Raw genomic sequence first — 57671 nt, 5'->3', positions numbered from 1 at the left:
TCTTGGAATCGGGAGGCAAGTTACTGTTGTACTGCTTCAAGAACGGTTGCCGCTTCAAGGATATTGCAACCGCAGCCGATGTACCGCCTGGCAACACTTGTGTCGATCACACAGCGCGGACTGAGGCTGAGGAAAAACGCAAAGCGTACGAGTTCAACAAACTTCAACAGGCCCGAGGAATTTGGGAAGCGGCTCGCCCGATAAAAGGCCCTAAGGCTGAAGCGTACCTGCGTGATCGGGGTATTATCTGCCCCATGCCGCCGTCGCTACGGTTTGCGCCAGATTTGTTTCATAGCCCGACGACGTCTTGGTGTATGGCTATGATCGCCAACGTCACTACAGGGGCCATTCACCGTACATTCTTCCACAAGAAAGGCGTGCGTGTAAGCAAGAACCCGAAACTGATGCTAGGGCCGTGCAGTGGCGGCGCTGTAGTCTTGTCAGAAGCCGCAAAGCAGCTTGTGGTGTGCGAAGGAATAGAAACAGGCCTGTCGCTCTTGTCTGGGCTTCTCAATGGTCCAGCAGCCGTCTGGGCCGCACTCAGCACGTCTGGGATGAAGGCACTGAAACTGCCATCTTATTCAGGAAAAATTACAATCGCGACTGATGGGGATCCAGCAGGCATAGAGGCGGGGCAGTCTCTTGCTTCGCGGGCATCGTCACTTGGTTGGCAGGTATCGCTGCTACCCGCACCGGAAGGTTGTGGTTGGAACGACGTTCTGCTTGGAAAGAAAGGCGGCCAGGCATGAACGAGCTAAACCCCAATATCGTGCCGTTTGATGCAGCCGCCGATTGGCTTGATCCCGATCTAACCATTGCGAAGCCAGTGCGACCACCAGCGCCCGTCATGTCCGAGGCCGACCTTGACGAGATATTCGGCATATGGGCGGCTTGGATCAGATCGGCCGCCGATGCCAAGAATGCACCGATCGACTATGTGTCACTCACGTTGCTGTCGACCGCAAGCGCGGCCATCGGCAATTCGCGTTGGGCAAGCCCTTGGGATGGCTGGAAAGAGCCCCCTGTTCTTTGGGCTATGCTGGTTGGTGATCCATCGGCAGGAAAAAGCCCCGCACTGGATAGCGTGCTTGATCCCGTCAAAGACATTGAGCGTTCACTGTCAGAGGACTATCGCCGTGCACGAGTGGATTGGGAGGCCAAAAACGAGCTGGCCTCGCTCGCCCTGGCGCAATGGAAATCCGACGCTAAATCGGCCTTGATCGAAGGTGTGGAACCGCCTGCGAAACCGCCCGAAGCTGACGCGGGGAATCCCCCTGTCCGTGAGCGCATTATCATTACCGATATCACAACTGAGAAGGTCGCTGACCTCTTGTCGTCAACCTGGCGCGGACTGCTGCTGGCACGTGATGAGTTGTCAGGTTGGCTGTCTAGCATGGACAGATACAACGGCGGCGGTGATCGAGCATTTTGGTTGGAGGCAAACGGCGGGCGTAGCTATGCCGTCGACCGCAAAAATAACCCTGAACCTATCATTGTTGATCACCTGAGTGTTGCAATTGTCGGCGGTACCCAGCCGGATCGCCTGTCCGATCTTTTGATAAAAACAAGTGATGACGGACTGCTCGCAAGGTTCATGGTAGTTTTTCCTGACCCCGTACCGCTTTCTCGTCCTTCGCAGGGGCTGAATGATCAGCAAATGATTGATGCCATCAATCGTCTACGTGGGTTGCCACATGTAGTTTGTGAGAAAGGCGGGAAACGTCCAAGCCTCGTTCACTTTAACGAAGCTGCCGCCAACATTTTGCATCAATTCAGGAAGCAGTGTCGAGAATGGGAAGTCGATGCAGCTGGCCTGTTTAAAAGCCATATTGGGAAGATGCCTGGGCTTGTGGTGCGTATTGCAAATGTCCTGGCCCATCTGGATTGGGCGGCAACAGACAACCCCCAATCCCCTGAACAGATTGAAGCGCACCATGTGGGCCGTGCCTGTGACTTTGTCGGGGACTATCTAAGAAAGCATGCTTTCAGGGCATACGGTACTTCCAAGTTGTCGCCGGAAGTCGAGGGTGCAAAGGTTATTGCCGATATCATTCAGACCGAAGGTATTCGTCTCTTTAAGGTCAGGGACATCCACCATCGTGGTCGTTCCGGTCTAAGTTCCGCCAATCACGTCAGAGCCGCATTGAAAGTCCTGATCGACGCGGATTGGGTCCGCGAAATCAAGACTAATACTGGCGGGCGACCCTCTACCGACTACGCAGTTAATCCAAAACTGGAGGTTTGAGACATGGGCCGTTGGTCAGATCTGGCGCGTAAGTTTGAAGTCGGTCGTAGTTCTCTTACTGACAACCGGCAGAAACCGGCAAAAAGGATCGAAGACAATGTTTCAACGGCTATTACGTCATTCGCCCACAACCGGCACAAACTAGCTGAAAGTCCCACAGAAGACCTTGTTGCGGACATTTTGCCGGTTTCTGCCGGTTGTCGGGAAAGGAAATCAATTGGTGACCGTCCAATAACCTGGACCGGTAAGGTGGTCAGCCTGGAAGAATGGCGACGCCTCTCGGAATGGGAACGCCACGGCCCAAACGGCAGGGTGTGGAACGGTCTGGCTCGGCAGTGGAAACCATAACATGAGCGCCAAAAAAACAAAGTGGTGGTAGAGCTAGGTTACTCTCACGGATTCGAAACTACACCTATACGCCCATCGTAACAGCGTTTCCGCCTGACTTAGGACCGTGTTGATCGCAACTGGAGCGAGATCAGGTGGATATCCGTATCTTTTTAAGATGCGTCTAACCAGCACCCGCAACTTGGCCCGGGCGCTTTCTTTGAGGTGCCAGTCGACGGTGACGTTCTTTTGAAGCTGTTCAACCAGCACATAAGCGATCTTTCGCAGCGCTTCGTTACCCAACCTTTATGAACCTTAGCAAACCTTAACATATCAGATGTCTTTGAAGACACTTTAGTGTGACCGCAAGACAAACCGATTCAGTGGGTCGTATGCGACCCATACTTGAATAGTGCACCCGGACATCGTGGGCCTTTACGAATGACATGGATGATGCCGTTAGGAGCGCGATGGTCATCGACACGTTCAACCCCGCGTAACTTCGAAAATATGTGTCTAATGCGGTTGAGATATTCTTGGTCGAGCCAAGGCAAATGCCACATGGCCAATCCTCCTGCCAACTTGAATCACGATGTGGCATAGAATGGAATTGACAACGGCAAAGATCACGCAGCGCGGCAAAGCTGTCGTTCGACAGAAACACTCAGATGACCGCTCCGAGCCCAAAGCGATCATTGAATATTTACGAAATCCGGACGACTGGGGGATAGGACACCGCGAGAAGCGCGGCAATTTTGCACAGCTTTCGGCAGTCAATATTTGGTGCCGACAGATGGCTATGGTCTTTGGCGCTGATTGGCGTTCTATCGGCTCAAGACTTTGAAAATGGCTTGTTTGCCCAGAAATCATGCAACATTTTCGCTATCTCGGTCCGGTGATGGGCATAGACCACCACGTCGAGCTTTTCCTGGCCCAGTTGGTTGCGTAGGGAGATCAGCTCACCACTCTCAATTTCCTTGTGCACCATGCTGAACGGCAACCAACCAACACCGAGACCGTTCAGGATCATTTCTTTTGCCCCACTTGAAAAAGCCGTCTGGCAAACGGGGTTTTTGCTGAAATCGGCGGTTCCGAACGGGAGTTTGCTCTTGTTCAATGCTTCGCCGAAATAGCTGTTTTCGGGATAGACGATCGCTGGCGTATCCAAAGGCACGTCGCCGTTTCCGCGCACTGCATACCGCAATCCGCCACCGATGACCGGAATGAGGTAGTCGTGACCCCAAGTGCCGCGACGTATGCCTGCACCAAACGGCATTGGGGCGACGGTTTGCGCCTCGTAGCATAGCAGCATGTTGGTATCGCCGCGCAGGAACAGAGTGACGCAATCGTTCAGATTGGCAGTCCTGAGGCGAAAACGGAGTCCCTTAAACGTGGCACGTGCACGCAATGCCATATCAGGGAAGGTGGAGACGACCGATGCGTGTGTCGCGGCGATCGTCACAATCGAAACGGTGGGGCCATGTAGCGCAATTTTTGTGCGCAGGTCATTTAGCCTTGCGATCAAAGAGCGGATTTCGGACTCGTTAGAGGCCAGTGCTGGACTGATCTCGACCCGGTTCGATTTGCGATCGAGAACTTCAATCCCCAGCCACTCCTCAAAACTGCGAATACGCCTTGAGAACGCTGGTTGTGTGATGTTTCTGCGGGCCGCGGCCCGTGTCATGTTCCGCTCTTCCAGAAGGGCCAGAACATCGTCAAACCACAGCATATTCATCCGCACCTCCCGAGCACCCAAAGAAAATGTATGAGCAGCCTGCACAATATGCACTGTTTTTCTTCTTTTTGTTTTGAAAGTGTTTGGCTGTAGGCAAAAGCAGGGAGAGTGTGGTGGCGGAGACAATTCAGATGACCGGCGGTGACAAGATGGTCGCGCCGGAGATGGTTTTGAGCTTGTGTAAGGAACTATCGCTGACGCTGGCGAAATTTCCCCGGGTATCGCTTGGTCATCTTCCTACGCCGTTGGAGCCGATGGATCGCCTGAGCGAGGCTTTGGGTGGTCCTCGGTTTTGGGTCAAACGGGATGATTGCACCGGCCTCTCGTCGGGTGGGAACAAGACACGTAAGCTGGAATTTCTGATGGCTGACGCAGTCCAGAAAGGCGCAGATACAATCATCACGCAAGGGGCGACGCAATCTAATCACGCCCGTCAGACAGCAGCGGCGGCCGCAAAACTTGGCCTTGCGTGCCATATCCTGCTTGAGGATCGTACGGGTTCCAATGACCCGAACTATATTCTGAATGGAAACGTCCTATTGGATCGATTGCATGGTGCCAGTGTTTCCAAGCGTCCCGGTGGCGCAGACATGAACGCCGAGATGGAAGCCTGCGCTGCGCAGATGAAGACAGAAGGCAAAAACCCTTACATCATCCCGGGCGGTGGATCGAACCCGATCGGGGCATTGGGCTACGTGAACTGCGCGCGCGAGTTATGCGAACAGGCCGCCAATGCCGGGTTGAAAATTGATGCGCTGGTACATGCGACCGGCAGCTCGGGCACACAAGCCGGATTAGTCGCCGGTCTTGCCGCCCTAGAAAGTGACATTCACCTTTTGGGCATCGGCGTGCGGGCCCAGCAAGACAAACAGGAAGGCATGGTCCATGATCTGGCCCTACGTACTGTCGAGTATATGGAGACGGGTACGCCCATTGCGCGCGAAAATGTGCGCGCAAACTGCGACTACGTCGGTGCAGGATATGGTCTTCCGACCAAAGGGATGATTGACGCGCTCAAGCTGTTGGCCCGCACCGAAGGGCTTCTGTTCGACCCGGTCTATTCCGGTAAAGGGTTGGATGGTCTCATTGACCAAACCCGCAAAGGCTATTTCGACGGCATGGACAATGTCGTCTTTCTGCACACCGGCGGAAGTGCAGCCCTGTTTGGCTATCCCGAAACTTTCGAACTTCCTGGCTACGTGGCCTAAAAATATACAACAAACCAACAAGGAGATATCAAATGACACTAAAAAAATACTTGATCAGCGCGGCTTTGGTTTCAGCTCTCGGCGCACCACTCGCCGCTGAAGAGGTTAAGATCGGTGTTCCCACTTGGACCGGAGCGCAGGCTATTGCCCATGTCTTGGGTGAGATCGTGACCACTCGCATTGGCGGCACAGTGGAGTATGTGCCGGGCAACAATGCCACGATTTTTCAAGCGATGGATCAGGGTAAGGGTGACATCGACGTTCACCCTGATGTATGGCTGCCAAATCAGGAAGCGTTCACCAAGCAATACGTTGATGGTGCCGGCACCGTGACGTTGTCATCGAACCCCTATCAGGGCAACCAGGGTTTCTGCGTCTCCAAAGACTTTGCCGCAGAGATGAACATCACCGACATCGCGGATCTTGGACGCCCTGATGTGGCGGCTGCGATGGACAGAGATGGCAATGGTAAGGGTGAGATGTGGATCGGTGCGCCCGGCTGGGCCTCGGCCAATGTCAACGAGGTGAAGGTGCGCGACTATGGCCTGTTGGATTTCATCGATCCGATCCGTGCCGAGGAAGCTGTGAAGACCGCGCGCATCAAGGACAGTATTGCCAAAAAAGAAGGATACGCCTTCTACTGTTATGAGCCGCATGCTGTTTGGTACATGTTTGACGTAGTGATGCTGACCGAACCGACTTATGACCCTGAAAAATACGTGATGGTGCAGCCCTCCGACGACCCTGACTGGTACAACAAGTCGATGGTAGCCAGTAAGGACGCTCTGAAGGAAGTTCAGATCGCCTGGTCCAACTCGCTTGCGGATCGCTCGCCGGCGATTGCGGAATTCTTCGCCAACTTCTCCCTGACCGCCGATGACGTGAGCTCGCTGGCCTTCGAGATCAGTGCCAATGGGCGCGCTGCTGAGCAAGTTGCGGCCGAATGGGTTAACGCCAATTCCGAGCGCGTAGATTCGATGCTGGGTCTCTGAGTCAGGCCAAACTACAACGGGCAGCACCTAGCGGTGCCGCCCCACTTGAAGGCACGCACGGGTGGGCGGATGAGCGACGAGACTGTAATCGAAATTTCCAACATCTGGAAAATCTTCGGGGCAAAACCCGAGGCCGCTCTTGAAGCCATTCGTGCGCGGGGGCTGACCAAGGCTGAAGTCCTTGCTGAATTCAACGCGGTGGTGGGCGTGGCCGATGTCAGCCTCGACGTCCAACGCGGTGAGATCTTCTGTATCATGGGCCTATCAGGGAGCGGCAAATCCACACTCGTGCGCCATTTCAATCGCCTGCTCGAACCAACGGCCGGCAAGATCGAGATCGAAGGCACGGACGTCATGGCACTCGGCACAAAGGAACTTCAGGCTTTCCGCAACCGGAAAATCGGGATGGTCTTCCAGAATTTTGCGCTGATGCCCCACCGTTCAGTCCTTGATAACGTAGCAATGCCCCTGGAAATCCGCCAGGTCGCCAAGAACGAGCGCATGCGGCAGGCGGCCGCCATTCTCGACATTGTCGAATTGGGGGCTTGGGGATCGAAATTCGCTCACGAACTCTCTGGCGGCATGCAGCAACGTGTGGGGCTTGCCCGTGCGCTCGCGGCCAACCCTGATGTTCTATTGATGGATGAGCCCTTCTCCGCACTTGATCCCCTGATCCGGCGGCAGTTACAGGATGAGTTCATCCGGCTGTCCAAAATCCTCAAAAAGACCACGATCTTCATCACTCATGATCTGGATGAGGCCGTCCGTATAGGAGATCGGATTGCCATCATGCGTGACGGCAAGATGGTGCAGATCGGCTCGGCAGAGGACATTGTCATGCATCCCGCTGATGACTACGTTGCTGATTTCGTGGCCGGGATATCGCGCCTGAAGGTGGTGCATGCTCATGCGGCGATGCAGCCCTTGGACAGCTACCTCGCCGCGCACGGCCCGCTGCCCGCTGACATCGACCGGGTGGACCACAATGAGACACTTTCCGCTTTAATTACGCGAGCCATCGACGATGAACGGCCGGTTCTGGTGTCCGAAGGCGGCGAAGACAGAGGTATCATCACTCGCGCAGATCTGTTGCGCACCGTGATTGAAGGGACGGAAATGTCATGAGCGAAGATCTTGGTGTGAACCCCCTTGAAGACACAGAAAGCGAAGCCGCGCAGGCTTACGCCGAGGAACGCCGCGAGAATATCCGCACCTTTGTGCGCACAAGTCCCGACTACTACATCCGCAACTTCGACAAGATCGGTGCGTCCGCGCGCTTTACGGCAACCTTCAATGCGATGGCCGGGCTTTTTGGTCCGATCTGGTTCGGCGCACGCGGACTTTGGTCATGGGCATTGGCCTTTCTTGTCGTCGAGGCAATCGGCTTTGTGCAGATCGCGCGGGGCCTATTCGGAGATCTGGGAGCGGATGCGCTGGCCCGTGTGACCTCGATCGAAGGTACGCTTGATTTGCGCTACCAGCAGCTTGCTGCAGCTCAAGAAAGCGGCTCGGATCGAGCCGCCGCTATCCAGCGCCAGATCGAAGGGCTGGAGGCCAACATTGAAGGTTTCCGCGCCGAGGCAGAGCTGCTCGCCGCGCAAGGCCCGTCGATTGCACTCACAGGGGTTATCATCTTGCTTGTGGCTAAGCTCATACAGGCTGTGGCCGCCAACTGGGCACTGGAGGCCCGGTTTTCTGACTGGCTCTCAGATCGCACCATTCGCTCTGGCATGCCGGTCAGTCAGATTGTTTTTAGCGCGGGTTTCATGATCCTGTTGGTCGCGACCGCAATGATCCACTACAGTTTCCCCGGCCGTTTTTCATTTCTTAGCGAATTTCCGACGGATAACTCAATCCGCCTGGCCAGTATTGACGGCGTAGAGGGTTTTATCGCCTGGTGCGTCGCAAACAGTGTGGCTTTCTTTGACGGGCTAACCGCGGCCATTCGCTGGTTGCTGGATGCCATGGAGGTTGCGCTGGTTCAAACGCCTTGGATTGTGGTGGCCTCGCTGATCGTTCTGTTGACCTGGCTCACGGCTGGGTTGCGCATGGCTATATGGTCTGGTGCCTTTTTGGCCTACATGGGCCTTCTGGGCTTCTGGGAAAAAGCTATGACCACTTTGGCGCTTCTCGGCACTGCGGCACTGCTTTCCATCGTGATTGGCATTCCTTTGGGCATGTTCTCTGCGCGCCGACCGCGGTTCTATGCTGTCATCCAGCCGATCATGGATTTCATGCAGACCATGCCTGCCTTTGTCTTCATGGTGCCTGTGATTGCCTTTTTCGGTGTTGGCAAGCCGGCGGCAGTGATTGTCACTATGATCTTCGGCGGGACACCTGTGGTACGCCTTACCGTTTTGGGTCTGCGCGGTGTTCCTGAAAGCGTGCGTGAAGCCGCGATCAGTTTTGGCGCCAACAAGTGGTACCTTCTCACCAAGGTCGATCTGCCGCTTGCCAGCCCCTCCATTCGCGCCGGTATCAACCAGACAATCATGCTGTCGCTCGCCATGGTCGTGGTGGCCTCGCTTATTGGCGCGAAAGGGCTGGGCGAAGACGTCCTCGAGGCGCTGCAATACGCCAATGTGGGCCAGGGTATCCTCGCAGGTTTTGCCATTCTCTTCTGTGCGATGATCCTTGATCGGATCGTTCAAGGTCAGCGAAAGTGATCCCCCTTGTCCTTGTTCATGGTTTCATGGGGGGCAGCGCACAATGGGATGGGTGTCGCGATACCCTGCAGCAGCATGCTAATGTGGTTGCAGTCGACCTGCCTGGGTTCGGCGCAAGTGCCCATCTGCCACCAATTGACAGTATTGGCGGATATGCGGATTGGGTCGTCCGGCACCTCCGCGGCCTAGGAGTAGAGGAATATCATCTGCTGGGTCACTCCATGGGCGGTATGATCGCTCAGGAAATTGCCTTACGCGACGGTGAAAGGATTAACCGACTTGTGCTTTACGCGACTGGCGCGGTCGGTGTTTTGCCGGGGCGGTTCGAGACTATTGAGCACAGTAAAAGGCGCGCTGGGAAAGACGGCCCGGCGGCCACCGCACGTAGGATCGCAGCGACTTGGTTTCTGGATTGCGAAGCTGCAACAGGATATGAACACTGCGCTGGGATCGCCGCTAAAGCTAAACTGGCCGCCATAAATGCTGGGCTTGAAGCTATGCAATCCTGGTCAGGAGTGCAGAAACTTAGCCAGATCCGGCAGGAAACTCTTGTGCTTTGGGGTGATCAAGATCGGACATATCCGTGGAGCCAAATTCAAATGCTTTGGGAAACAATTCCAAATACATTTTTAGCAGTTGTGCCAGGTTGCGCTCACGCTCTACATGCCGAGAGACCTGATTTTTTCACACGTTTAATCTCAGACTTTTTGGACCGCTGAGCAATCCCAACAACTTGGACTTTTGCAGGGCGGCAGCCAAAATCAGCTTTGTCCGCAGAGCAGACGATCAGTCAAATTTGTCGAGCGTCCGCTTTGAGCCCAAAGCAGCAAATAAAATCAAAAGAAAACCATGCCGCAAATCCGGCAATTTCTTGAAACCTTGCCAGACGCATTCAAAATCTGCGATCCTATTATGAGTCGGCTTCAGACTGTTGAAAATTCCAGTTGACCCTGATCGGAGGCAATTGCAATGGCTTTTTCCGCGCAAAATAAAAACTGTATTTTGGCGTTCATATCTACGGTTTTTTTGGCTTCGGCAAACACTGTGGTCGCGCAGAGCAATGATCCATCCCAATGGTCGAGGACCGAGCCGTTTCCTAACCAAACTGTTTATTATCCGGGAACCGAGTCTCTTGGTCCTGACGAAATGCGAGTTGTTGCCTGTGGAACCGGTATGCCTCAGCCGCGCCTAAAGCAAGCTGCGGCATGTTTCTTAGTTGAATTGGGTAATGGCGAAAAGTTCATCTTCGACATGGGAGAGGGATCCTACGAACGGATCATGGCGCTTGGGATTCCACTGGATCAGCTGGATAAAGTCTTCTTGGGCCACCTGCACCTAGATCACGCTGGTGATTTTCCGGCCTTTTACTTCACCGGCCCCGTAAACAACCGCCTAACGCCTGTTCGTCTTTGGGGACCCGAAGGCATCAAACCTGAGTGGGGAACAAAGTCTTGGGCAGATCACATGAAGAAAATGTGGGCATGGGAAGAAGCGACTCGTGGGGCCGCGGTCGATCCCCGAGGGTTACAACTTGAGGTCAACGAATTCGATTGGAAAATCGTAAATAACGTCATTTTTGACGAAAACGGTGTTCAGGTCAGAACCCTGCCGGCCATACATGGTGAACAAGCAGTGAGTTTTCTGCTTGAATGGAACGGACTAAAATTTGCTTTTTCGTCTGATACGCTTCCAACACGATGGTGGAGAGAGCATGCGGCGGGTGCGGACCTTGCAATCCATGAGTGCTTCACCCCTCCCGAATTCATGATCGAGAAATATGGGTTTGCGCCTTCCGAAGCAATTTTTGTGGGCTCTCAGGGGCACACTTCCGCGCAAGCATTCGGTAAGATCATGTCTGAAACTGAACCAAGATTGGCGGTTTGTTACCACTTCCAAAACGATCATGACATTGCGCTGGCTGTCTATTCAGCAATACGAGAGACATATGACGGGCCATTGGACTTGGCGGCTGACTTCATGACCTGGAACGTAACCAAAGATAGTATTCGTACTCGCCAAGGAGTGCCCAACGAAGAGTCTTTCCCGGCACCAGTGCAAATGCCCAAGCAACCGCCTGACTCAGCTGCAGAGTTCCCGTTCTCCGAATTTGATCTCGAGAGCATGGACCGCGAAGCGGCCAAAGCTACAAACGAAATGATCAGAGCATTCAACGAACGCACAGGAAATGACGAAGTCGGAGCCTATACCAGCATTCCCTTCCAAGAGTGAATAAGGCGTCCGAGCACCCCAAAGAATTAGAAGTACCGAGGTCGGATTTGTCCCGCGTAGCAGTCGTTCACGCCGAGTGCAGCGAACGACCGCTGGGAGCCCAAATTGGACTTTCGTCTTAAGAAGCTCCTGCACCTGAACCATTTTTTGGTCGGGACGCGGTTTCTATCGGGGTCTCGCCGAAGAATTGGCGGTAGGCAACTGATGTCCGGCCTAGGTGACTAAAACCTGCCTCGCCGATGAGCTTCGAAACGACACCTTTCTCATAGGTGCTTTCCTGCAGAAGCGACCTTAGTCGGTGCAGTTGGACGATCGATTGGAACTTGCTTGGGCCAACACCAAGCTGTTTTTCAAAGGCCAGAAAGAGTGAACGCCTGGATACCCCGAGTTCGCAACACAGTTCTTGAACCGTTAGTGTCGTGCCAGCCGGGTTTTCTGAAAAAAACTCTTCGGCCGCCAAAACGATCTTCCATTGACTATGGCTCGCCTTCTCTTCAGCCATTTGCGGTTCGGCACAGTAAAATAATTCCCCTGCCAAGTTTTCGAGGCTTTCGAATATGCCATTCAACATGCAAACCTTTTGCATGCCCCTGCCACTTTGTTTGTGGCGAAGGCACATTTCAATGATCTGGACATGAGCATTCAGACGGCCAGATTTGGACAGGCGGATTGGGGCTTCAAATGTTGACCATCCCCGCTTTTCGACTTGGTGCCGTGGGACTTCCAGCATGTAAATCTGGGTGCCAGATTCAGCAACGTAATCATATTCTGTCTGCTTTTGTCCCTGCCAACACACTAAAAACGGATCCTCATACAAGGTTCCCTGAAATCGGACCGGATCACCATTTGGCAGGAACAGACCGTAGAAGACCGTACCGCTGTGTTGAACCTCTTGATAACGTATACGCGAATAAACTTCTTCAGAGTGAACGCCAAAACCATTGTATTGGGCACTGCGCCAATTCAGCATTGGCCCTTGGGGAGATAACAGTAGCGCTTCGTATTGAACGTCATTGTAATTGGGCAGGTCTTCTACTGAACGTATTTTTTTGGAAAAGAACATAGCGCCTCGGTCAACTTAATTTGCGTCCGGCTCTATCCGCACCATAATGAAATTCAATTATTCATAATAGTTTGCACGATTCGGATAGCCAGTCACAAACTCAGGTTACACTATCGATCTCGAACACAGAAAACCTGTTAACGTCCTCGGAGTGCCTCATGAAGAAGCTAACATTTTCAATTGCTGCGCTGTTGGTATCGTCAACTGCTCTGTACGCGCAGGCCGCCGATCTGGTCTTTACCAACGCTTCCGTCCTTACCATGAATGACGATGCGCCGACCGCGCAGGCCGTTGCAGTCATGGGTAACCAGATAACCTATGTTGGCGATGTCGCGGGGGCAGAGGCGCTGATCGGTGATAACACCGAAGTTCTGGACTTGGGCGGGGATACCCTGCTGCCGGGCTTTGTGTCAGGCCACGATCACATCGTTGCCTCGGGCTGGACGTCGCGCGGTGTCAGTCTGTTTGGTATTGAAACACTTGAGGAGGCATTGGCCGCAGTCAAGGAATATGCCGATGCAAACCCTGACGAGGAGTTGATCCTTGGTTATGGGTTCAATCAGGTCGCCTATGGCGGGTGGCCCACAAAAGAAGATCTGGATTCGGTGGTTTCTGACCGTCCGGCCTTTATCCTCGACTTCACAATTCATGACGTTTGGATGAACTCCAAAGCGTTTGAAGCGGGTCAAGTCAGCCCTGATGAAGAGGATCAGGTGCCGGGCGTTATGTTCTGGCAGCGTGACGCGGAAGGCAACCAGACCGGAATCGGAATTGAGTTCCAGTGGGCTGCGGCATTTCGAAATGCAGGCGCTTGGGACCCGGCAGGTGAAATTCCTGATATCCAGAAAAACCTCTACGATCAGGCGGTCAAAACCGGAATCACAGCAGTGCACGTGCCTTTGATGGCTATGCCGACAGTTACCGATCTGTCGCTTGTGAAAGATGATGAGAAACTCGCACTGGCCCATCTGCACGAACTGGAAAAGAACGGTGAGTTGACGATCCGCACTTTTGTTGCGACGGGGTTCAAGGACCCGACCGCCACTGCTGACGAAATCGTGGAACACACACTCGAATTACGCGAGCAGTACGACAGCGACATGCTGCGCATCTGGGGCATAAAGATCCATCCGGAAGGGAACTGGAGTTCAAAAACCGCCTGGATGCTGGACGACTACGCGGACGGGTCTGCGACGCGCGGTGCGGCTGCCATTGAAGGCCCAATGATAACTTCGGTCTATCTGCATGCCAATCAGAACGGGCTTCCGGTGGGCACTCACGTCGATGGATCACAAACAGTACGCAACACGGTGGACGCGATCATGACCGCGCGCGGCGCTGGTTATGACGTTCCCAACAACCTGCTACACCATTATTTCTGGGTGTCCGATCAGGACCATGAAACAGTCATTGAGAATGGAATCATGGTAAATACGACGCCTATTTTCCACGTTGATTGGGAAAACCAGGATGTTAACGCTTTGGACCTGTTGGGGCGCGCAAAGGTCGAAGCGATTTTTGCCCGCTATTCCTCGCTGATGGCCCTTGGGCACAACGTATCGATCTCTTCGGACGTACCATCTTCGCCGATTGATCTGATCGGTCCACTGCTAAATGTTGAGATTGCGATGACATTGCAGGACCCACTGAATCCGGACAGCAAGCCGTTCCCGTTGTCCCGCAAACCGGCCTCATTGGAAGAGTCTTTGAAAGCAGTCACGATCTATCCTGCCGCGCAGCAAGCGATGGAGGACAAAATAGGCTCCATCGAAGTGGGAAAATATGCCGACCTTGTTGTTCTTGATCAGGACATAACTGCAGTCGAACCGCGTGATATTTCAAACATCAAGGTGTTAGGCACGCTTATGGATGGGCGGTTCACGCATCGTGACGGCATTTAACTGTCAAGGCAGTTGAGGCTGGGGGCGAACAATGCCCCTCGCCATTTTAGAGAGGAAGCCGGAAATGAGACGACTTGCCCGATCCACAGCAGCCTTACTGGCCGCAAACCTTTCAATGGTTGCTCATGCTCACGCTGAAGAAGTCGCATTTATCGCCATACTAAGCGTTCCGGCTGAAAACGCACAGGCTTTTGATGCATTGGCCAGAGACATGGTTGAGGCATCTGCCTCCGATGACGGGCTTTTAGTTTACGAATTCGCCCGAGTTGGCGAAACGGTTTATGGCTATGAACGTTACGTGGATGCGGCTGCCCACGCCCGGCACGAAGCCTTGATCGAGCCCTTCATTCCGCAGTTGGTTGAGTTGGCGCAGTTCGAGAAGATCGTCACTCTATCGCGGCTTACGGATGACCATCAGGAACTGTTCCGAGGCATTGGGGCAGAGATTGGCCAACCAATTGCAGCGGCAGCGCGAGGGATATCCGAATAGTTCCGCGATTGCGACGAATGTATAAGGACAGCCTAACGACAAATCAAAACGGGGTACGATAGCAAAATATGAAAAACCCTCTTTATACTTGTGCAGTGCTCTTCGCCGGGCTGATCGGTGTTCAAGCCAATGAAGCCCATGCTTGTGACGCGGCTTGTCAGGCAGCGCGGAAGGCTGCGAACCCGCTTGCGGACACAAAAGCACTAATCACGGACAATACAATCGCCTTCAGGACCGGGACGAACGATGACGAAAGCTACAACTTTCAGCTACAGCCCGTATATTCAGTTCCACTGACAGACGCCACATTGGTGCTTCGGGGCATTGTGCCGATCCAAGGTGTCCAGCCCGGAGCCGTATTGCCACCTGGAATTGTCGATCCATCGACAGAAAATGATCTGACCTGGGGCATCGGTGATTCAACTGTACAGGCATTTTATTCACCTACGCCGGGAGAAAGCGGAATCGCGCTTGGCTATGGCCTGCAAGTTTCTCTGCCAACGCACACGAATGACGCCTTGCAAGGTGCCGGTTGGGGCGCTGGCCCTGCCTTTGTCATGTTTGGGCAAACCGGTGATCTGTCATGGGGTGGCGTTATTGCTCATATGTGGGGCGAGAACGATTTCAACGTAACCATCCTGCAACCCATTCTGAACTACGGTTTGGGAGAGGGCTGGTACATCGGGTACAACAACGTCCTTTCGTACAACTGGAATGCCGCTGGCAATGATGAAGCTTGGGCAATTCCACTGGGTTTGACCGCCGGTAAGACGTCGATCATCAATGAGACTAAGGGCACCGCTATGGATGTCAGTGTCGGATATTACACTTTAGAGCGCAGACCTGACGGCGGACCGGACAGACAACTAAAACTGGGTTTGTCGTTCTTTTTTTGATTGGCGGTTTAGAAACATGATCCAGGAGACTGCTTTCAGCGAATGGGGACAACAAAAACACGAGAGAGAACGATCCTTTGCATATTGGACCCCGGCCGAAAACTGGAATCCGTCGCAACTATGAGGAACAAGTGGACCACTGAAATGACAAGCAACCTGATCGCTCTAGTAATTTTAGTTCTTGCGTTCGCACACATTCAAGCTGCTCAGGCGGAGATTGCCCAAGTCCCGCAAAAACCTGCTGCCCAATCTTCTCCTTCAGGGGCAAAGCGTTTTGACATGTCTGAGCGCTTACTTGACTTGGCCATTGCCGCAAGCTCCACAGCGCTAGATGATCCTATTCAGGAGCATGTTGCGGTTAGCTGGCGTGATTTGAAAACAACCCTAAAGTCTCTGGAAACCCCATTTGAAAAGCTGCCATATCCGTTGTTGAACGCTATGCGAACGCAAGTTCGTTGGCGAACATCCAGTGCCAGTGAGCGCTCTAATCCTGATCTAATAAAAGAATACAAGGCGGCCAATGGTGTTCTGTCCGCCCATGATGTCGACGTAGAAAGGCTCATGCAAGAGCGCCGAAAAATCATTGCGCAAAACAACTCAATCGGGCGCGGCCCAAATTTAGAAATTCTGGGGACCACAATCAGGCTGCCGGGGTACATAGTGCCACTGACAATCGATGGAGCAGTTGTAACCGAATTCCTGTTTGTACCCGTTGCCGGTTCTTGCGTTCATACACCTTCGCCGCCACCGAACCAGATCATTCATGTAGTTTACCCTAAGGGCATCGAGTTCAAATCGATTTTCGATGCATATTGGATCGAAGGCGAACTGCTAGCTGAACGCCGAGTCAGCGACGTTACATTCTACGACGGCGCTACAAACGTGGAATCCATTTATGAACTCAACGCGCATATTGTTGAAGCATTCACCTAGTGATTTCGAAGAAGCTCATCCGCCAAAAAGCCGAGAGTTAATGTCGCGCTTCATTCGTTTCGCCTATTTGGATGGCAATACATTCAGGACGCGCTAGCCGGCGTAACAAAGGCTAACATCAGCGCAGAGTGCAGCCAATGTGTTCAGAGTTAAGAACGGCGGCTTTGTCCCGCTTAGCGGTCGCTCGCTGCAACTTGCTTGAACGTCTGCAATGCGGACTTTGCAGACATCCGCAGTATTGCTCCAAAGGACCGCAGTCAGCCCAAAGCGGACCTTCAAAACCGAGTTTGCAATGTCCGAGAGGCGAACAAGTCCGTTCATTCGCATTTACCGCTGCAATACCCGCAACCGGCCCGGCCGGGCATTTTCGGCTAAAAGTCCATTCGAACAAACCTAAAAGCAGTTTGTTAATTTGGTTTTGAAACAAATACGCTGGTTTCTGGGTTCAGATCATCATTCGGATCCGTCAAAATGCCAGCTAGAAAGGAAACCAAGATAGGTCTATCCTTAGTATCAAGGCAGAGCATGTGGTTATTGTCCCCGTCACCCAGATCGGCAAGCGCGGCGGGCGTAACTGTGCGTTGAGATCCATCTTCGGCCTCTACGATGATCCTGTACAGATCGCGTTCCGCATCGCCAGGTTCCTTGCCGTTCGCCAGCGTAACGCCACCCGCCCAAGTTACCCGAATGGCCTGTACGATGTTGTCACTTGGACAAAGGCTTCCTCTGGTTCGGCGTGGCCCCAAGTTTCCGACCAAAGTCCAATCTTCGACAACCTCGGCCAAGATCAATGGCGGCCCGTCTTCCAGCGGAGTCACGGCTACAGTGGCACCGCGAAAATCAAGTGTTCCATCGATGGAATGAAGGTGTCCAATAACCTCGACTTCAAACGGTGGATCCTCGGAAACGTTCCCAAAATCCCCGATCAGAAGCAAAGTGCGCAATTCACCGGGATCGGTAGCAGGCAACACTGACGCACAGTGCATTGTTCCGATCTGACCTGACTTTGTTACAACTCTGAAGTCACCTGCCTGCAAAGTTTCCAGATCTACCTCGGTTGAAAAGATGACGGGCATCCCGTCTTTGCCCCTGGAACCTCTGCAAATGAGATTTGCTACGCGGGGCAACGCCTCGAGCCCGTGGAAAGCGGAAAGCAACTCGGCATCTTGTCCTCCAGCTGAACTCGGCAATCCGAGGTTTGGGGTTGTATCTTCAAGTTCTCGACTTGAAACGTCCTGCGCGCACAAAGCCGCCCCCGACAAGACAAACGCAGTGGCAGGTGCGAGCAATCTGATCGCTTGGCTCCATTTCCTAAACTGCTTCAGCAATTAGGTTTTTCTCCATATTTGGTCCGCGTTGCTGCGGGCTTTCGAGCTGTAACGTGTTGGAGTTTTACAGACGCACGCAAACAAATTTGGTCTAACTTGCCGCTATGCGGTCGCCAACAACGCATCGGAAAGCTCGTATTCCGAAAGGGCCCCTGGTGCACCTATTGCAACAAGCCTTGTTTCAGGTTTTCGGTGGCCCCATGCGCCATCCCTTGCGATGTCCATGCGCTTTCCGACAACCTGTACAAGAATGCGATGATCCGGATCCTCTTCACTGAATACAAAGCCCTTAAGGCGATAAACATCACCCGGAAGCTTTCGAATTGCACTCCGAAGAGAAGATAAGCTTATCGGGCGTTCAGCTTTCATCATCGTTGTTGAGAAGCTGTCCGAGTGATCAGAGTGGTGGCAACCACAATCGGGCCCATGTTCATGATGATCGGGTATTTCTGTTTCGAGCTGTTCGGCGGCAAAGCGACCAACTGAAAGAAGTATATCCAGTGGGACATCTGCGTTGACGGCTTCGACCAGACGATATCGACGGAAGCGAGACCCGAGCCAATCGTGCACCCTTTGAACAGCCGCCCTGTCGATGAGGTCGACCTTGTTCAAAATAACCATGTCCGAGAACGCGATTTGACGGAGCTTCAATTCCATTTGTTCCGGCGCAGAAAAAAGCTGTTCCGCATCGACCAGGCACATGAGGCTGTCCAAGCGGATCATGTCCCGAAACTTTTGATCGGTGAATGTCATTGCAATTGATGACGGGTCCGACACTCCGCTCGCTTCAAGGACGATGTATTCCGGTTTCTCAGGCCGGGCGAGAACGGCTTCTACCGTTTCGATCAGGTCATCGCGGATCGAGCAACAAACGCAGCCATTTGCCAAACTCATCACATCATCTTCGAGACCGACGACCAAGTCGGCGTCAACGTTTATTGATCCAAAATCATTCACCAGAACCGCAACCCGCAACCCGTGATTGCCTGTCAGGATGCGGTTCAGAAGTGTCGTCTTACCGGCCCCAAGAAAGCCGGTAAGGATCGTGACAGGGATTGCGGATGTAGAACCAAACTCGATCATGTCTTTACTCCGCTTTCTTCTTGCGGTTCGGAATGACATCATCGACCTTGATGACGAAATCACTGGGCCACTCGGGATCGGGAGCCCGGAATACATCAGCTGGGTAGTATTCTTTAGGATCGATCTCCATGTCCCGGTACTTCTGGTCTTGCTGTTCAGCACGTGATGACCGCGGTGCTGGCGGCTTGATTACATCCGGCAATGTGATCTTGCCTTCTGCTTCCATCTTGCCCAATTCGCGGAATGGCGCGACCGAACCAGATTTTCCGGGAAGTGTCGCCTTCCGATACCAGATTGCATCTTTGGTGACGTTGACGACGGCGACGTCCAAACCCCAAGCGAACAGCCCATCGTAGTGGGCACGGATTCCCGCCAGCATTTCGGCATCGATGTCCTCGTCTTGCGTATAGTGGGTTACCATTGCAAGCCGCGGGCGCGCCTCAGCCATCATCTTACCGACCGCATAGTGCGATGTATGGTGCGTATCGATTGTGTAGTTGAACAGCTCTTGCGGCAGACCGTATTTGTAGGTCATCAACTGACCGATATCCTGTCCGGACATTTCGGTCACAAACACATCGACGCCTTTTCCGTATTCAAGACTCAGTTCATCGGGGCGGCCGTCGCCGGTCCAAACAAAGCTCAGTCCATTCCAATCCAGCCGATACCCGACTGCACCGTCTTTGGCGTGGCTACGAGGCCAGGACCGAACAGTCACACCATCTTCGTCATAGACGATGCCGCCTTCTTGACGGAAATCGAATTCGTTAACTTCGATCTCGTAGCCGTCCCCAATCGGGAACACATCGAAGGCCTCAAGATGCCATTTGAGCATCTGCTGCATGCCTTTCACCATTCCGGCTGTACCAAGCTCTGGTGTCCGACCAGAAGGGCCGTGAATGCGCAGCGGCGTGTATCCACCAGACCAAGCCCGGAACGGGTAGATGTAAGGGATGTCTGCATAGTGATCGACATGCAGGTGTGTGATGAAGATGTCGTTGATCAACTGCCCCGGAACCTGCATCCCGATAATGTTGCGGACGCAGCCCGAGCCGAAGTCGAAGAAGAACCTCTTTCCATTACCCAATTCTACCATGATGCAAGTCCCAGCCTGATCTTCGCGGGGCGGAAATGGCGTCGAACCACAGAACGATATCCGCATTTCGTCGGGCCCGAGGTCCTCGGAAAGCGGGAAATAGTTCGCATTCGAGCCCGTCATGTATTTGGTAGGACGGAAGTACTCCGGCAGAGTGATGCCCCCGGCAGGCCTGCCGCCGTACGGGTTCTTTAGGCTTTCGCCTAGTGGTCCATCACCGGGGTGCGCCTGTGCAGTTCCTGTACCGAAGCTAACGGCACCGGTTGCGACCGCACCTGCTGCCAGTCCCTGCATAACGTGTCGCCGGGAAGGGTTTTCGATGTCGTCAGATTTCTGGATCTGTTCGTTCTTAAGTTCTTTGTCGTTGTCTTCTTTTGTCATGGCTATGCCCTTAGTTGGAAATGCTACGAAGGTTGCGCTTCACCATCCGGCGAAGCTCGTTAACGAGTTCGGATCTGATGTGGGCCCATTCCGCGCGCTCTGAGGCTGTGATCGATGCGTCATCCAACAGCGCAGTAACTTTCTTTAGGTCTTCGATTGCCTCGCTGAGTAACGCATCCGTTTCGGTACGCCCTGAAAGCGCATCGGAAAGATCTGGAAGCTCATCACTCAGTTCCCAAGTCACTGGATAATCCCCGGTTCCCACTATCTATTCTCACATCAAGATGAGTGCGGTTGACGACATATGCCAAGTGAGTCACCGTGAGTTGGGGGGGTGAGTTTGCTTTGAACCAAGCTAATGAATTGTCGATAGATCAAGATGTTGCACCGCCATCGCCGGAGCTTGTTCGACAGGCACTTCAGAGCGTTGTGTCCAGCGTCGCGTTCCAGGCTTCGCCTCGACTCCAACAATTTCTTACTTACGTGGTCGAAGAAACTCTCGCGGGTCGCGGTACCCAGATCCGGGGTAAAGCAATCGCGGTCGAAGTCTACGGTCGGAGTATTGATGGCACTGGTGGTCGAAACCTTGTCCGCGTCGAAGCCAGGCGCCTGCGGCGACTGCTACATGAGTTTTATGAAGATCAATGGGACGGTGAGGGAGTTCGCATTTTTGTTGATTCCGGCGGATACAAACCACGGTTTTCGCAAGGCAGGACGACAGGAAGCGACAACTCAAATGCTCAGGATAGCGATCTGCTTGGCGGGAATCGACGTCTGGTGCAACTGCTGCCAATTGGGCTGGGTTGCCTAGTGTTGATCGCGGTGACAGGCTTGTGGTTCACTCGGGATAACAAGGCGGTTTTGCCCACAGCTCAATCCATCGAACAGGCTGAGCGAACTGCTCTTGGCGAGCAGTCTTTGACAAGGCTTCAGGCGGCTAATCTTGCGGATCAGGCCCGAGGCATGTTTTTTCCTGTTTTTGACGTCAAGCGCCAGCAAATAGCACTGGGAATGTTTCAGCATGCCGCGGAGCTCGACCCCGCACTCTCGGACGGTTATGCCGGATCGGCACAGGTCCTGGCGACTTTGGCCATGCTGTCCCCTGATAATGCACAAAGAGATGACCTCTTTAGCCAAGCTTCCGAGATGTCGGAAAGAGCGCTTGATCTATCTCCCACCGATGCATGGGCAAACGGCGCAAATGGTTGGGTGTTGGCCACCCAAAACAATCCAGTCGAGGCTATGAAATTCGCAAGACTGTCGGTCGAGCTTGCGGCGAATGATGGTCATATTCTGGATCTTGTCGGCATCACCGCCATCATGGCGGGCGCCCCAGAACTTGCGGCTGAGGTTAGCGATCCAGAAAGACTCAGGTCAGGATCGGGCCGCTTTGGCGCACGAAACATTTGGGGTGTATCGCAACTGATGCTCGGGAAATACGAAAAGGTAGTAGACGCCTTTAAAGGAGCGCCCGCAGCCGGTGCGCCTGTGAGTGCTCCTTCTCTCCTGTTCCAAGCCGTTGCGCAGGATCAGTTGGGACATACCGAAGAAGCTCAGCGACTTATTTCCGAAATGCGCAAAACGTGGCCGGAGTTTCCATCTGAGTTTCTCGCCGGCAGGATTTTCCAAAATGATGACGCAACGCGGCAAGTGATCCTGGATACTCTGATCAGATACTGATGAAACGTGTCGCATGTTTGTCGACGCAAAGTCTGCTTTCCGCGCATTGCTGTCATTGGGGCAACGCGCAGCACCGGCCAAAGTGGGCTCAGCGCAGACCTTCGCTGCACGTAAAGCGAACGTCAGCTTTGCGTGCATAACGAACGTCGTTTCTTTCCAAATAGGCGTTGGATAGTTATAATCCTCGCATGTCAAAGCGGGACAAACTCAAGCGTAACCGTATGAAGCGGTACGAAGATTTAGCATCGCGTCGAAACTACGTTGAACCGATGCAATACTTGTTTGGGCAGCTGAAAGGCGCTGTTGATAAGGGCAATCATGACAAGGCTATCAAGATTGCGATGTTTCTCATTCCATTTGGGCATGCCAAAGCTCTGCCGCGGAAACAGGATAGAGATGAGGTGGGTACCGACCGCCTTATAGTCAGCTTCACGTTGGACTGATTAAATCCGAGACGTCCGATGCTTTAGATCCTATAGGATCGAACGGTTCATCCATCACAAATCGTATGGGTGACTAATTGGGGGACTGGGGGCGTAAAAATATCCCAATGGATTGATTATAAGGAATTATTTGGGAAATAGTGGTGCCCAGGAGAGGACTCGAACCTCCACGTCCATACGGACACTAGCACCTGAAGCTAGCGCGTCTACCAATTCCGCCACCTGGGCAGGTGTCGTGGAGGGGCGTTTAAGCCTACAGGCGGGGGGCGTCAACAGGATTCGGGAAGTTTTTTGAAAGTTTTTTGATGCGCGCATTCGAGGCGCGGGACAGGTGCCGGACTGAAATAGATTTATCGCCGGGGCGCGGCGTTATTGTGCCTTGTTTGCAGTGCTCTGGGGCGATAGATCGGATCAGGACCCATTTAGCAGGAGCCGTTTCATGTCCAAGCTGGTCACGATTTATGGTGGATCGGGATTCGTAGGTCGCTACGTTGCGCGCCGTATGGCGGCTCAGGGGTGGCGTGTTCGAGTCGCGGTGCGGCGCCCGAACGAGGCGATGTTCGTCAAGCCGTATGGTGCAGTGGGGCAGGTCGAGCCGATCCTATGCAATATTCGCGATGATGCCTCGGTGGCCCTGGCCATGAAAGGTGCCGATGCCGTCGTCAACTGTGTTGGGGTTCTGAACGAGCTGGGAAAAAACACGTTCGACGAAGTGCAGGCTGAGGGCGCGGAACGGATCGCGCGGCTGGCTGCGGAACAGGGTGTGGCCCGGATGGTTCACATCTCGGCAATTGGTGCGGATGCGGAGGCGGACAGCGTCTATTCGAGAACCAAGGCCAAAGGCGAGGCGGCCGTTCTGGCCCATATGCCGGATGCCGTGATATTGCGCCCATCCGTTATTTTCGGGACCGAAGATCAGTTCTTCAACCGCTTTGCCGGCATGGCGCGCCTTGGGCCATTTCTACCCCTGGCCGGTGCAGAAACACGGTTTCAGCCGGTTTATGTCGATGACGTGGCCAAAGCCGCTGTTTTGGGCATTCTGGGTCAGGCAGAAGCGGGTATTTACGAACTTGGCGGTCCCGAGGCCAAATCGTTCCGTGAGCTGATGCAACAGATGCTGGGGGTTATCCACCGGAAGCGCATCATTATCGGGTTGCCATTCTTTGCGGCGCGTATCATGGCCGGAGTGCTGGATATTGTGAAGTTTGTCAGCTTTCAGCTGTTCCCAAATACGATCCTGACACGTGATCAGCTGAAGAACCTGCGCCATGACAATGTTGTTTCGGATGGTGTGAAGTCTTTCCCGGACCTCGGGATTGAGCCTGCAACGCTTGAGTCGGTTCTTCCGGATTACCTGTGGAAATTCCGCCCGGCCGGTCAGTATGACGACATTCAGAATTCGGCCGGAAACCTGCGGATCTGATCAACTGTAGGCGATTGTCAGCAGTATGACGCCCAGAAAAACGCGATAGATGACGTATGGCGTAAAGCTGACGCTGCGCAAAAGGCGCATCATGAGGCTGAGGGCAAGGAGCGCGGAAAAGAACGCGAAGGCCGCCGCAATCGCGCCGTCTTTGGCCAGTTGCGCGTCCGCGTTTCGGACCACGTCCACGGACAATAGTGTCCCCGAGGCAAGGATCGTCGGGATCGACATTAGCATGGCGATCCGCGCGCCATCCTCCCGCGTGTAGCCAAGGTGGCGTGCGCCTGTGATCGTGATGCCGGATCTTGACGTGCCAGGGATCAGGGCCAGCACCTGCCATAGTCCCATGATCACCGCATCTCGCAGGCTCCAGTCACCGGCGTGTTTGGACTGAGGTCCTTTTTGGTCCACCCAGTACAGCAGTAGGCCAAATCCAAGCATTGTCCAGCCGATCACGGCGATGGACCGAAGGCTTTGGCTGAGACCGGTCAGGTAAAGGACGGCGCCAACCATGACCGTCGGGATCGTCGCAATGATCAACCCGGCGGCCAGCCTGGATTGCGGCGTATCAAGTCGGCCGCTTAGTGCTCGGGGAAGTCCGGCGAAGGCCTGTTTAACATCTGTCCAAAAATACAGAACAACAGCGCCCAATGTACCGACATGCACGGCCACATCGATGGCCAGGCCCTGATCATCCAGCCCGGTAAGGCTGGGCAGCAGGATCAGGTGCCCCGAAGAGGAAACCGGCAGAAATTCGGTTATTCCCTGAATAATCGCCGCAAGAATCAATTGAAAAATGCTCATCCGCCCGCCGTGACGCTGCCGTGTTTTCCTTATGAACAATGGGTATAAGCGTGATGAAGAAAAGAAAAGCAGGCAGATAGGTCCGAATCGGTTCTAAAATCTGACAAATTCCCAGAATTTTTTCGCCATTGCGTGCTAATTTGTTAAAATATGTCAGTACAATTGACTTTTCATCCGACCTGCGATCTCTTAAAGAAAGCCGACCTAGCCAATTCATGGAGTCCGACCCGTGGCCAAGCAACCGATGCTGAAATTTGTGCACATCGACCGCGTCATGCCCAAAAAGCGTGCCGCTGATGACCGCAAGGAAGACTTTTCCGAGATTTATGCCGAGTTTGCTGCCGAAAAGGCGGTTGAGCAGGCAAGTCGCTGCAGCCAGTGCGGTGTTCCCTATTGTCAGTCGCATTGTCCGCTGCACAACAATATTCCGGATTGGCTGCACCTGACTGCTACCGGGCGCCTGGAAGAAGCCTATCAGACCAGCCAGGCGACCAATACCTTCCCAGAAATCTGCGGCCGAATCTGCCCGCAGGACCGCCTGTGTGAAGGTAACTGCGTGATTGAACAATCCGGCCACGGAACGGTCACCATCGGGACGATCGAGAAATACATCACTGACACCGCCTGGGACAATGGCTGGGTTAAACCGGTCGCGCCGGGTGCCGAGCGCAGCGAAAGTGTCGGTATCATTGGTGGTGGCCCCGGTGGCTTGGCTGCAGCCGACATGCTGCGCCGTGCAGGTGTTCAAGTGACGGTTTATGATCGTTATGACCGGGCCGGGGGCCTGTTGATGTACGGTATCCCGGGTTTCAAGCTGGAAAAGGACATCATTCAGCGCCGCAACGATCTGCTGGCCGACGGTGGGGTCGCGTTCGAGCTGAACTGTGACGTTGATGCGGACAAATTCGAAGAAATCCGCGCCAAGCATGACGCCGTGATCATCGCGACCGGCGTTTACAAGTCCCGCGATCTTTCCATGCCGGGCAGTGGTCTGGGCGGGATCGAGAAAGCCATCGACTTCCTGACTGCCTCGAACCGCAAGAGCTTTGGCGACGCGGTCGAAGATTTTGACAATGGCCGGCTGAACGCCGACGGCAAGAAGGTTGTTGTCATCGGCGGCGGCGACACCGCGATGGACTGCGTGCGGACCTCGATCCGTCAGGGCGCGACCTCGGTCAAATGCCTCTATCGCCGGGACCGGGCCAATATGCCGGGATCGCAACGCGAAACCCAGAACGCCGAGGAAGAAGGCGTCATCTTCGAGTGGCTCAGCGCACCCAAAGGCTTTACCGGTGACGACAAGGTCTCTGGCGTGATGGTGCAGAAGATGCGTCTGGGTCAACCCGATGCTTCGGGCCGTCAAGCCCCCGAAGTGATCGAAGGCGCAGACTATGTCGAAGAGGCCGATCTGGTCATCAAGGCGCTGGGGTTCGAACCTGAAGACCTGCCCAGACTGTTTGGTCAGCCCGACCTGCCCGTAACCCGCTGGGGCACCGTCAAGGCCGCGTTCCAGACCGGTGAGACCGAGATGGACGGCGTCTATGCCATCGGAGACATCGTACGCGGTGCCTCGCTGGTCGTATGGGCGATCCGGGATGGCCGCGACTGCGCCGACGCGATTATCGAGCGTTTCAACAGCAGGGCTGCCGTCGCAGCCGAATAACCCGAAAGCCCAGCGACAGGAGGGTCAGAATGCCCGAATTGCAAGGCCAATGTATGTGCGGCGCGGTCACAGTGACCGCTACTCCGGCGAAGGAATCGCTGGGCGCATGCCACTGCGATCAATGCCGCCGTTGGACCAGTTCGATGCTGATGACTTTTCAGGCTGAATCCGGTTACGCGGCATTGGGGCCTGTAAAGACTTATGCATCGTCCGACTGGGCCGAGCGTGCCTTCTGCGCGGATTGCGGTTCGGCGCTTTGGTACCGGATCACCCTGCCGGGCGAGTTGCACGGACATACACAGATGGCGGCGGGCCTGTTCGAAGATACGGGCCACAAGCTGCAACTGGAACTTTTTATCGACAAAAAGCCCGATGGGTACGCGTTTGCAGGCGAGCGCAAGCAAATGACCACAGCCGAGGTCGAAGCCATGTTTGCCCAGCCGGAAGAAGGAGACAATCAATGACCAAATATGATGCCGATTGGGTGCGGGCCGAAGAGGCCAAACGCAAATGGCTGGCGGAAAACGGTCTCTATTCCGAGGAAGAAGAGCATTCTTCCTGCGGTGTCGGTCTTGTTGTTTCCGTTGACGGCAAGAAAAGCCGCAAGGTTGTGGATGCCGGAATCGATGCGCTCAAGGCGATCTGGCACCGCGGCGCCGTGGATGCCGACGGCAAAACGGGTGACGGCGCGGGTATCCATGTGCAGATCCCGGTTCAATTCTTCTATGACCAAATTCGGCGCACCGGTCACGAGCCCAACCTGAGCGAACTGATCGCCGTTGGTCAGGTCTTTCTGCCGCGTACTGATTTTGGCGCGCAGGAGCGTTGCCGGACCATCGTGGAAACCGAAGTTCTGCGCATGGGCTATTACATCTATGGTTGGCGTCACGTGCCGGTTGACGTGACCTGTCTGGGTGACAAAGCCAACGCGACACGGCCCGAGATCGAACAGATCCTGATATCGAATTCCAAGGGTGTGGACGAAGAGACGTTCGAGCGTGAGCTGTACGTGATCCGTCGCCGCATCGAAAAGGCGGCAATGGCCGCCGGGATTTCCGGCCTGTACCTGGCCTCGCTGTCTTGCCGCTCGATCATCTATAAAGGCATGATGCTGGCCGAACAGGTGGCTGTTTTCTATCCCGATCTGATGGATGAGCGTTTTGAATCGGCGTTCGCGATCTACCACCAGCGCTATTCCACCAACACCTTCCCGCAATGGTGGCTGGCCCAACCCTTCCGTATGCTGGCCCATAACGGCGAGATCAACACGCTGAAGGGCAACATCAACTGGATGAAAAGCCATGAGATCCGCATGGCCAGCGGCACCTTTGGCGACTATGCCGAAGACATCAAGCCGATCATTGCAGGCGGATCGTCGGATTCGGCTGCATTAGACTCTGTTTTTGAGGTTCTGGTGCGCGCGGGCCGCTCGGCCCCGATGGCGAAAACCATGCTGGTTCCTGAAAGCTGGTCCAAGCAGGCGGTCGAACTGCCGCAGGCGTGGCGCGACATGTATTCCTACTGCAACTCGGTGATGGAGCCATGGGACGGCCCTGCCGCGCTGGCCATGACTGATGGCCGCTGGGTCTGCGCCGGTCTGGATCGGAACGGGTTGCGCCCGATGCGCTATGTGGTGACGGGCGATGGTCTGGTCATCGCCGGGTCCGAGGCCGGCATGGTGCCGATCAACGAGGCGACCGTGGTCGAAAAAGGTGCGTTGGGTCCCGGGCAGATGCTGGCCGTGGACATGAAAAAGGGCAAACTGTTCCGCGACACTCAGATCAAGAACAAACTGGCCCGCGCGCTGCCGTTTGGCGAGTGGGTCGGCAAGATCAACGATCTGGATACCACCTTGGCTGGTGTGACCGAGCGACCGCTGTTCAAAGGCGAGGAGTTGCGCAAGCGCCAGATCGCCGCCGGATATTCGGTCGAGGAACTGGAGCAGATTCTGGCACCGATGGCCGAGGACGGAAAAGAGGCGCTGGCCTCGATGGGGGACGACACACCCTCGGCGGTGCTGTCCAGGCAATACCGCCCGCTCAGCCATTTCTTCCGTCAGAATTTCAGCCAGGTGACCAACCCGCCCATCGACTCGCTTCGCGAATATCGCGTGATGTCGCTGAAAACGCGGTTTGGCAACCTCAAGAACGTGCTGGACGAAGACAGCAGCCAGACCGAGATCATTGTGCTGGAAAGCCCCTTTGTCGGGAACACGCAATGGGAGAAGCTGGCAGAAAACTTCAATGCGACCCTGGCCGAGATCGACTGTTCGTTTGAACCAGGCGAAGGTGCGCTGGGCGATGCTTTGGCCCGTGTCAGAGCCGAAGCAGAAGAAGCCGTGCGCTCGGGCGCCGGGCATCTGGTCCTGACGGATCAGTATTCCGGTCCGGGCAAGGTGGCGATGCCGATGATCCTGGCCACCAGCGCCGTGCACTCTCACCTGATCCGTCAAGGCTTGCGGACGTTCTGCTCGCTGAATGTGCGGTCGGCGGAATGCATCGACCCGCACTATTTTGCCGTGCTGATCGGATGTGGCGCCACCGTGGTCAACGCATATCTGGCCGAGGATTCGCTGGCCGACCGGATCGAACGTGGCTTGCTGGATGGCACGCTGACCGAAAATGTTGCGCGATTCCGCGAGGCAATTGACCAGGGCTTGCTCAAGATCATGGCCAAGATGGGCATTTCGGTGGTGTCGTCGTATCGCGGCGGTCTGAATTTCGAGGCGGTGGGACTGTCCCGCGCCATGGTGGCCGAATATTTCCCCGGCATGACCAGCCGCATCTCGGGCATCGGCGTGCATGGTATCCGGGTCAAGGCCGAGGAGATTCACGCCAAAGGCTGGGACAGCGGTCTGGACGTGTTGCCCATCGGTGGTTTCTACAAGGCGCGTAAATCGGGCGAGACCCATGCGTGGGAAGCGACCTCGATGCATATGATGCAAATGGCCTGTAACAGAGCCTCATATGAGCTGTGGAAGCAGTATTCGGCCAAGATGCAGTCGAACCCGCCAATCCATCTGCGCGACCTGATGGATTTCAAACCACTCGGCAAGCCGATCCCGATTGAAGAGGTGGAATCGATCACCTCAATCCGCAAACGCTTTGTCACGCCGGGCATGTCGCTGGGCGCACTCAGCCCCGAGGCGCACAAGACGCTGAACGTGGCGATGAATCGGATTGGCGCCAAGTCGGACTCGGGTGAAGGCGGCGAAGATCCGGCGCATTTTGTGCCGGAGCCCAATGGCGACAACCCGTCGGCCAAGATCAAACAGGTGGCCTCGGGCCGTTTTGGTGTGACCGCCGAATACCTGAACCAGTGTGAAGAATTGGAGATCAAAGTCGCCCAGGGTGCGAAACCCGGTGAGGGTGGTCAGCTACCCGGCATGAAGGTCACCGACCTGATCGCGCGTCTGCGTCATTCGACCAAGGGCGTGACGCTGATCTCGCCGCCGCCGCATCACGACATCTACTCGATCGAGGATCTGGCGCAGTTGATCTATGACCTGAAACAGATCAACCCGCGCTGCAAGGTGACGGTCAAGCTGGTCGCGTCTTCGGGCGTGGGAACGATTGCCGCCGGTGTGGCCAAGGCAAAAGCGGATATTATCCTTATTTCGGGTCACAACGGCGGCACGGGTGCTTCCCCCGCGACCAGCATCAAATATGCCGGTCTGCCGTGGGAGATGGGTCTGACCGAGGCGCATCAGGTTCTGGCGATGAACAACTTGCGCGACCGCGTCACCCTGCGGACCGATGGCGGCCTTCGGACCGGACGCGACATTGTCATGGCCGCGATGATGGGGGCCGAGGAATACGGCATCGGCACCGCCGCGCTGATCGCGATGGGCTGTATCATGGTGCGTCAGTGCCAGTCGAATACCTGCCCCGTTGGTGTGTGCACACAGGACGAAAGCCTGCGCGCCAAATTCACGGGCAACGCGGACAAGGTTGTGAATCTGATTACCTTCTACGCACAGGAAGTTCGCGAAATCCTCGCCAGCCTGGGCGCGCGGTCCGTGGATGACATCATTGGCCGGGCTGATTTGCTGGCGCAGGTCAGCCGTGGTTCGGCGCATCTGGACGATCTGGACCTCAACCCGCTATTGATCACGGTCGATGGCGCGCATGACATCGTGTATGACCGCGACAAGGATCGGAACGCAGTGCCGGATACAATAGACGCCGAAATTGTCCGCGACGCGGCGCGGTTCCTGAAAGACGGCGAGAAGATGCAGTTGTCCTACGCCATCCAGAACACGCACAGAACCGTGGGCACCCGTGTCTCCAGTCATATCGTGCAGAATTTCGGGATGCGAAACACCTTCCAGCCGGACCATCTGCACGTGAAATTGCAGGGATCGGCCGGTCAGTCCTTGGGGGCCTTTGCGGCTCCGGGTCTGAAGCTGGAAGTGTCGGGTGATGCCAACGACTATGTTGGCAAAGGTCTGTCGGGCGGCACGATCGTGGTGCGTCCGCCGCAGATCAGCCCGCTGAAAGCGGATGACAACACCATTATCGGCAACACTGTCCTGTACGGCGCAACCGACGGTCACCTGTTTGCGGCCGGCCGCGCGGGTGAGCGGTTTGCGGTTCGGAACTCGGGTGCCAAGGTGGTCATCGAAGGGTGCGGGTCCAACGGCTGTGAATACATGACCGGCGGCGTTGCCGTGATCCTTGGTTCCATCGGTGCAAATTTTGGTGCCGGTATGACCGGAGGGATGGCTTATCTGTACGATCCTGACGGTAAGGCGCAGCTTCTGATGAACATGGAGACACTTGTCACCTGTCCGGTCACGGTGAGCCACTGGGTAGATCAGTTGCAAACGCTGATCAAACGTCACGCTGCCGAGACCGGAAGCCGCAAAGCCGCGGATATCCTGCAACACTGGGATGTCGAAAAAACCAACTTCCTGCAGGTGTGCCCGAAGGAAATGCTGAACAAACTCAGCCATCCGCTGAGCGAAGAGATCGCAGCAGTTCCGGCGGAGTAAACAGACCCTAAACAAGGTCAAAACCCTGCGTGTTTTCACAAACGCGCAGGGTTTTCCTTTGCATGCATATGGCACAGGGGCTGAAATTTACCCCGTTCCAAACGCGCCTCATGCGTCGTATAGCAAGGGTATGGCAAAAAAAGCAGCGCGCGGAACGCGTGGTAAGAAATCAAAGGCAACAAAGTCAAAGAAACTGTCTATATCGCGGATTCGCCGCTGGCTGACACGTGGGTTGTTGGCCTGTGTCGCATTTGTAGTCGGTCTTGTGCTGCTCTATTCGGTCGTCAACCCGCCGATCACGCATACAATCTGGTCCGAGTGGCGCCGGTTGGGCAAAGTTGAACGCGACTGGGTTCCGATCGAAGAGATTTCCCCGGTGATGGCGCGATCGGTCGTCGCTGCAGAAGACGCGAATTTCTGCCTGCACTGGGGCTTTGACATCCAGGCCATCCGAGATGCGCTGGAAGATGGTGGCGCACGCGGCGCGTCGACCATTTCGCAGCAGGTCGTCAAGAACGTGTTCCTTTGGCAAGGACGCAGTTGGGTACGCAAGGCGCTTGAAACGTCGATCACGCCGGTTGTCGAACTGTTCTGGAGCAAGCAGCGCATTCTTGAGGTTTATCTGAACGTAGCTGAGACCGGGAACGGGGTTTTCGGGGTCGAGGCTGCCGCGCAAATGCATTTCAACGTATCTGCCGCTAATTTGACGCCGGTTCAGGCCGCGCGGATCGCTGCAATTCTGCCTTCGCCCAGGAACAGATCCGTTACGGATCCGTCGGTTCGCACGCGCCGCCGGGCCGCCGCGATACGGGACGGAGCGGCCACCATCCGCGCAGATGGTCGCGCGGATTGTTTCGAGGATTGAAACCCAAGGCTGCTCAAGGCTAAAGCTTGGTTGTATTCACTGCTTTGATTGGAAGCTCATGGCGCGCCTGTTTCACGTTCCCCTGTCCCCCTATTGCCGCAAGATTCGTCTGTCGCTGGCAGAGAAGAAAATCGAAGTGGAACTGGTTGAGGAACGGTACTGGGAGAAAGATCCGGATTTTCTGCGCCGAAACCCCGCAGGAAAGGTTCCTGTATTGCGCCTGGACGGGCAGGTGATGTCGGAAAGTGCGGCGATCTGCGAGTATATCGAGGAAACCCGCCCCGAACCCGCGCTGATGCCCAAAACGCCCGAAGCGCGCTATGAAGTAAGGCGTCTGGTCGGCTGGTTTGATGACAAGTTTCATCACGAGGTGACATCGAAACTGGTGTACGAACGGGTCAACAAGAAAGTGACCGGGGAAGGCTATCCGGACAGCAAGCGCGTCAAGGAAGGTGCGCGCGCAATCAAGTACCATCTGGACTACATGACATGGTTGCTGGATCAACGCCGCTGGCTGGCCGGGGATCAGATGACGCTGGCGGATTTCGCCGCTGCCGCGCATCTGTCGGCACTGGACTATATCTCGGACGTGGACTGGAATCGCAGCCAGACGGTCCGGGACTGGTATGCCAAGATCAAATCGCGACCGGCGTTCCGGTCCATCCTGGCCGATCAGGTGCCGGGATTCCGGCCTCCGCCCCATTACGCCGATCTGGATTTCTGATAGGGTCGGGGCGCAGGGGGCCTTCCGCCCCCTCTTGGCCCGTCGGGCCAATTCACCCCCGAGGATATTTTTGGCCAGATGAAGAACGGATCGGGTTTGAAAGAAAAGCTGGTCGCCCAGGCGTTAAGCGAGGGCTTTGTGTCCTGTCGGATTTGCAGGCCCTGGGATGTGCCGCAGGTTCCGGGCCGGTTGGAAGCGTTTCTGCGGGCCGGATATCATGGGCAGATGGGATGGATGACAGAGCGCACCCATTGGCGTGGTGATCCGGCAGTTCTGTGGCCGGAGGCCCGGTCGGTGATAATGCTGGCCGAAAGCTACGCGCCCGAGCACGATCCGACCGAAATTCTGAACTATCCCGAAAAAGCGGCGATCTCGGTCTATGCTCAGAACAAGGACTATCATGATCTGGTCAAAAAGCGCCTGAAACGACTGGCGCGCTGGCTGATTGCCGAGGCCGGTGGCGACGTGAAAGTGTTTGTCGATACAGCACCTGTGCCGGAAAAGGCGTTAGGTCAGGCTGCGGGATTGGGTTGGCAGGGAAAACACACTAATCTGGTTAGTCGGGATTGGGGCAATTGGGCCTTCATAGGGTCTGTTTTCACGACATTGGACTTGCCTGCCGATCCAGCGGAGATTGACCGCTGCGGGTCGTGCCGGGCCTGTCTGGATAGTTGCCCAACCGATGCGTTTCCTGCACCGTACCTTTTGGATGCGCGGCGCTGTATCTCGTACCTGACCATCGAGCACAAAGGTCCGGTCGAGGAAGAGCTGCGCGGCAAATTGGGCAACAGGATCTATGGATGTGATGATTGTCTTGCGACGTGTCCGTGGAACAAATTCGCAGTGGCGGCCAGTGATATGCGCTATGCGGCCCGGGATGACCTCAAGGCGCCTGCGTTAACTGATCTTGTGGCACTGGATGATGCCGCGTTTCGGGAGAAGTTTTCCGGCTCGCCCATCAAACGGATTGGTCGCGACCGGTTCGTGCGCAATGTGCTGTATGCCATCGGCAATTCCGGTATTGCAGAACTGTGTAGTGCCGCGCAGGCGCTGGCGGATGACCCTGATCCGGCAGTGGCCGACGCGGCGCGCTGGGCGGTAAAACGGCTGTCGTAAATGCCGCAAACAGGCTGGACGTGACGGCGCAAACCGCTAGACCCTTTGTCAGCGAACAAATGGAGGACCCGATGGCTCTGGCTTTGGGGGTGGATACAGGCGGAACCTACACGGATGCGGTGCTGATCCGGGATGAGAAAGAGGTGATTGCCTCGGCCAAGTCCCTGACAACACGGGCGGACCTGGCGATCGGTGTTGGCAGGGCGATTTCGTCCGTGTTGGACGAGGCCCGGGTTTCACCCGACCAGATATCGATGGCGTCGCTGTCGACCACCCTGGCCACGAACGCCCTGGTCGAAGGGCAGGGCGGCCGTGTGGCGCTTGCGTATATCGGCTTCAAGGACAGTGATCTGGAAAAGCACGGGCTGAAGGACGCGCTGAAAGGCGACCCGGCACTTGTGATTTCCGGTGGCCACAGCCATGCCGGTGGCGAAGCTGCGCCGCTGGATATTGCGGCGCTTGAGGCATTTTTAGACTCTCATATAGGGATATCCGGCTTTGCCGTTGCTTCGCAATTCGCCACACGCAACCCGGCGCATGAGCTGGAAGCAGCGCGGATTATTGCGGATAAGACAGGGGCACCGGTCACGTGTTCCCATCACCTGTCGGCCAGGCTGAACGGCCCGAAACGGGCGGTGACCGCCGTTCTGAACGCGCGATTGATTGGTATGATCGACCGCCTGATCGGCCGGGCACAGGACAGGTTGCACGAGCTGGGCATCACGGCCCCGATGATGGTGGTGCGCGGTGATGGTGCGCTGATGAGTGCCGAGCAGGCGCGTGAACGTCCGATCGAGACGATCCTCAGCGGCCCGGCGGCTTCGATTGTGGGGGCACGCTGGCTGACCGGGGTTGAGAATGCGCTTGTCTCTGATATTGGCGGGACCACGACGGATGTGGCTTTGATCCGGGACGGCAAACCTGCGATTGATCCGGCCGGGGCGCAGGTGGGCGGTTTCCGCACCATGGTCGAGGCGGTGGCGATGCGGACCCATGGATTGGGCGGTGACAGCCAGGTTCACGTGGTTACTGAAGGCTTGGGCGGCGGCGTATTCCTGGGGCCGCGCCGGGTGCTGCCGGTTTCTCTGATCGCGTCGGAAGCGCCCGAAGTCGTGCATGCCGCGCTGGACGAGCAACTGCGGGCAACAACGGTGGGTGAGTTTGATACACGGTTCGCCCGAAGGGTTTCAGGGATGCGCGCTGATGAGGTCGGGCCGCGCGAGAATGCTGTGCTGGAGCGGCTTGGTGACCAGGTTTTGCCGCTGAGCAGCCTGTTGCGGACCAGAATGGACAACGGCGCGCTGACGCGGTTGGTGGACCGCGGGCTTGTTCAGGTTTCGGGCGTCACGCCTTCGGATGCCAGCCATGTTCTGGGCCGGGTCGATGCCTGGGATTCAAGTGCTGCCCGCAAGGCGCTGGAACTTGTGTCTCGCAAGAGGGTGGGGTCGGGTGATGTTCTGGCGAAGTCTCCGGAACAGCTGGCCGGCATGATCGTGGATCAACTGACCGAACAGACCAGTTTGACCTTGTTAGAGACTGCTTTTGCGGAAGAAGTGCATGATTTTGGGGTTCCTCCTCAGGATCTGGCCCGTCATGTGCTGACCCGGCGCGGCCTGGCAGGGCACCGTGGCCTGTTGTCTCTGGATACGGCTTTGAATGTGGATGTCGTGGGCCTTGGCGCTTCGGCGCCCAGCTACTATCCGGCCGTCGGGGAGCGGTTGCGTTGCCGTATGATCCTGCCTGAGCATACCGGCGTCGCAAATGCCATCGGTGCGGTTGTCGGGCGGCTGACTTTGCGGCGCTCGGGCACCGTAACCTCGCCTGCCGAGGGGCGATATCGCGTGCATCTGGACAGTGGGCCACAGGATTTTGCGGCGTCAGATCAGGCTTTGGCCCTGTTGGAAGCTGTTTTGAAGGAAGAAGCCGAATCCGCAGTCCGCGAAGCCGGGGCTGAAGATATCCGGGTCATTGTCGACAGGGACATCAAGACCGCGCGCATCGAGGCGCAGGATGTGTTTGTCGAAGCCCTTGTGACGGTCGAAGCCAGTGGCCGACCACGGGTGGCCACTGGCTAGCTCCCCCCTCGAATTCAAAGAGGGTCAGGGCAGGTCGTCGTTTACTCGGCCGCGTCCGCGCGTTTGGGCAGAACCCAACCCTGTCGCGGAAAGTGGCAGGTATACCCGTTCGGGATGCGGACCAGATAGTCCTGATGCTCTGGCTCCGCTTCCCAGAAATCTCCGACGGGCGCAACCTCGGTCACGACTTTGCCGGGCCATAGGCCACTGGCATTCACATCGGCAATCGTGTCCTGCGCGACCTGCTTCTGATTGTCGTCGGCATAGTAGATAGCCGAACGATAGCTCATCCCGAGGTCGTTGCCCTGACGGTTCACCGTCGTGGGATCGTGAATCTGGAAAAAGAACTCCAGCAAAGTGCGGTAAGATATTTGTGCAGGATCGAACCAGATTTCGATCCCTTCGGCATGGGTGCCATGATTGCGGTAGGTGGCGTTGGGCACGTCACCGCCCGTATATCCGACACGGGTGCGGGAAACGCCGGGAAGTTTGCGGATCAGATCCTGCATGCCCCAGAAGCATCCCCCGGCAAGTACGGCGCGTTCTTCAGTCATCAGATGTCCTCCACATGGATCAAATATTCGCCATAGCCTTCGGTCTCCATCTCGTCACGATGAATGAACCGCAGCGCGGCTGAGTTTATGCAATAGCGCAGCCCGCCATGTTCGCGCGGACCGTCAGGAAATACATGCCCCAGATGGCTATCACCGTGTTTCGAGCGCACCTCGGTACGGATCATGCCAAGGGTGGCGTCCCGAAACTCTTCCACGTGTTCGTGGATGATGGGCTTCGTGAAACTGGGCCAGCCGCAGCCGGATTCGTATTTGTGGGTCGAAGCGAACAATGGCTCTCCCGAGACGATATCAACGTAAATCCCGGGCTCCTTGTTGCCCAGATACTTGCCGCTGCCGGGGCGTTCGGTACCGCTGCGCTGCGTGACGTGGTATTCTTCGGGTGACAGAGCGGCGATGGCCTCGGGGTCTTTGGTATAGCGGGTCATGGCTCCTCCGGTTTTTGACGCGACTTGGCCTTCTATTTGGGCATAACGAGGCAAAAAGCAAAATCATATTTCAGCCATCTCGCGCGCTCGTGCATGTGATCCGGTTGCCAGGCGGGCACGTAGTTCTCAGTAAAGGAGGTGCCGCCATGCTCAGACTGCTTCTGCTATTCGCCTTGCTGTTGATCGCCCGCGCGGCGCAAGCTGCGCCTTTGACTGGCGAATTTGATTCGATCGACGGCGGCACGTTGTCTATCGAAGACTGGCGAGGCCAGCCGGTTCTGATCGTGAATACCGCGTCCCGATGCGGGTTCACAGGGCAGTATGCGGGCCTGCAAAAGATTCATGACACTTACGCGGAACGGGGGCTGGTGGTTCTGGCCGTCCCGTCAGATTCGTTCAAACAGGAACTGGGCTCCGCGGCAGAGGTAAAGCGGTTCTGCGAGTTGAACTATGACCTGACCCTGCCAATGACCGAGATAACGCCGGTCAAAGGGCCTGATGCGCATCCATTCTACAAGACTGTCGCCGCGCGAACTGGCTTTGTCCCCAGCTGGAACTTCAACAAGATCCTTATCGACCCGTCAGGAGAGGTTGTCGCCACGTTTGGGTCGAATGTGCGGCCTGACTCGCGGAAACTATTGAGTCAGGTCGAGGCTTTGCTGCGCTGAACCGGTTGTCTGGATAGCTGAACAGCTAAAATCCCCAGCGTGGTAATGCCTACTCCGACCGCATCCATGGGCCCGAGCTTTTCACCAAGCAACAGTGCAGCAATTGCGACACCGAACACCGGGTTCAGGAAGTGAAAGGTCGCGGCCCGGACAGCACCGATTCTGTTCAGCAACATGAACCAGATCAAGGTCGCCAGCAGCCCGGGGGCAAGGGTGGTGTAGGTGAACGCAAGAAGCAGGGGCAGAGTTGGATGGATATAGATCGTCTCAAAGAATGGCGCAGCCACAAACAGTACGGCTGAGCCGACAAACATCTGCAACCCGACGACCATCATGAAGTTCCCGCCCGATGTCGCACCGCGGACCGCCAGTGTCGCGAAGGTCAGGGCCAGGGCGCCGATCCCGCACAGCATCACGCCAAACATATCGACCCCTGCGTTGATCCTGCTGCTCATGATCAGGGCGACGCCGAAGAAGCCAGACAGCAACCCGACAATTCCCATTGGTCGCAGTTTTTCGCGGAAGAACAACCAACCCGCGACGGCAACCAGCAACGGCATTGTCGAGGCGATGATCGCGGCAACCGAGGCTTCGACCGTTTGCATGGCATAAAAATTCAGACCCAAATAAAGGGCATTTTGGCAAACGCCGAACAAAATGGTTGCCCGCAATTGGTCCCTTGTCAGATGCCAGCTTTGTCCCATGGCTCGCGCAATCGCCACTCCGATGATGCCAGATAACAGGAACCTCAGGGCCAGTGAAAACAGCGGTGAAGCATCGGCAACAATGATCCGCGCCGAGGAAAAGGCCGACGACCAGATCAGGGCAAATGTCAGCCCCATGGCTATGGCGCGCAGATCCATGAAACCTCCATCCCGGAACGCCGGGACTGTTGCCGAATTCCGATCAGGCCGCAAGCGCCGCAGGGGTTCAGCGTCAAAAAAGCCACATGTGCCGTGCAAGAATTCTTGGGTTTTCGTTTTTATTGATTGACCAGCCAATTAAGGATATTCGCGCCAAATCTGACCAATCAAGGGAGGTTTGTCGGTGTTCCTGGAATACATCTTGTCTTTTGGCGTCCTGCTGGCCCTGGGCCTGGTCGCTTTCTTCGTCGTGAAATGGTGGAACCTGCGCTGCGTCGGCGTGACGCCTGTCCACCTGTTCACGTTTATCGCAATCCTGTTCACATCCGGGCTGGATGTCGGCCTGATCATGTTCCCTCTGACCGAGTTCGGGGGCTATGCCGAAGACCCGGCCTATGCATTCGCCAACCCGCTGGCGATCGAATTCGGGTTCTGGGGCTTTCTGATCTGGGCCTTCTACTTCCTGACCGCGTTCTATTTCTGCGTCATCGAACCGAGTGTGAAGTTCTTTGAGATCCCGCTGGTCAAGCTGATCAACAACGTGGTCATCATCGGCACCTGTGCTTTCACCGCCAGCCTGTTCCTGATCTACCTGCCCGGCTACCTGCCCGAGGTCGGAGATGGCGAATCCGTGGTCACCACCTTCTACATCATCGTGTTCGTGGTGATTCTGGCGGCGGCCTATTCGTCGACCGATCTGAAATACGTGCGTATCCTGTCGGTGGGATCGACCTTCCTGTTCCTGGCTCTGATCCTGGGGATGTGGGCGGCGGCCGGTATGGGTATGACCGGGTTCGTTGATACTGGCAGCAACATCAGTGCGTATTTCGCTAACCTGCACAAGTTCGTCCTGCCGCTGACCGACTATCACGCCTTCTACCTGTTCTGGTGGTTCGCATGGTCGATCATGATTGGCCAGTTCACCTCGCGCTTTGTGGGCGGTCTGACCACGTGGCAACTGTTGGCCGCGCTGCTGATCTTTCCGTCGATCCCGTTGGCGATCTGGTTCACCGTTCTCTACTACTACCACCTGAACGGCATCAGCACCGCAGGCATCACCAACATCGCGATGGTGATCGTGGGCGTGACCTTCGTCATCAACTCGCTGGACTCGTTGATTAGACTCTATACCGACAATCTGAACATGACAGTCGAAAGGTTCGGCAAGGCGGCTTACGTGGCGGGCAACGTGGCGTTGCTGTTCGTCCTGACCCTGCTGTTCCAGAGCCAGTGGCTGCAGATCCAGTGGATCGGCGCGGTCGTGGTGGGTCTCTATCTGGCCTGTGTGGTCTATATCCTGCTCGCCAAGCGTAATGAGGTGCTGAGCATCGATTCCATGCCCGAAGATCGTGATCTGGACTTCCACAAGGTTGAGACAGTTCACTGATCGGTTTTCAAACAACAAACAGGAAAAGGGCCCCGATTTCGGGGCCCTTTTTTGTAAAGGCAAAGTCTTTCCGCCTTCGAGCGCTAGCTTGCGTCGATATTGAGACGGTATTTGAGGAACTTCTCGCCACCGTAATCAACTTCGCCTACGGGACACGCGCCCAGTTTTCTAAGTGCGCCAAGTTTCTTGCGTGAGGGCGGCAGCAAGAATGTCACCGACGTTATCCGTTCGTCGGATTTTGCAAACTCCATGGCTCGCCTTGTTATTCTGGCCCCCAATCCAAATGCTCCGGGCATGAGGACCAGGCCGAAATCCCACTCTTCGCCCTCTTTTTGAAAGCCGCCCCATCCCACATAGTCGCCACCGTGCAGGAAGGCCCAATGGCCAAGTCCATCACGGGTCCAATAGGCCTCTTTCGCCTTCACGAACTCATTGACAGTCTCTTCATCCCAGTCCTGCGTCAGCAGGGGCATGTGTTCCGCAAGTCGCGGGTTCTTCATATGAGCCAGGATTTCTGGGGTCGAGATCTGGGTAAGCCGGGTGAAAGAAATTTCTTGTTTCATAAAACGGGATATAGGGAGGGTCTTGCGCACACAAAGAGGTCCACGCCAAAAACACCGGTCGCGATGATACCGCGCCGGTTCAAATACGATGACTGCTTGGTGGTGAGCATGTGAGACCAGGACAGGTCTTGGACCCGGTGGGAGCTTACAGGTGCCACGCGCAAAAAAGGGCCGCGAAAACGCGACCCTTTTGAATCATCATCGGTGATCCGATCAGCCGTTCACGCTGTCCTTCAGCGCCTTCGCAATGGTCATTTTCACAACCTTGTCGGCCTCTTTGGTGAATGTCTCACCAGTGGCCGGGTTGCGGACCTGACGCTCGGGGCGCTCACGGCAGTAGATTTTGCCGACGCCGGGCAGGGTTACTGCGCCACCGGCCGAAACTTCGCGGGTAATCAGGCCTGTGATGGCCTCCAGCGCGGAGTTCGCGGATTTCTTATCGGTCCCCATTTCCTCAGCGAGAGCAGCAACCAGCTGAGTCTTTGTCATAGGCTTTGCCATTTCTTGGTCTCCTTAACGTGCCCGATCTCTTGGGCCTCACCGCGTAACTGTAACGGGATATTGTGTTGGAACACAACGAATAGTAGCGCGGAAAACCCTAAAAATATGGGGAAAACGTTGCTTTTTTGCGTCAGAGGAAGGCCGTTTCGTCAAAAGAACGCAATTTCCGGCTGTGCAGACGCTCCAACGGCATGCCGCGCAGGTGCTCCATCGCACGAATGCCAATGGCCAGATGGCGGCTTACCTGCGTTGTATAGAAGTCCGAAGCCATGCCGGGAAGCTTTAATTCTCCGTGCAGGGGTTTGTCTGACACGCACAGCAAAGTGCCGTAGGGAACCCGGAACCGGTAGCCATTGGCGGCAATGGTGGCGCTTTCCATATCCAGCGCGATGGCCCGCGACTGACTAAGACGCTGAACCGGGCCGGACTGATCGCGCAGTTCCCAGTTTCGGTTGTCGACAGATGCAACGGTGCCGGTGCGCATGATGCGCTTTAGCTCGTAACCTTCCAGTTCGGTGACCTCGGCGACAGCCCGCTCCAGCGCGACCTGCACTTCCGCCAGCGGCGGGATCGGCACCCAGACCGGGAGGTCGTCATCCAGCACCTTGTCCTCGCGCAGGTAGGCATGTGCCAGCACGAAATCCCCCAACGCCTGCGTATTCCGCAATCCGGCGCAATGACCGACCATAAGCCATGCATGGGGCCGCAGAACCGCGATGTGATCGGTGGCGGTTTTGGCGTTGGAAGGGCCGACGCCGATATTGACCAGAGTGATGCCGGAACCGTCTGCGCGCTTCAGGTGATAGGTCGGCATCTGGGGCAGCTTCAGCGGTTGCTCCAGGGCTGCATCGGGTGTTGTGAGCTCGACATTGCCGGTCGAGACAAAGCTTGTGTATCCGCTGTCCGGATCGGCCAATTGTTCGCGCGCGTAGTTCTCGAACTCGGACACGTAGAACTGGTAGTTTGTAAACAGGACGTGGTTCTGAAAGTGGCTGGGGTCGGTCGCTGTATAATGGGACAGCCGCGCCAGCGAGTAGTCCACACGTTGCGCAGTGAAAAGCGACAACGGTCCTGCCAGTTCTTCGTGATCATGCACCCCGTTGACGATATCGTCATTAGTGGTGGTCAGATCCGGAACGTCAAACACATCCCTGAGCGTGAATCCGGCAGCACCCTGCTGCGGCACCACCAGTTCCGGGTTGTTGGCCACGGCGAAGTGTACCGGGATCGGCGTATCCGAAGGCCCGATGGTCACAGGCTGGTCATGGTTTCGGATCAGCAGCGCGATCTGTTGTGTCAGGTAAGACCGGAACAGATCGGGGCGAGTCACCGTGGTGGCGTGAACACCCGGTTCCGAAACATGACCAAAACTCAGTCGGCTGTCGACATGAGCATAGGACGAGGTCTTGATGCGAATTTCCGGGTAATAGGCTCTGAATCGCTCAGTCGGAGCGCCGTGCCCCATGGTTTTGGCAAAGCTGTCGCACAGAAACCTTGTGGCCTGATTGTACAACTCCTCCAGCCGCGCAACTGCGGCCTCGGGGTCGGTGAAGCTTTGCGGATCAGGTGCATCCGGTGTTTTTATGATTGTCATGCAAGTGGTTCCAAAAGGTCGATTTTCTCAAACGTCCGCACATCCACCAGCCCAAGGTCGGAAATCCGCAGTTCCGGAATTACCACCAGGGCCAACAGTGAATGCTGCATGTACGCGTTGTTCAGTTTGCAGCCGCAGGCTTCCATCGCCGCGACCATTTTTTGCGCCTTGTCGGCCACTTCCGAGGCCGGCCGGTCCGACATCAGGCCGGCGATGGGCAACTCAACCAGTGCCAGTTCCTCGCCCTCGCGGAAAATGGTAATACCACCGCCCACCTCGGCCAGGCGGTTGGCGGCCAGCGCCATCTGCTCGCGGCTGGTGCCGACAACGATCATGTGGTGGCTGTCATGGGCCACGGTCGACGCCATTGCCATGTCGCCCTGATATCCGAACCCGGACACAAATGCATTTGTCACCCCGCCAGTGGCCTTGTGCCTTTCAACCAGCGCGATCTGACAGACATCATCTTCGCCTTCGACCAGCCCGCCGATGATCGGCAACTCGGCCTTCAGCGCTTTGGTCGGAGCCTGGTTTTCGACCACACCGATCACATTGGCACGTACCCTGTTTGCGCCCGCCGGGGCCGTGATCTCAAAATCGACATCCGTCAGGGTGTGTCCCAGGTGAACGGTGTTACGGGCCTTGTCCGGCCAGTTAAGGTGCGGGCATTCCACTGTGGCTTTACCGGCTTCGGCCACGACTTGCCCGCGCGCGATGACCATCTCGACAGGCAATTCGGTCAGATCCGAACTCAGAATAATGTCGGCCCGCCGTCCGGGGGTTACGGACCCTATTTCCCGCTCAAGCCCGAAATGGGTTGCGGTGTTGATTGTTGCCATTTGCAGCGCGATCAGCGGATCGCATCCGCAGGCAATGGCGTGACGGACAACGCGGTTCATATGCCCGTCGTTGACCAGCGTGCCCGAATGGCAATCATCCGTGCACAGAATGAAATTGCGGGGGTCCAGACCTTTCTGCGTCAGGGCAGTGATCTGACTTTCGACATCATACCAGGCTGAACCCAGCCGCATCATGGATCGCATCCCCTGGCGCACGCGGGCAATGGCATCCGCTTCGCATGTGCCCTCATGATCATCTGCCGGGCCGCCTGCGACATAGGCCGCAAAATCAGACCCTAAATCGGGCGAAGCGTAGTGCCCGCCGACGGTTTTGCCCGCCCGCTGCGTGGCGGCGATTTCAGCCAACATCTTAGGGTCACCATGGATCACGCCGGGAAAGTTCATCATTTCACCCAACCCGATAATGCCTGGCCATGACATTGCCTCGGCTACATCATCGGGGGTGATTTCATAGCCGGTGGTCTCCAGCCCTGGTGCGGACGGTGCGCAGGACGGCATCTGCGTAAAGATGTTCACCGGCTGCATCATCGCCTCGTCATGCATCATACGCACGCCGTCCAAACCCAGAACATTGGCAATCTCATGCGGGTCGGTGAACATCGAGGTGGTGCCGTGCGGAATCACGGCCCGGGCAAATTCGGCCGGGGTCAGCATCCCCGATTCGATATGCATATGCGCGTCGCACAGGCCCGGAACGATATATCGCCCGTTTGCTTCGATGATTCGCGTCTCGGGGCCGATGCAGTGTGACGCGTCTGTCCCGACATAAGCCACGCGCCCGTCGGCTATGGCGACGGAATGATTGGCGAGCAGTTCGCGGCTGTGTACGTTCACCCAGATACCATCGCGGATGACCATGTCCGCAGCTTCGCGCCCGGCGGCAACTGAGATCAAACGGGGGGCGACATCGGGCCAGCTTGGGAAAGGTGTGTATTCCATGGCTCAACTTTCCCGAATGCGCGGTCAGGTGCAACCCCCGGCGGTCGGGTATCATGAAACCATCACAATTTGCCGGATGGGGCTGAGCACTTGCAATGCGCCGCGGTTCGGGCTTTGCATGGTGCCATGGATTATAACGCAATAGATGCAGACAGTTTTGGACGCAGCCTCAGTGGGATCGGTCTGAACTTGCTGGTTCGCGATGTACCGGCGGAATGCGCTTTCTTAGAGGCTGTTTTTAACATGACCAGCCACCAAGTGACCGCAGATTTTGCGATCGTCACCTACGGAACGCACGTCTTTCAGTTGCACTCGGACGGGACGTATCACTCGAATCCCCTGCTTGGATTGCTGCCCGAGAATCCCCCGCGCGGGGCCGGTGTTGAAATTCGCTTGTACGAAACAGACCCGGACGATGCATCCGCCCGTGCAGAAGGGGCAGGGGGCACCGTTCTGCAGGCCCCAACGGATAAACCGCATGGATTGCGCGAGGCCTATATCCTCTGTGAAAACGGGTATGCCTGGGTTCCCAGCCGCCCGAAAGACGTAAATCAGGACTGAGCTGCCAGCAGCGCGCAGCGCTGCTTGGCCCAACCAAAGGAGATGCCCGACGGGCATAGACGATGGGCCGGAGATCTACTCGCCGGGATCAGCTCGGAACGGGTTCGGCAATTTCCTTTCGCAGCCATTCAGCAAACGCAACTGCCCCTGAATTCTCTTCGGCCTGTGGTGACAGCAACAGGTAGTACGCCTCGGGCATCGCGGCACGGTGGGCGAAGGGGGCGATCAGGCTTCCTTTCTCAATCAGATGTTTGGCAATGGCGTCATGGGCCAGGCACAACCCGCCGCCAGCCATCGCGACGGACAGGCCAAACAGATAGGTGGTGGCATAAGTTATGGGCGGATTTTCCCAATTTAGGCTCTGATCTTCAGCCCAGCTTGCCCAGTTTGACATAAGGTTCGAACAGTCGAACAGGGGCTGCTGTTGCAGGGTCTTCAAAGTGACCGGATAATTCGGAGCACATACCGGATAATAGGCGTCGGAACATAGAAACTCGGTCCTCACGGTATCTGCCGGACGCAAGGAATAACGGATCTCGACCGCCGCGCCCTCGGCCATTTCCCGGGGTTCCCAAAGTTCGGTGAAGATATTCAGTTGGACATCAGGGTGCACAGCGCGGAACCGGGGCAGACGGGGGGCCAGCCAGTTTACCGCAAAGGTGATATTGCATTGCACCTGCACCGCGTTCTGCTGTGCACCCGTAACGGCCTGGGTGCCCCGGACAAGGGTGCGAAAAGCGTCACGAACGACAGGCAAATAGGTTATTCCGGCCTCGGTCAGCTCCAGCGCTCGGTGACGACGCAGAAACAGGGGCTGCCCCAGGTGACCTTCCAGCGCCTTGATTTGTTGGCTGACAGCACTTTGCGTCATGTTCAGGTCACGTGCGGCCCCGGTAAAGGAAAGATGGCGGGCCGCCGCTTCAAAAGTGCGCAGCCAGCCCAAAGGTGGAAGCAGTTTTTGCATTGCATAACTCTGGCATTAGCTGAGCTAATGGATTAACCGCGAATTTTTCGTTGGTCAAACCCGTTTGCAAAAGGCACGGTTCCACGCAGACCCGAAATACAGGAGTTTCTGACATGACCGTTGCCAGCCTGCGCCCTAATATTGACCACTGGCCCGAACGTGTGGACATGGCCGCCGCATTCCGCTGGACCGAACGGCTGAACATGCACGAAGCGGTCGCGAACCACTTCAGCCTGGCGGTGAACGAAGACGGCACGCAGTTTCTGATGAATCCCAATCAGATGCACTTTTCCCGTATACGGGCCTCGGATCTGTTGTTTCTGGACGCAAATGACCCGAATGTGATGGACCAGCCCGGTGCACCGGACCCGACCGCGTGGGGTCTGCACGGATCGATTCATCGACATTGCCCACATGCGCGTTGCGTGATGCATGTGCATTCGATCTTTGCCACCGTACTGGCCTCGCTGGCGGACAGCACGATGCCTGCGATCGACCAGAACACCGCCACGTTCTACAACCGCTACGTTGTTGACGAGGAATTTGGCGGCCTGGCATTTGAGAGTGAAGGCGAACGCTGTGCCTCGATGCTGGCAGACCCGAAAAAGAAAGTCATGATCATGGGCAATCATGGTGTTCTGGTGATCGGCAGCGATCCTGCGGACGCGTTCAACAGGCTCTATTACTTCGAAAGAGCTGCGGAAACCTACATACGCGCGCTGCAGACCGGACAGAAGTTGCGAGTTCTTCCGGACGAGATCGCCGAGAAAACGGCGCAAGAGCTTGATGATTACCCCGGGCAGGCCGAAGCGCATATGCGCGAAATCAAGGCCGTGCTGGACGCCGAAGGCTCGGACTACGCCACCTGAACCAGACCCTCCTGACGGGCAGAGCAACCGGACGTGTCTGCACGGCGCCGGAGCCCTGAATATTGCCGATCCCAACCACAGGATACATCGACGTGACAGACAATTCTCAGATGCAGGACATGAGCCGCGAGTGGAATTACCACCCTGATCTGCCCTTGCAGAATCCTTCGGTGTTTCGCTGGCCACCTGATCCGGCGTATTTGGCGGGCTGGCTCGCCCGGAACTGGCTGACCCTTAGCGAACGGGTTCTGATGCTGGGATTGGCCGTTGCGCTGTGGGCGTTTTTCTACCCATCGCTCGAAACCGCCAGGACTTTTGCGTTTGGCTGGATTTTTCAGATCTGGCTGGTGAATTTTGCCATGATCTTCATCGCCGCCGGAGGGTTGCACTGGTACTTCCATATGCGCAAGGCGCAGGGCAAAAAGCTGAAGTTCGAACGGCGCGAGCAGGGCAAGAACAACAAGCTGTGGAATTTCAGCGATCAGGTGCTGGACAACATGTTCTGGTCGCTCGGCTCCGGCGTGCTGCAACTGACCGGGTTTCAGGCGGTCACCATGTGGCTGATGGCCAACGGATACGCGCCGGTAATCAAATTCGTGGATAGCCCCGTCTGGTTCATCCTGTGGCTGATTATCCTGCCGATGTGGTCGGCCTTTCATTTCTATTGGGTGCATCGACTTCTGCATCAGCCGTTTTTGTACAAAAAGGTACACAGCCTGCACCACCGGAACGTCAATATCGGTCCCTGGTCCGGGTTCTCGATGCATCCGGTCGAGCATTTCTTCTACCTCAGCACCCTGTGCATTCACTGGATTGTTCCGTCCCATCCGATCCATCTGTACTTTCACATCGTGTTTCAGGGTCCGGGCGCAGCGATGACCCATACCGGCTACGAAGACTTGCTGATCAAGGATAAGAAGCGGTTGGCGCTGGGTACGTTCTATCACCAGCTGCATCACCGGTATTATGAGTGCAACTACGGCAATCAGGAAATGCCATGGGACCGGTGGTTCGGAACTTTCCATGACGGCTCGCCCGAGGCGACCGAAGTTACCCGGGCGCGCAAGAAAAAGATGTTCGGCTGACTGGCGGCGGTTTCAGGTTCCGCGCGTCCGGAGGGCGCGCGGTGTCTCACCGAACTCGGCCCTGAACGCGCGCGTCAGGGCGCTGGGATCATCATAGCCCGTGCGCAAGGCGATCTCGGCGATGCTCAGATCGGTTTCGGAAACCAGTTTGCGCGCCAGATTCAGGCGCAGCCGCCGATAAACCTGTGCCGGCCCCGCGCCGAGTTCAGAGTTCATGCGGATTGAAAGCGCCTTTTGCGAACGTCCCACGCGCCGGGCAATATCAGAAACTAACAAGGGTGATTCTAGGTTTTCCTGCATCAGGCCCAAAGCCTTGTTCACATATCCGCTGGTTGCACCGGCCCCACCGGTATGAGAGCGCGCGGAGTCGCGGGTCATGAACAATTGGGACACTTCCAGGGCCAGGGCCTGCCCGTGATCCCGCCCGATCAGAAACAGGACCAAATCGAAAGCTGCCATGGCGCCTGAACAGGTAATGCGGTTGCGGTCGATGACATATCGCTCACGCAGCGCCGTGACTTCGGGGAAGCGTTCGGTAAAACCTGTCAGTTCCTCCCAGTGGATGGTGGCGCGATGTCCGTCCAGCAAGCCGGCCCGCGCCAGCAGCCAGCTACCGGTGTCCAGGCCTGCCAGTGTTTGGAACCTTTCTGCAGCCGATCTTAGTCCGGCCAGCGTACGCCAGCCGCCATGGGCCTGAAATCCGTATGACGGCATAACCCACAACATGTCGCCATGAGATTTTTGCAGCGTTTCATGCGGTGCGACCTGCAGGCCGGACGAGGATGTAACGGGCCCAGGATCCAGCGACAGGAATGTCCAGTCATAAAGGGTTCGCCCCGACAGGGTGTTCGCCGCGCGCAGCGGTTCGACCGAATTGGCAAGGCAATGGTTGGAAAACCCGTCGAACAGCAGAACGCCCAGTCGCTGCGTTGCAGGAGGAGATTTTTTCCACTTTAGCATGATGATCGTCTAATTCTGTATGATCGTGATTTCAAGCCACGTCAGGATAACGACAAGTCCAAATGTGGAGTGAACCGATGCAATATGGCCTGTCCGACGAACAGGAGATGATCGTCTCAACCGTTCGCAGCTTTGTCGAGAACGAGATCTACCCGCACGAAGAACTGGTCGAACGGACCGGTGAAGTTCCGCACGAGATCGCCGAGGACATCAAACGCAAGACTCTGGAACTGGGCTTTTATGCCTGCAACTTTCCCGAAAGTGTCGGTTGCGCCGGGCTAAACCATCTGGAATTTGCCCTGGTCGAGCGCGAACTGGGGCGGGGTTCGATGGCGCTGAACCATTTCTTCGGGCGGCCGCAGAATATTCTTATGGCCTGTGAAGGGGACCAGATCGAACGCTACCTGATGCCTGCCGTGCGTGGTGAGCGGATGGATGCGTTGGCGATGACCGAACCCGGCGCGGGTTCGGATGTGCGTGGCATGAAATGTGCAGCTGTGCGTGACGGCGGTGACTGGGTTGTCAACGGGACCAAGCATTTCATCTCGGGCGCCGAGCATGCCGACTTTATCATCGTCTTCATCGCTACAGGCGAAGATCAGACGCCAAAAGGCCCTAAAAAGCGGATTACGGCGTTTTTGGTGGATCGTGGGACTCCGGGTTTCACGATTCGGGACGGCTACAAGTCGGTCAGTCACCGCGGTTACAAGAACATGGTTCTGGACTTTGACGATTGTCGACTGCCCGATGCTCAGGTTCTGGGTGAGGTCGATGGCGGTTTCGAGGTCATGAACACATGGCTCTATGCCACCCGTATCACCGTTGCGGCCATGTCCGTGGGGCGCGCCCGCCGCGCCTTTGATTATGCGCTGGATTATGCCGCGACGCGCGAACAGTTCGGGCAGAAGATCGGCAAGTTTCAGGGCGTTTCGTTCCAGATCGCCGACATGATCACCGAGATTGACGCAGCCGATTTGTTGACGCTGGCCGCCGCCGACCGGCTGGACCAGGGTTTGCCAAGCAACCGCGAGATCGCCTCGGCCAAGCTTTATGCGTCGGAGATGCTGGCGCGGGTGACCGACGCCGCGATTCAGGTTCATGGTGGTATGGGGCTGATGGACGACTACCCGCTTGAACGGTTCTGGCGCGATGCCCGCGTTGAACGCATCTGGGACGGCACCAGCGAAATTCAGCGCCACATCATCAGCCGCGATCTGTTGCGGGCGCTGGGCGCATGACGCCGGAGCTCGTGTGATGGGTGCTTTGGCGCGCGTTCTGAACCCTTCGACTCTGGCGGTCATCGGTGGCGGTGCGTGGTGCGCCGAAGTGATATCGCAGGCCCGCAAGTTCGGATTTGAGGGAGAAATCTGGCCGGTTCATCCGAAGGCTGCGCAAGTCGCGGGTTTACAGGCTTATGCGTCGATTGAGGATCTGCCCCGCCCCCCGGACCTGGCCTTCGTGGGGATCAACCGTCATGCAACCGTATCAGCGGTTGCAGCCCTTTCTGCAAGCGGCGCGGGCGGAGCGGTCTGTTTCGCCTCGGGCTTCACCGAAGCGCGGGCAGAAGACGATCAGGCTGCCGATCTGCAATCGCAACTGGTCTCTGCCGCCGGAGATATGCCGATACTCGGCCCCAATTGCTATGGTTTCGTGAATGGTCTGAACCGAACAGCGGTCTGGCCGGATCAGCATGGAATGCAGCCTGTCGATCGTGGTGTGGCGATCCTGACGCAAAGCTCGAATATGGCCATCAACATGACGATGCAGCGCCGTGCCCTGCCGTTGGCCTTTATCCTGACCTGCGGGAATCAGGCACAGACGCATCAGGCCGATATTGCCTCGGCCCTTTTGGACGATGACCGGATCACCGCCATCGGCGTGCATATCGAAGGCTTTGGCGATCTGCGCAAATGGGAGGCGCTGGCCACCAAGGCGCACGCGCGCGGGGTGCCGATCGTGGCGCTAAAGATGGGGCGTTCCGCGCATGCACAGGCGGCGACGATCTCGCATACCGCGTCTCTGGCAGGAGGCGACGCCGGCGCACAGGCTTTTCTGGACCGCCTGGGGATAGCCCGGCTGGGTGACATTCCGAGCTTTCTGGAATGCCTGAAACTGCTGCATGTCACCGGACGTCTGGATGGCAACGGTCTGGGCATGATCAGCTGCTCTGGCGGCGAGGCGAGCCTGGGCGCGGATATGGCCGAGGGGCGCGATCTGCATTTCCCGCCGCTGACAGACCGGCAAAAGACCGATCTGCGCGCCGCGTTGGGGCCGATGGTGGCTTTGGCAAACCCGCTGGACTATCACACCTATATCTGGCGCGACACTGATGCGATGACCCGTGTGTGGACCGGATTGACCGGGCCGGACAAGGCGCTGACGATGTCGATTGTCGACTATCCCCATACCGATGCGACCGATTGGGCCTGCGCCACGCAGGCCGCGCTGAACTGCGTCGCGCACACGGGTCGCCCCTTTGCCGTAACAGCGACCCTGCCCGAACTGATGCCGCAGGACGTGGCGCAACAACTGGTCGACGGTGGTGTCGTCCCTTTTGCCGGCCTGCACGAGGCGCTGGCCGCAATCGAGGCGGCGGCGCGCGTCGTACCTGAACCGGCCGAACCGGTTTTGTTGCCCTCAAATTCTGACCCGGATCAGGTTCTGACCGAAGCGCAAGCAAAAGCGGCTTTGGCAGGTCACGGTATGAAGGTGCCGCGGCGTGTTGTAGCTTGCAAAAGCAGCGTGGCCGAGGCCGCAGTCGGTTTGTGTGGCCCCTTTGCGGTCAAAGGCATTGGCCTGGCACACAAGTCCGAACATGGTGCGGTTCATCTCGGTGTAAGTTCCGATGCTCTGACCGCCGTGGCAGAGAAGATCGGCACCGACGACATACTGATCGAGGAAATGGCGGATGGCGGTGTTGCCGAGTTGCTGATCGGCGTCACGCGAGATCCGGCGCATGGATTTGTCCTGACCTTGGGGGCGGGCGGGGTACTGACTGAAATTCTGCGTGATACCGTCTCATTGCTCGTGCCTTCGTCCCGGCAGGCCGTGCAGAACGCGCTGGGACGGTTGGCCTGTGCGCCGTTGCTGGCTGGATACCGGGGCAAACCGGCAGCGGATATCGATGCAATTCTGGACGCGGTCGAAGCCGTACAGGCGTATGTCATTGCCAATGCGGCAACTGTCAGCGAAGTTGAAATCAATCCTCTCATCTGCACCAAGGAAGGTGCGGTTGCGGTGGATGCCCTGATCCGAAAGGCAAGCTTATGAATCCGGTCAAAACCAAACGCGATGGCGCAATTCTGCAAGTTACACTGGACCGACCCAAGGCCAATGCCATCGATCTGGCGACAAGCCGCGTCATGGGGGACGTATTTCGCGATTTCCGCGATGACCCCGATCTGCGTGTGGCCATTTTGACCGGCGGAGGGGACAAGTTTTTTTGCCCCGGCTGGGATCTGAAAGCCGCGGCTGACGGCGACGCGGTTGACGGCGATTATGGTGTTGGTGGTTTTGGCGGGCTTCAGGAACTGCGCGACATGAACAAGCCTGTGATCGCTGCCGTGAACGGAATCGCCTGTGGGGGCGGTCTGGAACTGGCACTGAGCGCTGACATCATTGTTGCCGCCGATCATGCCAGCTTTGCCCTGCCCGAAATTCGTTCGGGCACGATTGCCGATGCCGCCAGCGTCAAACTGCCCAAACGTATTCCCTATCATGTTGCCATGGAACTGTTGCTGACGGGACGTTGGTTTGATGCGGACGAGGCGCACCGCTGGGGTCTGGTCAATGAAATCGTTCCCGCAGGTCAACTGATGGACCGCGCGTGGGAGCTTGCGCGGCTTCTGGCAAGCGGCCCGCCTCTGGTCTATGCGGCAATCAAGGAAGTTGTGCGTGAGGCCGAGGATTCGAAGTTTCAGGACATCATGAACCGGATCACGCGGCGCCAATTGTCGACGATCGATACCTTGTACGGCTCTGATGACAATCTGGAAGGCGCGCGGGCTTTCGCCGAAAAACGCGACCCGGTCTGGAAGGGGCGCTGAACGGCGCGGCTATTCAAATGCGTTCGAACAGCGCGATGAATGCGGTGTCATCCTTGTTGTCGCCTGCTGCAAGATCTCCGTAGATACGAACTTCGGTCAGGGTCAGATTGCGGATCTGATCCTGTTCCAACTCTCTTAGCGTCTCGGCAAAGCCGAGCTTTTTAAAGTGCCTGGCGTTGATGGACAGCGCGAACTGCGCCCCGGCGCGCGCAATGCGCAACAAAGCGGGCAGAACATCTGGCCCCAAATGGCCATGCGTGAATGTGCCTGACGAAACGATGCCGGCATAACTGTCTTGGGGAACCGGGATTCCGTGGTTCAGATCGGCCTCGATCGCATCCCGGTATATGTCCTTTCGCATTGCCTGACTCAGCATTTCACCACTGATGTCGGTGGCATCAATGGGCCCGACCCCCAGCCCTGCCAGCACCGCGCCGCACAGGCCGGTGCCGGCACCCACATCCAGAACCGGCCCTTGGCCGCCTGCACCGACAAAGGCGCGGGCGGTGTGAACATGAAGCTGATAGTCTTCGAGGGCCGCAAAGCCTTCGTCGTAATCTCCGGCCCATTCGGCATAGAGGCGTTTGTTGTCCTCTGGTGTTTTCAGCGCATAGGCGGCTTTCAGATCGGGGTTCTTGTCACTCATGACATAATCAAAGGCGCATCAGGGGATTCGAATCAAGTATCCTCGGGCAGGTGCTTGCATCTGGCGCTTTTGCGGATCATCTAAGGGGCCATGACTGGATCACTTTTTTCGTTTGGGCACGGGTATTCGGCACAGGCACTGTCGCGGCTGCTGATGCATGATGGATGGCAGATTGTCGGGACAACGCGGGATGCGGACGGGGCCGATGCAATCCGGGCCTCAGGTGCCGACCCTCTGATCTGGCCGGGTCAGGTACCTTCACTGGATGGGGTGACGCATTTGTTGATCTCGATCGCGCCGACGGCAAAAGGCGATCCGGTTCTGGCCGCCCTGCGGACCGAGATCGAGGCGCGGGCCAATCAGTTTTCCTGGGTGGGATATCTGTCGACAACCGCGGTTTACGGCGATCATCAGGGCGACTGGGTCGACGAATCGACGCCGCCTGCACCAACGGCTGACCGGGGCCAGTGGCGCTTGCACGCGGAACAGGAATGGGCGGGAATTCCGGGCCTGCCGACGCATATCTTTCGACTGGCGGGCATCTATGGTCCCGGGCGAGGACCGTTTTCCAAACTCAAACGCGGCGGGCTGCGGCGGATCATCAAGCCGGGGCAGGTCTTCTCGCGCATTCACGTTGCCGATATTGCGCAGGTACTGCGGGCGTCCATGGCGCGGCCCAATCCCGGTTCGGTGTACAATGTTTGTGATGACGAGCCTGTGCCGCCTCAGGACGTCATCGGTTACGCGGCCGAGCTTCAGGGGCTTCCGCTGCCACCAGCCGTGGCATTTGAGGACGCTGACATGACTCCGATGGCGCGCAGTTTCTACAATGAGAACAAGCGTGTCAGAAACGACCGCATCAAGGAAGAACTGGGCGTGCGGCTTCTTTACCCCGACTATCGTGTCGGGCTGGAATCCCTGATGAAGCGCTAGCCGTCGAAAACCGCCATTTTGTATAGGTCTAGCACCTTTGAGTACCCGGATCCGGGGACCTGCGGGAATGGCTACTGTGTGCGTGACGGGTGTTAGTCCTGCCTGATCAGGTTTCGCTGTCTGAGGTGAATTCCAAACAATAGCCAAAAGCTATGAAACTGATCGGAAAACAAAACTTTTTTGCATGGTTTGAATTTGCTACTTCTGCCGGTGAGTGATGTGGACGACTCGGCACGATGAGTGCTGTTCGAACCACTATACTTATCTGAGATTTGCACACGCGAACCTGCCGGACTTAGCCAGGATTGGAGATCGATATGGACGGAAGTGATAACCCCAAAACAGGCGGATGCCCTGTCATGCATGGTGCGGGTACCCGGTCGAACCGGGACTGGTGGCCGAAACAGTTGAACCTGTCGATTCTGCACCAGAAAACGCCAGCATCAAATCCGCTGGGTGCGGATTTTGATTACGCCGAAGAATTCAAGAAGCTGGACATGAAAGCGCTGAAGGAAGACCTTTATTCGCTGATGACGGATTCGCAGGACTGGTGGCCGGCGGACTATGGCCACTACGGTGGCCTGTTTATCCGCATGGCCTGGCATAGTGCAGGGACGTACCGGACGGCGGATGGACGTGGCGGGGCCTCGACCGGGAACCAGCGGTTCGCGCCGCTGAACAGCTGGCCGGATAACGGCAACCTCGACAAGGCCCGCCGTCTTCTGTGGCCGATCAAACAGAAATACGGCAACCAGATCTCATGGGCCGATCTGATGATTCTGGCCGGTAACTGCGCCATCGAGTCGATGGGTGGCAAGACCTTTGGTTTCGCCGGAGGCCGCGAAGATATCTGGGCGCCCGAGGAAGACATCTATTGGGGCGCCGAGACGGACTGGCTGGCTCCGACAGACAACCCGCACAGCCGCTACTCGGGCGAGCGCGATCTGGAAAACCCGCTGGCCGCCGTGCAGATGGGCCTGATCTATGTGAACCCTGAAGGCCCGGATGGTGAACCCAACGTTCTGGCCTCGGGCCGCGATATTCGCGATACCTTTGGCCGGATGGCGATGAATGACGAGGAAACCGTTGCTCTGGTTGCGGGTGGTCATACTTTCGGCAAAGCGCACGGTGCGGGCGACCCCGATCTGGTCGGTCCGGAACCAGAAGCCGCCCCGATCGAGGAAATGGGCTTTGGCTGGATCAATAAGTTTGGTTCGGGCAAGGGGGATGACACCACGACCTCGGGGATCGAAGGCGCATGGACTGCGAACCCGATCAAATGGGACAACGGCTATTTTGACCTGCTGTTCGGCTATGACTGGAACCTGACCAAAAGCCCCTCGGGCGCATATATCTGGGAGCCGGTCGGCGTGAAAGAGGAAGACATGGCCCCGGCGGCGCATGATCCGTCCAAGAAGGTCAAGACCATGATGACCACTGCCGACATGGCGATGCGCATGGACCCGATCTACGGCCCGATCTCGAAGCGTTTCCATGAGAACCCGGAAGAGTTCGCAGATGCCTTCGCGCGGGCCTGGTTCAAACTGACCCACCGCGACATGGGTCCGCGTTCGGCCTATATTGGCCCGGAAGCCCCAACCGAAGAGTTGATCTGGCAGGACAACGTTCCGGCAGTGGATCACGATCTGGTCGAAGATGCAGATGTGGCAGACCTTAAGGCCAAGATTGCAGCGGCAGGATTGTCAGTGTCCGAGCTGGTCTCGACCGCATGGGCTTCGGCCTCGACCTATCGTGGGTCGGATAAGCGTGGCGGTGCCAATGGTGCCCGTGTCCGTCTTGCGCCGCAAAAAGACTGGGACGTGAACGAGCCGATGAAACTGTCCAAAGCGCTGGGCGCGCTGGAAGGCGTTCAGACAGCTTTCAATGACGCGCAGTCGGGCGGCAAGAAAGTGTCGCTGGCCGATGTGATCGTTCTGGCCGGTGCGGTTGGAATCGAGCAGGCGGCCAAAGCCGGTGGTCAGGATGTCGAAGTGCCTTTCACCCCGGGCCGCGCGGATGCAACGCAGGAACAGACCGATGTCGAGAGCTTCTCGGTGATGGAACCCATCGCTGACGGTTTCCGCAACTACCAGAAGGCCGACTACACCGTCTCACCCGAGGAGTTGCTGGTTGACCGGGCGCAGTTGTTGAACCTGTCGGCACCCGAGATGACTGCACTTGTCGGTGGCCTGCGCGTTCTGGGTACCAACTTCGGCGACAGCAAGCATGGCGTCTTCACCGATCGTGTCGGAGCGCTGACCAACGACTTCTTCACCAACATTCTGGACATGAGCACCGAATGGAAGCCCGCAGGCAAGGGCGTCTACGAAGGGCGCGACCGGTCCAGCGGAGAGGTCAAATGGACTGGCACCCGAGTCGATCTGGTCTTTGGTTCGAACTCGCAATTGCGGGCACTGGCCGAGGTCTATGGTCAGGCCGACGCCGAGGGCAAATTCGTCTGTGACTTTGTCTCGGCTTGGAACAAGGTGATGAACGCGGATCGTTTCGATCTGCACTAAACCAGCGACCATTACTGTGATTGCGCCGCCCTAGGAGACTCGGGCGGCGTTTTCTTTGGTTAGGACCTAGGTGCATACCAAACACTGGGTACGATTCCGCCGAAAGGTCGACTTCTTACCCGGTTTCTGCAGCGCACAAGCCGCTCAAACGCGCGAATTATTAAGATAACCTGTTGTTTTCATTAACCCGCGTCAGTTTCTGCAGTGAAATGTGAAGTTTTTTGAAAATGGGGGTTGCAGGTCCCAGGCCTAATCCGTAAATACCCCTTCACCGGCGCTGCTGAGGCGGTGCTGACGGGTCGGAGAGACGGCCTGACGGACTGGAAAGACGGTTGAGACGCTCAGGATAGACTG

At 56.6% G+C, this 57671-nt stretch carries 52 protein-coding genes and 1 tRNA gene (1 of these 53 running past the window's edge); 34 read left to right on the top strand and 19 right to left on the bottom strand.

Going from position 1 to position 57671, the window contains the following annotated elements:
* The 3 genes in view from ACR0JW_RS22085 to ACR0JW_RS22075 are tightly spaced (at most 3 nt apart) and all read left to right on the top strand, a layout consistent with a single transcriptional unit that may run on beyond the window.
* Positions 1-749, top strand: the 3' portion of a protein-coding gene (locus ACR0JW_RS22085) for a DUF7146 domain-containing protein (protein WP_480714452.1). It extends 145 nt beyond the left edge of the window; 749 of the gene's 894 nt are visible here — the last part of the coding sequence; the start codon falls outside the window, past its left edge; it ends in the stop codon at positions 747-749.
* Complete coding sequence (locus ACR0JW_RS22080; RefSeq protein WP_480714451.1) at positions 746-2245, top strand: YfjI family protein; 1500 nt, start codon at positions 746-748, stop codon at positions 2243-2245. The genes ACR0JW_RS22085 and ACR0JW_RS22080 overlap by 4 nt, the downstream gene beginning before the upstream one ends.
* Positions 2246-2248: 3 nt before the next feature.
* Entirely contained in the window at positions 2249-2593 is a 345-nt protein-coding gene (locus tag ACR0JW_RS22075; RefSeq protein WP_170682564.1) for a hypothetical protein, read from the top strand.
* Positions 2594-2626: 33 nt separating this feature from the next.
* On the opposite strand, the gene ACR0JW_RS22070 is transcribed toward ACR0JW_RS22075, so the two are convergent.
* Positions 2627-2875, bottom strand: coding sequence for a type I restriction enzyme endonuclease domain-containing protein (locus tag ACR0JW_RS22070; protein WP_480714450.1), 249 nt, complete (start codon positions 2873-2875; stop codon positions 2627-2629).
* 301 nt (positions 2876-3176) lie between these two features.
* Between ACR0JW_RS22070 and ACR0JW_RS22065 the strand changes: the two genes are divergently transcribed.
* Positions 3177-3416, top strand: a complete 240-nt coding sequence (locus ACR0JW_RS22065) for a hypothetical protein (RefSeq protein WP_170682565.1) — start codon at positions 3177-3179, stop codon at positions 3414-3416.
* Here ACR0JW_RS22065 and ACR0JW_RS22060 read toward each other — a convergent pair.
* Complete coding sequence (locus ACR0JW_RS22060; RefSeq protein WP_480714455.1) at positions 3405-4301, bottom strand: LysR family transcriptional regulator; 897 nt, start codon at positions 4299-4301, stop codon at positions 3405-3407. The two genes, ACR0JW_RS22065 and ACR0JW_RS22060, sit on opposite strands and share 12 nt — an antisense overlap.
* A 200-nt stretch (positions 4302-4501) precedes the next feature.
* Between ACR0JW_RS22060 and cuyA the strand changes: the two genes are divergently transcribed.
* The 6 genes from cuyA to gntH (ACR0JW_RS22030) all read left to right on the top strand — a co-directional run bounded on the left by cuyA (position 4502) and on the right by gntH (ACR0JW_RS22030) (position 11402).
* A complete protein-coding gene (gene cuyA / locus ACR0JW_RS22055) occupies positions 4502-5515 on the top strand; it encodes a D-cysteate sulfo-lyase (RefSeq protein WP_480714454.1) in 1014 nt (337 codons plus the stop codon).
* 32 nt (positions 5516-5547) lie between these two features.
* Complete coding sequence (locus ACR0JW_RS22050) at positions 5548-6507, top strand: ABC transporter substrate-binding protein (protein WP_480714449.1); 960 nt, start codon at positions 5548-5550, stop codon at positions 6505-6507.
* 69 nt (positions 6508-6576) lie between these two features.
* Entirely contained in the window at positions 6577-7632 is a 1056-nt protein-coding gene (locus ACR0JW_RS22045) for a betaine/proline/choline family ABC transporter ATP-binding protein (protein WP_170682567.1), read from the top strand.
* On the top strand, positions 7629-9173 hold the full coding sequence (locus ACR0JW_RS22040) for an ABC transporter permease subunit (protein WP_480714448.1): 1545 nt from the start codon (positions 7629-7631) through the stop codon (positions 9171-9173). The genes ACR0JW_RS22045 and ACR0JW_RS22040 overlap by 4 nt, the downstream gene beginning before the upstream one ends.
* The gene (locus ACR0JW_RS22035; protein ID WP_170682569.1) at positions 9170-9892 is read left to right on the top strand and encodes an alpha/beta fold hydrolase; all 723 of its coding nucleotides are present in this window, start codon (positions 9170-9172) and stop codon (positions 9890-9892) included. Before ACR0JW_RS22040 ends, ACR0JW_RS22035 begins: the two co-directional genes overlap by 4 nt.
* 250 nt (positions 9893-10142) lie before the next feature.
* Complete coding sequence (gene gntH, locus ACR0JW_RS22030; RefSeq protein WP_170617328.1) at positions 10143-11402, top strand: guanitoxin biosynthesis MBL fold metallo-hydrolase GntH; 1260 nt, start codon at positions 10143-10145, stop codon at positions 11400-11402.
* Positions 11403-11520: 118 nt separating this feature from the next.
* On the opposite strand, the gene ACR0JW_RS22025 is transcribed toward gntH (ACR0JW_RS22030), so the two are convergent.
* Positions 11521-12465 carry a helix-turn-helix domain-containing protein gene (locus tag ACR0JW_RS22025; RefSeq protein ID WP_480714447.1) on the bottom strand — a complete coding sequence of 315 codons (945 nt, stop codon included), beginning with the start codon at positions 12463-12465 and terminating at the stop codon, positions 11521-11523.
* 158 nt (positions 12466-12623) lie between these two features.
* On the opposite strand from ACR0JW_RS22025, the gene ACR0JW_RS22020 reads away from it, so the two are divergent.
* The 4 genes from ACR0JW_RS22020 (at position 12624) to ACR0JW_RS22005 (ending at position 16685) form a co-directional block, all read left to right on the top strand.
* A complete protein-coding gene (locus tag ACR0JW_RS22020) occupies positions 12624-14366 on the top strand; it encodes an amidohydrolase (protein ID WP_480714446.1) in 1743 nt (580 codons plus the stop codon).
* Between the two features lie 64 nt (positions 14367-14430).
* The gene (locus tag ACR0JW_RS22015; RefSeq protein ID WP_480527532.1) at positions 14431-14856 is read left to right on the top strand and encodes a putative quinol monooxygenase; all 426 of its coding nucleotides are present in this window, start codon (positions 14431-14433) and stop codon (positions 14854-14856) included.
* A gap of 68 nt (positions 14857-14924) precedes the next feature.
* Complete coding sequence (locus ACR0JW_RS22010; RefSeq protein ID WP_480714445.1) at positions 14925-15752, top strand: hypothetical protein; 828 nt, start codon at positions 14925-14927, stop codon at positions 15750-15752.
* 144 nt (positions 15753-15896) lie between these two features.
* Positions 15897-16685, top strand: coding sequence for a DUF3299 domain-containing protein (locus ACR0JW_RS22005; RefSeq protein WP_480714444.1), 789 nt, complete (start codon positions 15897-15899; stop codon positions 16683-16685).
* A 407-nt stretch (positions 16686-17092) separates the two neighbouring features.
* On the opposite strand, the gene ACR0JW_RS22000 is transcribed toward ACR0JW_RS22005, so the two are convergent.
* From ACR0JW_RS22000 to ACR0JW_RS21985, 4 genes are all read right to left on the bottom strand, one after another.
* Complete coding sequence (locus ACR0JW_RS22000) at positions 17093-18013, bottom strand: hypothetical protein (protein WP_170825367.1); 921 nt, start codon at positions 18011-18013, stop codon at positions 17093-17095.
* Positions 18014-18115: 102 nt separating this feature from the next.
* Positions 18116-19096 carry a CobW family GTP-binding protein gene (locus ACR0JW_RS21995; protein ID WP_170678869.1) on the bottom strand — a complete coding sequence of 327 codons (981 nt, stop codon included), beginning with the start codon at positions 19094-19096 and terminating at the stop codon, positions 18116-18118.
* A gap of 4 nt (positions 19097-19100) precedes the next feature.
* Positions 19101-20573 carry a guanitoxin biosynthesis MBL fold metallo-hydrolase GntH gene (gene gntH / locus ACR0JW_RS21990; RefSeq protein ID WP_480714443.1) on the bottom strand — a complete coding sequence of 491 codons (1473 nt, stop codon included), beginning with the start codon at positions 20571-20573 and terminating at the stop codon, positions 19101-19103.
* 10 nt (positions 20574-20583) lie between these two features.
* Positions 20584-20817 carry a hypothetical protein gene (locus ACR0JW_RS21985; RefSeq protein WP_170678873.1) on the bottom strand — a complete coding sequence of 78 codons (234 nt, stop codon included), beginning with the start codon at positions 20815-20817 and terminating at the stop codon, positions 20584-20586.
* Positions 20818-20918: 101 nt separating this feature from the next.
* On the opposite strand from ACR0JW_RS21985, the gene ACR0JW_RS21980 reads away from it, so the two are divergent.
* Together ACR0JW_RS21980 and ACR0JW_RS21975 are read left to right on the top strand one after the other, a co-directional pair.
* Positions 20919-22253, top strand: coding sequence for a tetratricopeptide repeat protein (locus ACR0JW_RS21980; RefSeq protein ID WP_170678875.1), 1335 nt, complete (start codon positions 20919-20921; stop codon positions 22251-22253).
* Between the two features lie 188 nt (positions 22254-22441).
* Complete coding sequence (locus tag ACR0JW_RS21975) at positions 22442-22696, top strand: hypothetical protein (RefSeq protein ID WP_170682583.1); 255 nt, start codon at positions 22442-22444, stop codon at positions 22694-22696.
* Positions 22697-22837: 141 nt separating this feature from the next.
* On the opposite strand, the gene ACR0JW_RS21970 is transcribed toward ACR0JW_RS21975, so the two are convergent.
* Positions 22838-22924: transfer RNA gene (locus ACR0JW_RS21970), tRNA-Leu, on the bottom strand.
* 211 nt (positions 22925-23135) lie between these two features.
* Between ACR0JW_RS21970 and ACR0JW_RS21965 the strand changes: the two genes are divergently transcribed.
* Positions 23136-24119 (top strand): complex I NDUFA9 subunit family protein, encoded by a 984-nt coding sequence (locus tag ACR0JW_RS21965; protein WP_170682584.1) that lies wholly within the window; start codon positions 23136-23138, stop codon positions 24117-24119.
* Here the strand turns inward: ACR0JW_RS21965 and ACR0JW_RS21960 are convergent, their stop codons facing one another.
* Positions 24120-24923, bottom strand: coding sequence for an undecaprenyl-diphosphate phosphatase (locus tag ACR0JW_RS21960; protein ID WP_170682585.1), 804 nt, complete (start codon positions 24921-24923; stop codon positions 24120-24122).
* 229 nt (positions 24924-25152) lie between these two features.
* Here ACR0JW_RS21960 and ACR0JW_RS21955 point away from each other — a divergent pair, with 229 nt between their 5' ends.
* From ACR0JW_RS21955 to ACR0JW_RS21925, 7 genes are all read left to right on the top strand, one after another.
* Positions 25153-26586 (top strand): NAD(P)-dependent oxidoreductase, encoded by a 1434-nt coding sequence (locus tag ACR0JW_RS21955; RefSeq protein ID WP_170825370.1) that lies wholly within the window; start codon positions 25153-25155, stop codon positions 26584-26586.
* A gap of 29 nt (positions 26587-26615) precedes the next feature.
* Positions 26616-27050 (top strand): GFA family protein, encoded by a 435-nt coding sequence (locus ACR0JW_RS21950; RefSeq protein WP_170682587.1) that lies wholly within the window; start codon positions 26616-26618, stop codon positions 27048-27050.
* Positions 27047-31579 (top strand): glutamate synthase large subunit, encoded by a 4533-nt coding sequence (gene gltB / locus ACR0JW_RS21945; protein WP_170682588.1) that lies wholly within the window; start codon positions 27047-27049, stop codon positions 31577-31579. Before ACR0JW_RS21950 ends, gltB begins: the two co-directional genes overlap by 4 nt.
* A 130-nt stretch (positions 31580-31709) precedes the next feature.
* A complete protein-coding gene (mtgA, locus tag ACR0JW_RS21940; RefSeq protein WP_170682589.1) occupies positions 31710-32444 on the top strand; it encodes a monofunctional biosynthetic peptidoglycan transglycosylase in 735 nt (244 codons plus the stop codon).
* A gap of 58 nt (positions 32445-32502) precedes the next feature.
* Positions 32503-33168, top strand: a complete 666-nt coding sequence (fzlA, locus tag ACR0JW_RS21935; RefSeq protein WP_170682590.1) for an FtsZ-binding protein FzlA — start codon at positions 32503-32505, stop codon at positions 33166-33168.
* Positions 33169-33246: 78 nt separating this feature from the next.
* Positions 33247-34284, top strand: coding sequence for a tRNA epoxyqueuosine(34) reductase QueG (gene queG / locus ACR0JW_RS21930; RefSeq protein ID WP_170682591.1), 1038 nt, complete (start codon positions 33247-33249; stop codon positions 34282-34284).
* Positions 34285-34355: 71 nt separating this feature from the next.
* Positions 34356-36359, top strand: a complete 2004-nt coding sequence (locus ACR0JW_RS21925) for a hydantoinase/oxoprolinase family protein (RefSeq protein WP_170682609.1) — start codon at positions 34356-34358, stop codon at positions 36357-36359.
* 41 nt (positions 36360-36400) lie between these two features.
* On the opposite strand, the gene msrA is transcribed toward ACR0JW_RS21925, so the two are convergent.
* Positions 36401-36913 carry a peptide-methionine (S)-S-oxide reductase MsrA gene (gene msrA, locus ACR0JW_RS21920; protein ID WP_480714442.1) on the bottom strand — a complete coding sequence of 171 codons (513 nt, stop codon included), beginning with the start codon at positions 36911-36913 and terminating at the stop codon, positions 36401-36403.
* Positions 36913-37359, bottom strand: a complete 447-nt coding sequence (msrB, locus tag ACR0JW_RS21915; protein WP_480714441.1) for a peptide-methionine (R)-S-oxide reductase MsrB — start codon at positions 37357-37359, stop codon at positions 36913-36915. Before msrB ends, msrA begins: the two co-directional genes overlap by 1 nt.
* Before the next feature lie 146 nt (positions 37360-37505).
* Here msrB and ACR0JW_RS21910 point away from each other — a divergent pair, with 146 nt between their 5' ends.
* Positions 37506-38027, top strand: coding sequence for a glutathione peroxidase (locus ACR0JW_RS21910; RefSeq protein WP_480714440.1), 522 nt, complete (start codon positions 37506-37508; stop codon positions 38025-38027).
* On the opposite strand, the gene ACR0JW_RS21905 is transcribed toward ACR0JW_RS21910, so the two are convergent.
* Positions 38003-38890 carry a DMT family transporter gene (locus ACR0JW_RS21905; protein ID WP_480714439.1) on the bottom strand — a complete coding sequence of 296 codons (888 nt, stop codon included), beginning with the start codon at positions 38888-38890 and terminating at the stop codon, positions 38003-38005. The two genes, ACR0JW_RS21910 and ACR0JW_RS21905, sit on opposite strands and share 25 nt — an antisense overlap.
* Before the next feature lie 190 nt (positions 38891-39080).
* On the opposite strand from ACR0JW_RS21905, the gene ACR0JW_RS21900 reads away from it, so the two are divergent.
* Complete coding sequence (locus ACR0JW_RS21900) at positions 39081-40277, top strand: BCCT family transporter (protein ID WP_480714453.1); 1197 nt, start codon at positions 39081-39083, stop codon at positions 40275-40277.
* A gap of 83 nt (positions 40278-40360) precedes the next feature.
* Here the strand turns inward: ACR0JW_RS21900 and ACR0JW_RS21895 are convergent, their stop codons facing one another.
* The 4 genes from ACR0JW_RS21895 to ade all read right to left on the bottom strand — a co-directional run bounded on the left by ACR0JW_RS21895 (position 40361) and on the right by ade (position 44734).
* Positions 40361-40840 (bottom strand): GNAT family N-acetyltransferase, encoded by a 480-nt coding sequence (locus ACR0JW_RS21895; RefSeq protein ID WP_170682595.1) that lies wholly within the window; start codon positions 40838-40840, stop codon positions 40361-40363.
* A gap of 213 nt (positions 40841-41053) precedes the next feature.
* A complete protein-coding gene (locus ACR0JW_RS21890) occupies positions 41054-41341 on the bottom strand; it encodes an HU family DNA-binding protein (RefSeq protein ID WP_117871130.1) in 288 nt (95 codons plus the stop codon).
* A 130-nt stretch (positions 41342-41471) separates the two neighbouring features.
* The gene (locus ACR0JW_RS21885) at positions 41472-42935 is read right to left on the bottom strand and encodes an AMP nucleosidase (RefSeq protein ID WP_480714438.1); all 1464 of its coding nucleotides are present in this window, start codon (positions 42933-42935) and stop codon (positions 41472-41474) included.
* Positions 42932-44734 (bottom strand): adenine deaminase, encoded by a 1803-nt coding sequence (ade, locus tag ACR0JW_RS21880; RefSeq protein WP_170682597.1) that lies wholly within the window; start codon positions 44732-44734, stop codon positions 42932-42934. Before ade ends, ACR0JW_RS21885 begins: the two co-directional genes overlap by 4 nt.
* Positions 44735-44860: 126 nt before the next feature.
* Here ade and ACR0JW_RS21875 point away from each other — a divergent pair, with 126 nt between their 5' ends.
* Positions 44861-45295 (top strand): VOC family protein, encoded by a 435-nt coding sequence (locus tag ACR0JW_RS21875; RefSeq protein ID WP_170682598.1) that lies wholly within the window; start codon positions 44861-44863, stop codon positions 45293-45295.
* An 88-nt stretch (positions 45296-45383) separates the two neighbouring features.
* Here ACR0JW_RS21875 and ACR0JW_RS21870 read toward each other — a convergent pair whose 3' ends face one another.
* The gene (locus tag ACR0JW_RS21870) at positions 45384-46259 is read right to left on the bottom strand and encodes a LysR family transcriptional regulator (protein ID WP_170682599.1); all 876 of its coding nucleotides are present in this window, start codon (positions 46257-46259) and stop codon (positions 45384-45386) included.
* Between the two features lie 113 nt (positions 46260-46372).
* On the opposite strand from ACR0JW_RS21870, the gene ACR0JW_RS21865 reads away from it, so the two are divergent.
* Together ACR0JW_RS21865 and ACR0JW_RS21860 are read left to right on the top strand one after the other, a co-directional pair.
* A complete protein-coding gene (locus tag ACR0JW_RS21865; RefSeq protein WP_170617365.1) occupies positions 46373-47128 on the top strand; it encodes a class II aldolase and adducin N-terminal domain-containing protein in 756 nt (251 codons plus the stop codon).
* A 92-nt stretch (positions 47129-47220) separates the two neighbouring features.
* On the top strand, positions 47221-48213 hold the full coding sequence (locus tag ACR0JW_RS21860; protein WP_480714437.1) for a sterol desaturase family protein: 993 nt from the start codon (positions 47221-47223) through the stop codon (positions 48211-48213).
* A gap of 12 nt (positions 48214-48225) precedes the next feature.
* Here the strand turns inward: ACR0JW_RS21860 and ACR0JW_RS21855 are convergent, their stop codons facing one another.
* Positions 48226-49173: a GlxA family transcriptional regulator gene (locus ACR0JW_RS21855; RefSeq protein ID WP_480714436.1), complete on the bottom strand. Its 948-nt coding sequence runs from the start codon at positions 49171-49173 to the stop codon at positions 48226-48228.
* A 77-nt stretch (positions 49174-49250) separates the two neighbouring features.
* On the opposite strand from ACR0JW_RS21855, the gene ACR0JW_RS21850 reads away from it, so the two are divergent.
* Genes ACR0JW_RS21850 through ACR0JW_RS21840 form a run of 3 tightly spaced genes read left to right on the top strand, consistent with a single transcriptional unit; the run spans position 49251 to position 53219 of the window.
* Positions 49251-50411: an acyl-CoA dehydrogenase family protein gene (locus ACR0JW_RS21850; protein ID WP_170682600.1), complete on the top strand. Its 1161-nt coding sequence runs from the start codon at positions 49251-49253 to the stop codon at positions 50409-50411.
* A 16-nt stretch (positions 50412-50427) separates the two neighbouring features.
* Positions 50428-52443: an acetate--CoA ligase family protein gene (locus ACR0JW_RS21845; protein WP_480714435.1), complete on the top strand. Its 2016-nt coding sequence runs from the start codon at positions 50428-50430 to the stop codon at positions 52441-52443.
* Positions 52440-53219, top strand: a complete 780-nt coding sequence (locus tag ACR0JW_RS21840; protein ID WP_480714434.1) for a carnitinyl-CoA dehydratase — start codon at positions 52440-52442, stop codon at positions 53217-53219. The genes ACR0JW_RS21845 and ACR0JW_RS21840 overlap by 4 nt, the downstream gene beginning before the upstream one ends.
* A gap of 13 nt (positions 53220-53232) precedes the next feature.
* Here ACR0JW_RS21840 and ACR0JW_RS21835 read toward each other — a convergent pair whose 3' ends face one another.
* Complete coding sequence (locus ACR0JW_RS21835; protein WP_480714433.1) at positions 53233-53865, bottom strand: class I SAM-dependent DNA methyltransferase; 633 nt, start codon at positions 53863-53865, stop codon at positions 53233-53235.
* A gap of 90 nt (positions 53866-53955) precedes the next feature.
* Here ACR0JW_RS21835 and ACR0JW_RS21830 point away from each other — a divergent pair, with 90 nt between their 5' ends.
* Positions 53956-54798: an SDR family oxidoreductase gene (locus ACR0JW_RS21830; RefSeq protein WP_170682604.1), complete on the top strand. Its 843-nt coding sequence runs from the start codon at positions 53956-53958 to the stop codon at positions 54796-54798.
* A gap of 317 nt (positions 54799-55115) precedes the next feature.
* Complete coding sequence (katG, locus tag ACR0JW_RS21825) at positions 55116-57317, top strand: catalase/peroxidase HPI (RefSeq protein WP_170682605.1); 2202 nt, start codon at positions 55116-55118, stop codon at positions 57315-57317.
* The last annotated feature ends 354 nt before the right edge of the window (positions 57318-57671 follow it).

It is taken from the genome of Ruegeria sp. BG6, from assembly GCF_056538465.1.
Note: the sequence above shows the minus strand (reverse complement) of the source record. Positions and strands in the feature narration are given on the sequence as shown.

What these genes read in the sequence shown, in the direction of transcription:
- ACR0JW_RS21855 (WP_480714436.1), bottom strand. Translation starts at nt 49,173, where the DNA reads ATGCTAAAGTGGAAAAAATCTCCTCCTGCAACGCAGCGACTGGGCGTT.
- ACR0JW_RS21845 (WP_480714435.1), top strand. Translation starts at nt 50,428, where the DNA reads ATGGGTGCTTTGGCGCGCGTTCTGAACCCTTCGACTCTGGCGGTCATC.
- ACR0JW_RS21830 (WP_170682604.1), top strand. Translation starts at nt 53,956, where the DNA reads ATGACTGGATCACTTTTTTCGTTTGGGCACGGGTATTCGGCACAGGCA.
- ACR0JW_RS21910 (WP_480714440.1), top strand. Translation starts at nt 37,506, where the DNA reads ATGCTCAGACTGCTTCTGCTATTCGCCTTGCTGTTGATCGCCCGCGCG.
- ACR0JW_RS22060 (WP_480714455.1), bottom strand. Translation starts at nt 4,301, where the DNA reads ATGCTGTGGTTTGACGATGTTCTGGCCCTTCTGGAAGAGCGGAACATG.
- ACR0JW_RS22025 (WP_480714447.1), bottom strand. Translation starts at nt 12,465, where the DNA reads ATGTTCTTTTCCAAAAAAATACGTTCAGTAGAAGACCTGCCCAATTAC.
- mtgA (WP_170682589.1), top strand. Translation starts at nt 31,710, where the DNA reads ATGGCAAAAAAAGCAGCGCGCGGAACGCGTGGTAAGAAATCAAAGGCA.
- ACR0JW_RS21950 (WP_170682587.1), top strand. Translation starts at nt 26,616, where the DNA reads ATGCCCGAATTGCAAGGCCAATGTATGTGCGGCGCGGTCACAGTGACC.
- katG (WP_170682605.1), top strand. Translation starts at nt 55,116, where the DNA reads ATGGACGGAAGTGATAACCCCAAAACAGGCGGATGCCCTGTCATGCAT.
- ACR0JW_RS21960 (WP_170682585.1), bottom strand. Translation starts at nt 24,923, where the DNA reads ATGAGCATTTTTCAATTGATTCTTGCGGCGATTATTCAGGGAATAACC.
- ACR0JW_RS21965 (WP_170682584.1), top strand. Translation starts at nt 23,136, where the DNA reads ATGTCCAAGCTGGTCACGATTTATGGTGGATCGGGATTCGTAGGTCGC.
- queG (WP_170682591.1), top strand. Translation starts at nt 33,247, where the DNA reads ATGAAGAACGGATCGGGTTTGAAAGAAAAGCTGGTCGCCCAGGCGTTA.
- ACR0JW_RS21875 (WP_170682598.1), top strand. Translation starts at nt 44,861, where the DNA reads ATGGATTATAACGCAATAGATGCAGACAGTTTTGGACGCAGCCTCAGT.
- ACR0JW_RS21870 (WP_170682599.1), bottom strand. Translation starts at nt 46,259, where the DNA reads ATGCAAAAACTGCTTCCACCTTTGGGCTGGCTGCGCACTTTTGAAGCG.
- ACR0JW_RS21895 (WP_170682595.1), bottom strand. Translation starts at nt 40,840, where the DNA reads ATGAAACAAGAAATTTCTTTCACCCGGCTTACCCAGATCTCGACCCCA.
- ACR0JW_RS22065 (WP_170682565.1), top strand. Translation starts at nt 3,177, where the DNA reads ATGGAATTGACAACGGCAAAGATCACGCAGCGCGGCAAAGCTGTCGTT.
- gntH (WP_480714443.1), bottom strand. Translation starts at nt 20,573, where the DNA reads ATGACAAAAGAAGACAACGACAAAGAACTTAAGAACGAACAGATCCAG.
- msrA (WP_480714442.1), bottom strand. Translation starts at nt 36,913, where the DNA reads ATGACTGAAGAACGCGCCGTACTTGCCGGGGGATGCTTCTGGGGCATG.
- ACR0JW_RS22015 (WP_480527532.1), top strand. Translation starts at nt 14,431, where the DNA reads ATGAGACGACTTGCCCGATCCACAGCAGCCTTACTGGCCGCAAACCTT.
- ACR0JW_RS22020 (WP_480714446.1), top strand. Translation starts at nt 12,624, where the DNA reads ATGAAGAAGCTAACATTTTCAATTGCTGCGCTGTTGGTATCGTCAACT.
- msrB (WP_480714441.1), bottom strand. Translation starts at nt 37,359, where the DNA reads ATGACCCGCTATACCAAAGACCCCGAGGCCATCGCCGCTCTGTCACCC.
- gltB (WP_170682588.1), top strand. Translation starts at nt 27,047, where the DNA reads ATGACCAAATATGATGCCGATTGGGTGCGGGCCGAAGAGGCCAAACGC.
- ACR0JW_RS22010 (WP_480714445.1), top strand. Translation starts at nt 14,925, where the DNA reads ATGAAAAACCCTCTTTATACTTGTGCAGTGCTCTTCGCCGGGCTGATC.
- ACR0JW_RS22080 (WP_480714451.1), top strand. Translation starts at nt 746, where the DNA reads ATGAACGAGCTAAACCCCAATATCGTGCCGTTTGATGCAGCCGCCGAT.
- ACR0JW_RS21905 (WP_480714439.1), bottom strand. Translation starts at nt 38,890, where the DNA reads ATGGATCTGCGCGCCATAGCCATGGGGCTGACATTTGCCCTGATCTGG.
- ACR0JW_RS21835 (WP_480714433.1), bottom strand. Translation starts at nt 53,865, where the DNA reads ATGAGTGACAAGAACCCCGATCTGAAAGCCGCCTATGCGCTGAAAACA.
- ACR0JW_RS21865 (WP_170617365.1), top strand. Translation starts at nt 46,373, where the DNA reads ATGACCGTTGCCAGCCTGCGCCCTAATATTGACCACTGGCCCGAACGT.
- ACR0JW_RS22050 (WP_480714449.1), top strand. Translation starts at nt 5,548, where the DNA reads ATGACACTAAAAAAATACTTGATCAGCGCGGCTTTGGTTTCAGCTCTC.
- ACR0JW_RS21925 (WP_170682609.1), top strand. Translation starts at nt 34,356, where the DNA reads ATGGCTCTGGCTTTGGGGGTGGATACAGGCGGAACCTACACGGATGCG.
- ACR0JW_RS21840 (WP_480714434.1), top strand. Translation starts at nt 52,440, where the DNA reads ATGAATCCGGTCAAAACCAAACGCGATGGCGCAATTCTGCAAGTTACA.
- ACR0JW_RS21975 (WP_170682583.1), top strand. Translation starts at nt 22,442, where the DNA reads ATGTCAAAGCGGGACAAACTCAAGCGTAACCGTATGAAGCGGTACGAA.
- fzlA (WP_170682590.1), top strand. Translation starts at nt 32,503, where the DNA reads ATGGCGCGCCTGTTTCACGTTCCCCTGTCCCCCTATTGCCGCAAGATT.
- ACR0JW_RS22045 (WP_170682567.1), top strand. Translation starts at nt 6,577, where the DNA reads ATGAGCGACGAGACTGTAATCGAAATTTCCAACATCTGGAAAATCTTC.
- ACR0JW_RS22005 (WP_480714444.1), top strand. Translation starts at nt 15,897, where the DNA reads ATGACAAGCAACCTGATCGCTCTAGTAATTTTAGTTCTTGCGTTCGCA.
- ACR0JW_RS21890 (WP_117871130.1), bottom strand. Translation starts at nt 41,341, where the DNA reads ATGGCAAAGCCTATGACAAAGACTCAGCTGGTTGCTGCTCTCGCTGAG.
- ACR0JW_RS21850 (WP_170682600.1), top strand. Translation starts at nt 49,251, where the DNA reads ATGCAATATGGCCTGTCCGACGAACAGGAGATGATCGTCTCAACCGTT.
- ACR0JW_RS21885 (WP_480714438.1), bottom strand. Translation starts at nt 42,935, where the DNA reads ATGACAATCATAAAAACACCGGATGCACCTGATCCGCAAAGCTTCACC.
- ade (WP_170682597.1), bottom strand. Translation starts at nt 44,734, where the DNA reads ATGGAATACACACCTTTCCCAAGCTGGCCCGATGTCGCCCCCCGTTTG.
- gntH (WP_170617328.1), top strand. Translation starts at nt 10,143, where the DNA reads ATGGCTTTTTCCGCGCAAAATAAAAACTGTATTTTGGCGTTCATATCT.
- ACR0JW_RS22075 (WP_170682564.1), top strand. Translation starts at nt 2,249, where the DNA reads ATGGGCCGTTGGTCAGATCTGGCGCGTAAGTTTGAAGTCGGTCGTAGT.
- ACR0JW_RS21995 (WP_170678869.1), bottom strand. Translation starts at nt 19,096, where the DNA reads ATGATCGAGTTTGGTTCTACATCCGCAATCCCTGTCACGATCCTTACC.
- ACR0JW_RS22040 (WP_480714448.1), top strand. Translation starts at nt 7,629, where the DNA reads ATGAGCGAAGATCTTGGTGTGAACCCCCTTGAAGACACAGAAAGCGAA.